The organism is Methylobacterium soli (genome assembly GCF_008806385.1).
In the GTDB taxonomy this organism is placed as follows: Bacteria; Pseudomonadota; Alphaproteobacteria; order Rhizobiales; family Beijerinckiaceae; genus Methylobacterium; species Methylobacterium soli.
The window spans coordinates 1-54,678 of the sequence record NZ_VZZK01000022.1; the positions used below are offsets into that span (position 1 = coordinate 1).

A 54,678-nucleotide genomic window follows, 5' to 3' on the forward strand; every position below is an offset into this window, starting at 1 on the left:
GCCGCCCCGGACCTTGAGGCCCTTGGCGTCCGACGGCGCGTAGAGGGGCCGCTCGCGGCTGGCGACACCGCCCGATTGCCAGACCCAGGAGACCAGGATGATGCCCTTCTGGTCGAGGAGCTCGGTGAGCTTTCGGCCGACCGGCGCCTTCTTCCAGGCGATCGCCTGCTCGTAGGAGCTCACGAGGGCCGGCATCAGGCCGATATTCATTTCCGGGATCTCGCCGCCCGCGTAGGGGGACGGGTAGAGGGACATGTCGAGGGCGCCCTTGCGCATGGCCGCGAACTGAGCGTTCGTCTTCATCAGCGAGGAGCCGGGATAGACCTGCACCTCCAGGGCGCCCTTCGAGCGCTCGGCGATCGCCTGCGCGAACTTGCGGCACATCCGGTCCCTGAAATCGCCCTCATCGATCGTCCCGCCGGGAAACTGGTGCGACAGCTTCAGGGTCGTGGCCGCCCGCGCGGCATTCAGACCGAGGCTCATGATGGCGGGGGCCGCGAGGCCCGAGGCGAGGAGGTGGCGTCGTGTCAGGGCCATGGCGTTCTTCTCCCGCGGCGCTCAATCACGGCGCCGTTTATTGCACGGTACGGTTTCGCGCTTTTACTTCAGCTTATACTTAAGTTTCCGACCGATATGTAGAAGGCTCCCTCTTGTATATTTTGTCAACCCCATTGCATAATGGGCGATACCAGAAAATTATCTGGCTCCGGGAGGATATCAGATGAGCCAGGCTCAGCGTCTGAAGCAGGCCATCGAGGATGAAATTGTCGACGGAACGCTGCCGCTCGGTGCACGCCTCGATGAGGTTCAACTCGCCCAACGCTTCGGCGTGTCGCGCACCCCGATCCGGGAGGCCATCATCCAACTGACCATGACGGGGCTCGTCGAGACCAGACCCCGCAAGGGTGCGACCGTCAGCACTCCGGAGCCGCAGCACCTGCTCGCCATGTTCGAGACCATGGCGGAGATCGAGGCCTCGTGCGGGCGCCTCGCGGCCCGCCGGCTGATCCCAGAGGACGAGGCCGCTCTGCGGGAGGCACTCGCGGCCTGCGCCCGCGCGGCGGAAGCCGGCGACACCGAGGCCTATTACCAGGAGAACTACGTCTTCCACACCGTGGTGTACCGGGCCTGCCGCAATGCCTTCCTGTGTGAGCAAGCGCGCCAGCTCAGCCGCCGCCTCGCGCCCTTCCGCCGCCTGCAGCTGCGTGTCCGCCAGCGCCTAGTCCAGTCGCTCGCCGAGCACGCGGAGATCGTCGAGGCGATCGTCTCCGGCGACGAAATGCGAGCGGCTGAGGCCCTGCGCAACCACGTCGTGGTTCAGGGCGACCGCTTCTCCGACCTCGTAGCGAGTATGCGCTCGATCAACGCGGCGGCGTGAGGCAGATCAGTTGCTTATTAATCCCGAAGGCATGCTCAGCTTCGAGGCTCAGGCAACTCGTTGCACCTAAGCAGAGCAGCGCCGGCAACACTCCATAACACAGATGGCGAAGACCTTGGCGCTGCCGCTCGCAAGAGCAAAAGGTCCGCTCCTCGATGTCGCGGTAGCTGAGCGGGTAGCACAGGTACCATGAGTCCGCCTGGACGATGAGCGCCGCCTCGAAGTAGCGACCCTTGAAGTCGTCGGACAGAAGCGGTTCCACCCCCAGGATGGAGGGTGGGCTTGCAACCATGGCTCTGCTCAGTAACGACCTGACAGGAGCGCCCCTGCGTTCGGCACGCTCGTCTGGAGGCCGAGCTGCTTCAGCATCTGGTAGGTCGTGCAGACGGCGGCGGAGACGACGGGCAGGCCTATCCTTTCCTCGACCGCCGGGATGGACTCCAGCGAGGGCATCTGCACGCAGGCCGAGATGACGACCACATCGGCTCCCTTCACCTGCAGATCCTTCGAGATCTCCGTCAGCGCCAGCGGATCGCGGCTGCCGACCTGGATGTTGTTCGAAATCTCGAGCGAGATCGTGTCCAGCACCTCGATCTCTTCCGCCTCGATGTAGCTCTTCACCAGCTCGGTCAGCGGCTTCATGTAGGGGGTGACGATCGAGACCCGCTTCGCCCCCAGAGTGCGCAGCCCGTCGACCAGTGCACCAGCGCTGGTCACGACTGGCACATCGCGGCCGTTCTTGGCGGCGACCCCGCGCAGGCGCCGCTCCGACTCACGGTGGTAGCCGTGGCCCATGCTCATGATGGCCACGAGGCAGGCGTAGCCCAGCACATCGACCGGCGCGTCCGACAGCTCCAGGGCGCAGCGGTCAGAGTCGCCATCCATCTTCCCCAGTTCCTCCTTGGTCACGTGCTGCATGCGCATGCGGGCGGAGTGGAAGGTGAAGCGCTCGGGCGCGACACCCTCGCGGGCGCGCAGCATGGCTGGGATCTCGGTCTCCATGGTGGTGTTCGAGCTCGGCACGATCTGGCCGACCCGGTAGTAGCGTCGGGTGCTGCGGAAGGCCTCATCCAGCGGGGCGCCCTCGACCTGGGCGGGGTCGATCTGGTCCATAATTCCTCTCCTGTTCTTCACCTTGCGGGTCGGCTGCACCCTTTCTCCAGCTACATCTGGGTGCTGTCGCGAATGATGTAGAAATCCGGCTCGGCAACATCACCCGGGAATGAGGTTGTCGGGTCAGGCTGAAGGCGTGAAGCTGGTCTCGTAGAACCGAAGCGTTTTGCCCGTGGAGGCCGTTTTAGCGCATTGTGGCAGGACTGATCGAACGGCGGCTCAACGCGCCGAACTGCCCTGACGCATGACGCTTCCATAAGGCCCAATCGGCGAGTGGCGCGGCCTCTTGCACCTCAATGCCTGTCAGCCGCTACCACGATCTGATACGCAGTCACGGCTTTTCCTGCATGGCTTGGAGGTACTCCCAGCGACAGCGCAGGGCCGCGAGGGTGTCCTCGATGTCCTTCAAGGCGTGGGTGGCCTCGGCGCTGTTCTGTCCGCGCTCGGTCAGGTGCGCGATGATCCGGATCTGCTCGATCCGTCGCGCCTCACCCTCGTTGATGAGGCGCTCCACGACATCGAGCGAGTCCTCTGACAGCGTCGTCATCACCGCCGTCGTCCTGTTCTGTCCCTGCGGTATGAGCGGTTACGACTCCCGCTCGGACCGGAGCGCTGCTTGTTGGCTGCGCCCCAGACAGCAGGCATCGGTCGCGCAGGCTGAAGGCGACGACGGAGCGGAGCGCCGGTCGCTGAACCCGTAGCAGATCAGCCTGGGTAAGCTGCGAAAGGGATCAGGACTTCTTCTCGGGCTTATGACTTGGTTTGCGCACCTTGAATGCCGCCCAAGCCTCGGCCAGGGCTTTCGTGGCTTTTTCGGTTAGCTTCATGGCTAGGGTCTCCATAGGACCCTTAGTCAACGCGTTCCCTCGCAATCCGGTCCAGCGAGGCCGACAGAGTCGACAACGCAGAAGTGTGGATCAACCGCGGGCGGACCTGGGTATGAGCCTGCGCCGGATGTGGCATAGGGCACCCTCAGGCATGGACGATCCGGCTTTCTGCGGGCATCCCGAAGCATGCCGGCGGCGATCCCACGACGAAGTCTCCGCGAGCATAGGAACCGCCCGGCGCACGCGATCCACAAGCCCGGCGGTCGAGGAGAACGCCCATGCCGACGGAGGACCACCGAGCTCATTTTGCCCAGCTTGCCCTCGACACCTACGCACGCGTGCAGGGCACCTGCCGCCGCTCCAAACGGAGCACGAATGAGGGAGATGTGGCTGAATCCGACATCGTCGATCTCATGACCGATCTGCTTCTGCTGGCCCGGTTCAGCGGCTACGACCCGCAATCGGTGGTCAGCAAGGCCGAGCGGCACCTGTACGCTGAGACCGGGCATCACTACGGACCCTGAGCCTCTCACATGGTTGCGCCTGTGCTGGGGGATGGCCGGCCTCGTCGGCCGGGAGCCGAACCCCGAGATCTTCCAGGTTGACTAGCGGAGAAATCGCCCCCCTGCGCGATCATCGATTGCGGATAGTGCCACGGAGAAGCTACGCCAGTCCGAGCCGACGGGCGGTCTCGCTCGGTTGCGCCGCTTCCAGGCGAGCGCTGAAGCGCAGGGCTGCCTCGGCCAGGAAGCGGCGCTGGCGTGTGTCGGCACCATCGCCTGTCCGGCTGGCGCGGATGAAAGCTCCGGCCGTCGCGAGAAGGTCGGACGCCGCTGCCTCGATGCCAGGATAACGTTCGATCAGGATGCGCAGTTCGTCGACATAACTCCGCAGAGCCGCAAGTACGAGATCGCCTTCCTCACCGTCGAGGATTCGCGTGACCGCATGCCCGATGGCCTGACCAGGAGATTGGACCGCCTCAGCGAAGGCGCTTGACTGCTCCAAGTGGGCTTGAGGCATCGGCAAACTCCGGCGGGTCCTGCGCGTACCTCATCATCCCACACCGGCTACGCAGCAGGGAAGTGTGTTGGAGGCTCCGGGGCGCCGTCGATGGGGTTGCCCAAACAGACTTTGTTTTCACACGCAGGACCAACCTCCCCTGCAGGGTACAGGTGGTACAGGCGGTACTCGAAGGGGAAATCTTGAAAGCGGGCGGTACCGGCCAGGGTACGGGTGGTACCGCCTCCCTGCCGGTCCCCCCTGTCCCACCGGCAGTACCACCTCAGCTCACCCGCTTTCGCTCTGCAGTCCCCCTGTACCGCCTTTACCGCCCCATATCGATCTCTCGCGAGATGCTGGAATTCGCTCAAGCGCCTGTATGGAGCCGCCCTGCACGTCCTCGCGGTGCGCATGCGGGTCCGATCGAACGCAAGCCTCAGAGCGGCGTGAGCTGGTCGAGCATCGGCAACCCGGATACGATCATTCCGCTGAGATGGGAGAGCTGCCAATGGCAGAGGTTGACGAGCGCGCTCGGAGGATCGCAGACGCGGTTCTATCGGCCAAACCGGTCAAGGCTGAGGCCAAGCGGGAGATGGCCACCGTTGAAAAATGGCTTCAGCCATTGACGGAGCTGATGGTGTCCGCTCAAGGCGAGTTATCCAGTCGTCGATCCGAAGCTATGATTTCAGGCCCCCAGGCACGCTCCGGTAAGATGATGCACGAAGAAGATTATATACTTAGAAATAATGCCGGAGAATATCAGCATTTAAGCTTTCGGTATTTGGCTGATGATAAAATTCTGCCCTTGCTTGTTATTCATGGCATGGACACTGCTGCCGATGACAGCCTCACGCATCGCAAGAACAAGGATGGCTACATTGAAGGACATGTTGACGAAATGATACTATCGACAGTCGAGGGTTATCTGACGCGTTTTCTAGCACGATCGTGACCAGCGGGTGGCAATCCGTGAACGCTTTGTTTTCTTCGCAAAGAGGTCACCTATCTCGGCAAGAGCTTCGGTCAGCGCCTTCCGCCAGATGATCGCGATGTCACCTTCGCTTCGCGCCTCGCGAAGGCTCGGGGCTCGACGGGACTGGAAAGGGGCGTATCCTGATTCCCCCAAGCTCGGGGCCGGGAGGAACCAATGTCCAGTAACTGGAAGGCAGTTAAGGAGGATTTAGACTGGAGCCTCAACAAGGGCGACGCTGTAAAGGGGCGGGATGAATTGAAGGAAGCCTTCGGCAAAGGCGACGCGAAGTTTATCAGCTCTGTCAGCGAGGCATTCAAAATGGGCCAGCGGGACGGACATAAACTGGCTAATTTCTCAAGGTGCGCACACGAGGACCATAAGCGGCTCTACAACATGGGCCGAAAACTGATGGACCTGAAGCCAATTTGAAATGGGTCTCAAAGATGCGCGTGAGGGCGTGGCGGGACAGGTGAGCCTGTCGTCGAGGAAGGCGGCTGTGGGCGTGGCGCGAACGGCCGGAGGGTTGGGCGGGGACGCCGGCGCGAGCCTCCACGAGGTCCCTGTGCGATCCAAAGTCCGTCCCGGTCTCGCATCCGCGCAGCCTACTCAGGAGAAAGTTGCTCGGCTTCAGCAACCCTCATGGGATCAGGCATCAGGACTGAGGCCGGCGGAGAGAAGATCCCTCTTTGGGCCAGTTGGGTGACTTCAAGGCGCTGATCGATGAGGCGGGAGAGCGATAGATCTGCTTAACCTTCAGCGCCGAGGCGGATCCTTCCAGGTTGTGGCTGCCTCTGTCTGAGCGTTGCGAGTGACGTCGCGCCTGTGAAGTGACTCGACCCGTGTGCGAAAGGGCGCACCTGTATCGTCCCGGTGCGTTGTGGAGCCGGTGATTGAAGGCTCGCTCGACGGGCCTACCAGGATCAGGCTCGTGGAGGCCTCACCCGCAAGGCACTGTCCAACCTTCAAAGCTCCCACACTCAGCACAGGAACAACAGACACCGATAGAACGGCAGCAATGATGGATCGAAGTTTCGGCACAGCGAGCCCTTGAGATCCCTAGATAAGCCTAGCCGGATGGGGTTAACGGTTCGCTGTACAGCGCGATCTGGACGCTGTTGAGGCAATGCCTGCCGCGCGCCGAAGCTGTGGGTGAGAGAGCTGTGAGGTGGAGAGTGGGCGGGTGCGCGAGGACAAGATATCTGAGTGTCTGTCCGGAAACATTTCAGAGAGGAGATCGGCCTTCTCGGAGTGTGAGCAATGCCCCGTTCCCCTGCGGGACCTCTCAAGATGGAGTCTGCTCCAGCTCAATAATTCAACGATTTCAATGGCAGGTTTCCGGACGGACACTGAGGACTTTCTAGCTTACCGCACGCTATCCAGAGAAGCCTCGTCTTAACGTGGTTGCGACCTATGCGCTGCGGGCTTCAGCCTCAAGTACGAGGACCCAAATTGATGATGTACCGCCGGCCGGCGATCAAAGGGAACACACAGCTAAGCCCGAGAGCTATAACGTGTCAGGGCACCGCGACCCTCGAACTGCGGTCGAGTACATCCGGCGGGCGAATGTCTTCAAGGAACATTTGGATGGTGGTTCCTCTGACACTCGAAGCGGGCGACCACACTCCGCATTCGGCTCTTGCCTGAAGAAGCTAACCTCGAAGTGCAGGACCGCTGCTTCCAAGAGGCGCAGGTTTATCGGAAATGGTGTCGAGCCTTTGCTCGAGATCGTTGACCCGACCCTGAAGCGTAGCGACTTGGCGAATTGCCAAGGCCAGGACATGCACGATGGCTTCTTGTCGGCCGCTCTCAGTCGGGCTCCGCATAGCTTCCTCAAGCTGACGTCCCAGGTCCGCAACGGACATCGAAACACCTCCGGTCAAGGAGTGATCTAGGCGACACGTCTGTTGCTGGTAGGGCGCCAGCCACTCAATGTACGCGCCCCGCCGCGCTCCTAAGTCGGCTGTCGGTCCGCCCTCCTGTGATATGAGAAGGGCCGCCCAAAAAGGCGGCCCTCCTTTTTGGCGAGGTTCGGCAGATTAGAAGTCCATTCCGCCCATGCCGCCCATTCCGCCGCCTGGCATCGCCGGAGCGCTCTCCTTTTTCGGAGCCTCGGCGATCATGGCCTCGGTCGTGATCAGCAGGCCAGCGACCGAGGCCGCTCCCTGGAGCGCCGCCCGGACGACCTTCGCCGGATCGACGATGCCCGCCTGGAGCATGTCCACGAACTCTTCGGTCTGGGCGTTGAAGCCATAGGTCTGAGACTTGTTCTCGGTGATCTTACCGACCACGATCGAGCCCTCGACGCCGGAATTGTGCGCGATCTGACGGATCGGAGCCTCGAGTGCCTTCAGAACGATCTTGATGCCGGCTTGGACGTCTGAGTTCTCGTTGTTGAGACCCTGGACCGCCGCCTTCGCGCGGAGCAGAGCAACACCGCCGCCGGGAACGATGCCTTCCTCGACCGCCGCGCGGGTGGCGTGAAGCGCATCCTCCACACGGTCTTTCTTCTCCTTGACCTCGATCTCGGTGGAGCCGCCGACGCGGATGATCGCGACGCCGCCCGCGAGCTTGGCCAGGCGCTCCTGCAGCTTCTCGCGGTCGTAATCCGAGGTGGTCTCCTCGATCTGCGCCTTGATCTGGCCGATCCGCGCCTCGATGTCCGACTTGGAACCGGCACCGTCGATGATCGTGGTGTTCTCCTTCTCAATGCGCACGCGCTTAGCACGGCCGAGCATGTCCAGAGTGACGTTTTCGAGCTTGATGCCGAGATCCTCAGAGATCGACTGAGCCTTGGTCAGGATCGCGATGTCCTCGAGCATCGCCTTGCGGCGGTCGCCGAAGCCCGGCGCCTTCACGGCCGCGACCTTGAGGCCGCCGCGCAGCTTGTTCACCACGAGCGTGGCCAGCGCCTCGCCCTCGATGTCCTCGGCGATGATCAGCAGCGGCTTGCCGGTCTGCACCACGGCCTCAAGGATGGGGAGCAGCGCCTGCAGCGAGGAGAGCTTCTTCTCGTGGATCAGGATGTAGGGGTCGTCGAGATCGGCGACCATTTTTTCCGCGTTCGTCACGAAGTACGGGGAGAGGTAGCCGCGATCGAATTGCATGCCCTCGACCACGTCGAGCTCGGTCTCGGCGGTCTTCGCCTCTTCCGCCGTGATCACACCCTCGTTGCCCACCTTCTGCATGGCCTCAGCGATCATCTGACCAATCGCGCTATCGCCATTGGCCGAGATCGTCCCGACCTGGGCGATCTCCTCGGACGACTTCACCTTGGTGGCACGCGACTCGATGTCCTTCACCGCAGCCGCGACCGCCAGGTCAATGCCGCGCTTGAGGTCCATCGGGTTCATGCCGGCGGCAACCGACTTCGCCCCTTCACGAACGATTGCAGCGGCCAGGACCGTTGCCGTAGTGGTGCCATCGCCAGCAATGTCGCTCGACTTCGAGGCCACTTCGCGCACCATCTGGGCGCCCATGTTCTCGAACTTGTCGGCGAGCTCGATCTCCTTGGCGACGGTCACACCGTCCTTGGTGATGCGGGGCGCGCCGAAGCTCTTCTCGATCACGACGTTGCGGCCCTTGGGGCCCAGCGTCACCTTCACTGCATTGGCGAGAAGCTCGACGCCATGCAGCATCTTCTCGCGAGCATCCGTGGAGAAACGTACATCTTTGGCAGCCATGGGGTCGATCCTTCTTGGTCGGCTCTTGCCCCAAGGCACCCCGGATGGGCAGCCTCAAAGGGCTAGGTTCATGAGATCCGTGGATCTGCCGCGCTTCAGGCGACGACGCCCAGGATGTCGGATTCCTTCATGATCAGCAGGTCCTGACCGTCGATCTTGACCTCGGTACCGGACCACTTGCCAAACAAGATGCGGTCGCCGGCTCTCACGTCGGGCGCGTTGATGCGGCCGCTCTCATCGCGGGCGCCAGGGCCGACGGCGATGACTTCGCCTTCCTGCGGCTTCTCCTTGACGGTATCCGGAATGATGATGCCGCCCTTGGTCTTCTCTTCGCCTTCGATGCGGCGAACCACAACACGGTCGTGCAGCGGACGAAACTTCATGAGGGCCTCCAATGATTTGCTCAGAATGGTGAGCGGCAGGGCGCAGATATCGTCGGAAGGGGGGCACCCGATCGGCAACCATCGCTCTGCCTGGGAGCGTCCTAGCACTCCCTTCATCAGAGTGCCAACGATCATTGGCGTCCTTCGCAAGAACGCGACAGAGGCTGAAGAGCTACAGACCAAGGCGCAGGAACTGGTACACCAATCCGAGGAGCGGCTGATGATGGTGACATCATGAGCATCGCCACCACCGCCTGATGTTCGGGGGGAGCTCCTTCAGATCGCCATCGCAATCGCGACCATCTCGATCATCACCGGGGGACAGCGCTGACCCTGGTTCGCGTCCCTTGACCTCGGGATTAGCCGGACGGTCACTGCTGCAACGGCGTACCTGATCTGACACTTGAAAGCGTTAAAACCTTATTCACGTGGATCGAGGCAGTCGTACTCGAAGAATCAGGGAGGCTTGCTCATGAAGGTAACGGTAGAAATCGAATGCACCCCAGAGGAGGCACGGCAGTTCATGGGGCTGCCTGACCTTCAGCCAATGCAGGCAGCCGTCATGGCGGAGATGGAAAAAAGGGTCTTGGCCGAGATGGACCGCTTCTCGCCCGAGCCTCTTCTTAGGAGCTGGATGTCATTGGTCCCGCAGAACTCGGAGCAGATGCAGGGAGCATTCTTGAAGCTGTTCCAGCAAAGCTTCACGGGTAGCAAATCGAAATCCAAGTGACGGCGGCGACCGGACAAAATGATCCGGCACCTCGGCGAAGCTGCGCAGGTACGCGGCGCTAAAACACGGGAGGAGGCGGAGTCGAAGCGACCAGGACAGCTGTCTCGCATCCCAGCCGGCGTCGGGTAGTGTTCGTACGTGAGACACCAACAACAGCTTTTGTGGCAGCTGCCGTCCCGTCGTGGACGATGGCGCTCGAGATGGCTCCCACTCCGGATGTGTGAAGCTGCCGCCCGCCGAGACAGTGGCTTGGCAGCCCGGATCGAACAGAGCGATCTTGGCGTTGTTCCGAGGTCCAGCTCCGCAAGACACACGATGGTCGCAGCCTGCCCACGTCTTCCGCCATCAATGTCGGCGATGCGGGATAAAAACTTCGGAGGAACGCCATGGCTGACCGGAATACCGGCGCTGGTGGATCACACTCGAACCCAAGCGGTGAACCCAAGGCAGCGCCCCGGGAAGGCGGCGTGGCCGGTGCAGGTCTACCCAGTCCGGATGCGATGCTGGGCATGTGGACGTCCTGGATCGACCAGCTATCTTCCTCGCCTCAGGGGTCAGCAAATCTTGACTGGCCTCAGTGGGAGATCGCATCAGGCACGCCTGATTTTGCGATGTTTGCGGGCGATGGGAAGCAACTGAGCGGGACCCTGGCACAAGACCCCTTGCTGCGCTCCATCGACCAGATGTGGAACGCCAACCCGCTGCGCGAAATCGTACCTGTCGACTGGGCCGGGATCGCTCAGGCTCTGCGCACGATCTGGCTCCGGTCACTGGGAAAGCCCGAGGCCGCCATGGCGGCGGCGGAACTCAACCAGAACCTGTGGCGCTCAACCTTCGAGGTCTGGCAAGAGGCAGGGCAGCGCTGGCTTGAGCCTTCGGGCTCGTCTCCGCCAAAAGGGCCGGCTGCGAAGCGGGCCGACAAGCGGTTTGCCGCGCCGGAATGGCGCACGAACCCGGTCTATCACACCCTCAAGGAGGTTTATCTTCTCGCCTCGGATTGGTTGCTGGAGCAGGGCGAGACGGCTGACATGGATGAGGCTGAGCGCCAGCGCATCAACTTCCATTTGCGCCAGTTCGTGGATGCGATGAGCCCCTCCCTAATGCTGATGACCAACCCTGTGGCTCTGCACAAGGCCATCGAGACCGGCGGCGCCAGTCTCGCGGACGGCGCCCGCAACTTACTGGCCGACATCAAAGCCGGGCGCCTCAACATGGTCGACGCGGAGGCTTTTGCACCAGGGCGCAACCTGGCTCTCACGCCCGGGAAGGTGGTCCACCGCAACAAGTTGATGGAGCTGATCCAGTACACACCGACGACGGAACAGGTCCACCAGATCCCGCTGCTCATCCTGCCGCCATGGATAAACAAGTACTACATCCTTGACATGCAGCCCAAGAACAGCATGATCCGCTACTTGGTCGGCCAAGGGTTTACGGTGTTCGTGATCTCCTGGAAGAACCCTGATGCGGCGATGGATGGCATCGGCATTGAGGACTACATGGACCTCGGACCGCTTGAGGCCAGCGACGTCGTGCGCCAGATCACGGGCAGCCCGAGCGTCAACGCGATGGGCTACTGCATCGGCGGTGTTCTCCTGACGCTCACCCTCGCAACGCTCGCGGCCAAGGGCGACGAGCGGTTTAACTCAGCAAGCTTCAACGTCTCGCCGCAGGACTTTTCGCGGATTGGCGACACGGCCGTGTTCATGGGTGAGCCGACCCTTGATCTGGTCGAGCAGCAGATGATGGAGCGGGGCTATCTCGACAGCCGTGAGATGGGCAACATGTTCAGCCTGCTGCGGTCGAACGATCTGATCTGGGCCAACGTGGTCAACAACTACCTGCTCGGCAACAAGCCGCCTGCCTTCGATCTTTTGTACTGGAACAGTGACGGCACGCGCATGACCCGTTCAGCGCATAGTTGGTACCTACGCAACACCTATGTGGAGAACAACCTGATCAAGCCGGGCAGGATCACGCTCAAGGGCGAGGCGATCGACCTCGGCCGTATCTGCCAGGACACCTATGCGGTCGGCTGCGAGAAGGACCACATCGTGCCCTGGGACTCCGCCTGGCGCGTGACGGAGCTGTTCGGCGGAGAGGTGCGGTACGTGCTCGCCTCCAGCGGTCATGTCGCTGGCATCATCAATCCGCCGGGCAGTAAAGGAGCCTACTGGACACGGGAGGTGGGCGACGTCGCAGCCAGCAGCCCTGAGCAGTGGCGGCAGAGCGCCACGCGTCACGAGGGCAGTTGGTGGCCCGACTGGGCGGCTTGGCTCTCTGATCGGGCTGGTCCGAGGAGCGCACCTCCGCCGCTAGGGAGCTCCCAGCACCCGCCATTGCAGGATGCACCGGGGACTTACGTGCTGGAAAAGTAAGGCCTCTGAAGGCTTTGTCTTAGGATGCTCCGCGGCGCAATCGATGCGGCAGTAGGACCGTTCTCCCTAGCCGCGTGGAAAGGACGGATTTTTGAGCTTTGGTAAGCCCAAAAAATCGCCCACATGCAGCTGTATTTCGAATTAATTTCAACCGAAGTACAGCCAACAAGAAGAATGACCGCGGCCGCCGCATTGACCGCGATCTAATTACGCAAGGAGTGAGGAACTACTTGCGGCTGTACGCGAGCGCAGCTCGCTTGTTGCCGGAGCGCTCACCCGCGTTCGAGATCTCGACCTCATCGCGCCGGATCGTGTCCCGAACCGTCTCGACACGCTGCGTGCGCTCGCGGCGGACCACAACCTCTTCTCTCACTCTGACGCCCTTGGCCACCAGCGGCACCTCGGAAGTCTCGATCATCTCGACAGTGAGCTCGGTCAAAGTCTCTCCGGTTGCCGCATCGGTGACGGGCCTGCGCCGCTCCACCACGACCTTCTCGTCATACAGCGTTACCTGCTGTTCGGCTGGGGCCTCGACGACATAGCGCCGGACCGTCGTCGTGCCACTGTTGACCGTGTGCTTGCCCACGATCAGCGTCTCTTCCGCCAGCGGGATGACTTCCTCTTCCTGGGTCGACTGCTGAATCCTGGATGCCGTGGCATTGCCGGAGCGTGCAACGGAGCGACCCGGCGGCACGCCCCACATCCCAAACATCGCGTCAAAGAAGAGCGAGCCTGTGCTCATCGGTGCAGTCGCGACACGCTGAACGGTCTCTGCAGCGCTTTGGGCGACCTTGCGGGTGCTCTCAGCGGCAACTTCTGCGGTTTGGGCCACCTGCTCAGCGGTTTTCCGGGCAGCCTCTCGGGTCTTCCGCTCACGGTCGGCAGCTTCTTCCTGCTCGGCGAGAAGCTTCTCGGCCTGCTCACGCTCTTGTCGTTGCTCGACCCGCCGCTGCTCAGCCTCGGCACGCTTTGCTTCCTCGACCTCGGCCTTCCCGTCCTCAATCTTCTCGACGATGGCCTGGGCTTCCTCGTCACTTAGTGCCTTCAGGACGGCCGGCAGCAGCTCCTTGCGCTCATCCCGCACGCTCTGCTGGAAGACCTTCCGCAGCTCGGCAACCTTCGGGGCAAACTCCTCGCTACCCTTTGGCGTTTGCTCAAGCTCGGCCAGCAGCCTACGAGTTTGCTTGTTGTCGTTCAACGCAGCCGTGACGAGGTCTTTGGTTTCCTTGTGCTTCCGAAGGACCGGGAACAGGTGCTCCTCTTCCAACTTGGCGAGGAGCTCCAGCTCGGACTTGAGATCCCCCAGGATTCGCTCACGCGTCTTCACCGCATTGTTCGAGGTGTCAGCAAGTACCGCAAAGAGCTCGTTCGCTTTCGTGGGGCTGGTCTGAATCAATTGCCGTATGGTGGTCATGTTTGCCTCATGAAAGGTGAGAGGAAGTGTTGCCCTAGCAAAACTAAGATGCAGATCGTCCCGCTCGGGCCCGTGGCGCTTGCCGGTTTACGAGCCGCGTGACTGCAGAAACCACCATCAACAGCTGGCTGGTACGTCTTCAGAGAGACTGCTCGACGGAATGGCTCCACATGTCCGGTTCCGCCGCGCGAGATCGAAGGAGGCTCGTGCGTCTCAAAGGAGCAGAGGGCGGCCGACGGAGCCGCCCTGAGTTTGTTGCCAGCTTGGAATCTGCAGTGCGTCAAGGTTGAACAGGATCTCAGCGAGTCTGAGCGACGTTGGAGAAGGTCTTGCTGGCCTCGTCAACGGCGCGAGCTGAGGCCTCGGTGATTGCCTTGCTGTCCTGGACGATGTGCTGCAGTCCATCACGGACGAGCTCGCTCTGAATGGCGGCAAACTCCTGAACCGACTTGGCATGCACCAGCTTGTTCATGCCCTCGAGATTGCGCTGGAACTGCCTCTGAGCCAAACCAAACCAGCTGCGCGAGGCATCCTGGAAAGCCTGGGTCAGAACGGTGCCGCAGCGCGTAACGGCTTCCAGGTTCTGCTTGGACTGGCGGGCCAGGCGCTCGCTGTCTTCACCGGAGAAACCGAGTGTGCGGGTGAAGCGGTCTGCGGCCTCACGGGCCTGCTGCGCAGCGGTCTCGACGCTCCTCTGCACGACCTGCTTGGTGCTCTCCGTCGCCTGCTCGCGCAGATCGGTCATCTTGTTGAGGCCCTCGCGTGCGGCATCGGCAAACTGCTTGCCCTGCTCAGTAGCGTTGTTGAGGTTCGCCTTGGCGGTGTCGGCGAGCTTCTCGTGCTGCTCACGCTGCTTGGTCTGGGCGTTGTTTTGGTCAAAAGCCATTGGGTCTCCTGCCTGTGAGGATTATGTATTCGATGGGCGGGCATAAGAATATAAGCGTGATCACCTGAGGCGGCGAAGGCGCTTACGTCGACTATCGCACTGCACCTAAGTTATGGCCGGCCTCTTACATTCAAGGCGCGCGGAGGAAATTGGATCCAAATTAATTTATAATCTTCACCATCAGATGTTATAGCCAATAAGCAACCTACTGATTGCGTTGCACAATATTCTCGCGCTGCGGTTCTCGAGCCGCATCCCAGAACCCGGATGACCGTTCATGCGCCGCCGATCGGCGACCTTGAACGAAAAGGTGTCCTTCCAGCTGAGATCGTTCCAGTGGGTGAGGTGGAAACCAAGCGGCCGCACACCGGCACGGCGGGCATACTCGCCGAGCAGCGCCTCGGCAGGCGGACAAGATGAACAGTCCTGAGAGGGAAAGAATTCGACGGCCGCCGGACGCTCGCGCGATGAGGCCGGCACAGAGTTTAGCGGCTGAAAGCAGAGCGAGCGCGGCAGCAAAGGCGCCAAATCGAGGCGTCATGCTCGGCATCCGGGTAAGGTCGAATACCGAGACTTCGTTCCGCACCTCTGGGGAGGTGTATTAGTGCCTCACCAATCAAAACAACCCCGCAGCTTCGTCAACATCTTCGCCGCGAAAGCTTTGACTTGTGCCAGTTCCGCATGTTGGAGCGCACGGAGAAAATGCCCGCACCATGTAACTGAAGGAGCCAAGGCACGAATTAAACGATGACACTCGTTTCGGCAGGAGGAGCCGCTCATGAACCGCCGCCAATCTTTGTATGCCGGAGCCTCTTTCCTCGGGGTGTTCGCAGGGCTGCGCACCGTTGGCCACGCGTCCGCCGAAGACTTCGAGATCGTGAAGAGCGATGCCGAGTGGCGGCGTCAGCTCGGTCCCGCCGAATACACGATCCTTCGGGATCATGGGACCGAACGCATTGGCTCAAGCCCGCTCAACGGCGAGAAGAGGCCGGGCCGGTTTGCTTGCGCCGGCTGTGACCTTCCCCTGTTTTCGTCGGAAACGAAGTTTGAGAGTGGGACAGGCTGGCCAAGCTTCTGGGCGCCGCTCCCCGATGCGGTCGGTACCACCTCAGATACGATGTTCGGGATGAGCCGCACGGAGGTGCATTGCCGCCGTTGTGGCGGCCATCTCGGCCACGTCTTCAGCGATGGTCCGCCGCCTACGGGTCAGCGCTACTGCATGAACGGTGCGGCCCTTCGCTTTCTCCCTGCCTGACCGTTCCTCGTCTGCCGCACCTCAGGAGGCAACCATGACTGCCTGACTCTCAATCGCTTCACCCGTAGCCTCTGGCCAAGTGCGGTCGCCGCTGCGGCCGGAATCGGCCTCCTCGCAGGCTTGCAGAACTACGGAGTCGCGCAAGAAGCGGGTCAACGGCTGCCAGACGCGGCTCTGCAAGCGGCGGAACCCGCCGTCGGGCTACGCACCGCCACTCTGGCCGGCGGCTGCTTCTGGGGTGTCCAAGGCGTGTTCGAGCATGTTCGCGGCGTGAAGCACGCTGTGTCGGGCTATGCCGGCGGCAGCCAGGAGACCGCAACCTATGAGACGGTCAGTTCCGGCCGGACCAATCATGCCGAGGCGGTGCGCATCTCCTACGATCCGGCGGTCATCCGCTACGACGAACTTCTGCAGATCTTCTTCTCGGTCGCCCTCGATCCGACACAGGTGAACCGCCAAGGTCCGGACACCGGCCCGCAATACCGCTCGGCGATCTTCCCGAGCGATGCCGAGCAGGCGCGGGTGGCGGAGGCCTACATCGCTCAGCTCGAAGCAGCCAAGGTGTACTCACAGCCAATCGCCACGCGGATTGAGCGGGATGCTGCCTTCTACCCGGCTGAGGGTTATCATCAGGACTTCATGGCCCTGCACCCTCGCCATCTCTACATCGTTGCGAATGATGCTCCGAAACTGCGCGCTCTGCAGCGGTTCTTCTCCGAGCGCGTGATCTCCGAGCCGGTCCTCGTCAGCCGACCGCCGAGCTGAATCCGGCGAGACCCACTCGGGCCTGTCGTAAGGTCTCGCATGAGCCGCAGAGGGGCTGGTCCGGCCCGATTTTCAAACTTCGTCAATGGGCTGAAGCCCGAAGCAGATCGCTTGTGAAAAGGCGGCCTCAGCAGAAGCACAGACTCAGCATCTACATCCGACCTCCTCCGAGTAGGTGGCCCCGCCCCCGCAGTGTTTTGTGCGGAGCCACCCTCCCCTGCAGGGTACAGGGGGTACAGGTGGTACTCAAAGGGGAAATCGTCAGGCGAGGTGGTACCGGGTACTACCGGGGGTCTTGGTTTTTGCCCGAAGGATTGCTGGTACCACCCAGTACCGCCCTGGCAGGCCTCATTCCCCTTCGAGTACCACCGGTACCGCTTGTGCCACCTGGGTGTAAGGGAGCGGGAAATCGAACGAACAACACGACTACCTGAGCCGGATCGACGAGGTCTACCCGGCCGAGTGCTCGACCGGCCACGGCGTTGACCGGGGATGCCCGAAATGGCTTGGACTTCGGAGAAGTGAAGCCGTCAACAATGCGCCAAGCTCAATCTCGGACCACTTGGCTATGCAGCTCAGATCAGCAGCGGATCGGTTCATCGGTCCAGCCCGTTGTTGGTACGGCACGCGTTCGGGAGCAGCGAGTGGCAATCACCCTAGAAGAAGGTGCGGTCAAGCCCTCGCCGGCCAACGATCGTGCCGCTGAGCGCCGCAATGACGAAGCGCAGGAAGCCGCTGCAGCCGGCGATGCAATCCCCTGAGGGGTCCGCTCCGTTGGGATCCTGGTGCTCAGTCTGCTTGCTGTTGTCTACACGCTCTACTTCGGCAAGGAGATCGTCTTACCGGTCGTCCTCGCGCTCGTGCTGAAGCTTCTGCTCGGACCAGCGATGCGGATCCTGCATGAGCGGCTTCACATGCCCAACTCACTCGCCGCAGCGTTGCTCATCCTGGTGGTGTTCAGCGCGATTGCCGGCGTCGGCTTCACCGTCTCCATACCAGCAGCAGGGTGGATCCAGAGGGCGCCGGAAAGCCTGTCGCTCCTGAAGGACAAGCTTGCCGTGCTGCGCCATCCTCTCGAGGTGCTGCAGCAAGGCCTGCATGCGATCGAGAATTTGACCGCAGCCGGGGGCCAAGACGGGCAGAGCCAAACCGTCACGGCAAAGCCTGCTTCCGGCCTGGCAGGCTACCTGGCCACAGGCACCGCCGCGATCCTGTCGCGCTTCTTCACGACCATGATCGTGCTCTTCTTCCTCCTCGCCTCGGGCGACCGATTGCTGCGCGGGTTTGTTGAGGTGCTACCGACATTCTCCGGCAAGCGTCAGGCCGTCGAGATCGCCCAGGAGATCGAGACCAACATCACCGGCTACCTGCTCACGATCACGATGATGAATGTCGTCGTGGGCGTGGTTACAGGCCTTGCCATGTGGGCCTGCGGCCTCGGCACACCACTCCTCTGGGGAGCAACGGCATTCCTGTTGAACTACATCCCGATCCTTGGACCTCTGGCGGGTCTCGTGATCTTCTTCGTCGTGGGGGTACTCAGTCTGGATTGGCCCTGGTACGCCCTCATGCCGGCGGGCCTGTATCTGCTGATCCACATCGCTGAGGGTGAGACGATCACGCCCATGCTCCTGGCCAAGCGCTTCACGCTGAACCCCGTTTTGGTGATCATCTCCCTCTTCTTCTGGCACACGCTCTGGGGCGTCCCCGGCGCTCTGCTTGCCGTGCCGCTCCTGGCCATGCTGAAGATCGTGGCCGACCGAGTCGAGCCTCTGAAGCCTATCGGACACATTGTCGGGTCTTAACGACCACGACACCGCTGATTGTTGCCCGGCTCACTGAGTGTGCGGCCGTACCGCCACTCGGTCGAAAGCTTGGACGCGACGGTTGCCTCTTCAGAGGAGTGGTAGGTCCTGGCGACTTGCGTAGTCCGAACTGCCCTTGGCCGCCTGGGCTTCTGCGCTCACCTGACTGGCACCTTCGCAGCGGACCGGGACTCCCGCTTGCGATCTGGACTCGTTGAGCTGGGCGCGACCTGTCGTGTTGACGCGGATGCGGGCTCGTTTCTCGCAGCCCCGTGTGACTGCACCGTCTTTGACCAGTGCGTTGAGTGCATCCCTTAGAGCCCGGCACGGAAGACGGGACAGGGCGGCAAGCTCCAAATCCTCGAACGGTACCTCGCCGCAACGGTGTGCCGAGCTCTCAACAGGCTGGGCGCGTGGCCGCTCGCAGACCGCCGAAGTTCCGATCATCTGCAGGAACCTAAGTGACCTCCCGCTCGTTTTTGTTGCAGTGCACCATAGGGATGATGGATAGCAATGATTGGACCGGCAGAAATCGACGACATGATGCTGGACTATGCAGAAGCGGTGGCGATGAGCTGCCAGCCAGGCCGCACAGATCGCTTGGGCTGGCCACTGAGTTCATGGCAACGAGCCCTGGCAGGGATCACGACACTGACACGCGCCGAGCCGTTTATTCTGGACAAGGCTGCCGGACGCTTCCGTGTCGTGGAGGCAGCGACGGGGCGCGAGGTCTACACGCCGCCGACGTTTCTTGATCCGCAGAGTCGGGCTGAGTTTGCGCCCCTCCTCGCCCTCGTCAATTCCGGCGGCCGTCTCATTGATGCTGTGATGGCCTTCGAGTAGCAGGCGAGGCGTCAGACCGGGAAGATCCACTACCTTCCGCTCGCGTCCGAAAACGAGGTCAGAGCAAGCTCTGGCGGGCGTGGGCGCGAATGTGAGCACCAAGAAGCTGCTTGATCCAAGTAAGCTCCAGAGACGACGGGATGCGATGGGCCCCAACATCGAGCTCAGGCGTTGAACCAGCTTCCGCAATCGCGTCTCTCGGGTAGGGACGACGATTGGATGCAAAGCTCATGCGCTGGAGAGGGGGTAGTCCGCTGATCTGACGCCCCTCTGAAGCGTGAGCGTGAAGCGAGGCGGCCCTGCTGATCGCTTCAGCCCTCGGCACCTTCAGGGCGATCAACGTTCTGTTCCGTTTCGTCGTAGAGGTACCCCGCGAGCCAATCCGCGCTCTCCTGCGAGCCTGCCCGATACGGATCAGCCGAGACAGTCTTGCCAGCGGCCTTCGCCGCTTTGCCTTCTTCCATTACCTTGGTGGAAACGACGATGGTCATGCGGCGCTCCTCCTGTTAGAGCCGAGTGTATCGCAGCGAGAGGTGCTCCGCGAGAGATGCTGGACAGCGCGCAGCCTGCCCACTACGGCAGCTGCTCTGAGCGCTTGATCGCTCCAGGGCGGCTTCAGGCATCGGCGAACTCCGGCGGGTCCTCAGCGTCCTACGTCATCCCACGTCTGCAGCACCATCGGGACGTGCGGTGAACGGCTGGAGGTTGGCACTAACTGAGCTGCTCCACAAAATTTGTGTCGAAGCGGAGAGGCGCCTCCCTCAGGGCGGTACAGGTGGTACAGGCGGTACTCGAAGGGGAAATGCTTGGACGAGGTGGTACCGCGCAGGGTACCGGGTGGTACCGGCATTGCTGCCCGGTATGGTTGGTACCACCCTGTCTCACCTACCGGTACCGCCTGTACCACCCAAGATCTTGGCAAGCAGCTGCGCTGCGGCCCTAACCCTCGGCTTGTCAGCACCCGACGCGAGAACCGGGCCGTCAATCGTTCAATCCTCCCAAAGAGCTGGTGATATCGTCCTTTGCGTCGTTCGCCGTTCATGGAGTTTGCTGGACACTTTGCGACTATACAGCTCTGAAGGGAGTGCTCCTGCCATGAGCGACACAGGGTCCAATCAGCAAATCTCGATCTTCGCGGATCCAGTGAGCGAGAGGGCAATGGCCGGGTTCATGCTATCCACCATGGCGGTCGGCATCAGGATCGTAGTCCCCCGCCGGCGTTCCGCGATGGTGCTGGCACAGTGGACTACAATGATGTGCATCGGCAGTTGATCCTTGATCAACGATAGCACGCAGGGTCGGTGGCATGTTCTGCTCGCCCAATTCGATGTGATATGCCGCCGCTTCAACAAGGAGCACGTGATCGCCATGGTTGCGGAGTCGACAGCTTGGCTGACGAGTCCCGATGGGGTGAGCTACCCGCCGGCACCCTGGCGTCTCCACGGGACGGCCTACGTCTCGTTATGGCAGGTGAGAGCATCTGCGCTACCGGCTGACTGGCTGCCTCAAGATCTGCGGCCTGTCACAATGTTGGGCCGTGTGTTGGTCGGAACAGCCTTTGCTGTCTACGAGCCAAGCGGCGATCTGGCCTACAACGAGGTGCTGGCTGCCGTGCAGGTTCATGGCAGTGGACGCCCGTCACTCACAGTCCCCTTCATCTGGGTTGATCATCCGGCCTCGATCGCAGGTGCCCGTGCGATGTGGAGCATCCCAAAGCAAGAGGCTGCGTTCCGGATTCGGCAACCCCGTGATGCCGAAGATCCCCGTTTTCGGGCGAGTGCGGAGACGCCTGACGAGCAGCCAATTGCGGACCTTCTGTTTCGGAGTCGGACCTCTATGCCGGGGCGCTGGCCGGTCCGCACTGCTATCGTGCAGACATCTCTGATGGGTAGTGGAGGTGGAGATCTCCGGATTACGCCCGCTCAAGCATGGGCCCGCGTCTCGTTTGGTACTGCGACTTGGGACTTCGGGCGGCAGAGCCCGTTCAGCTTCCTCCGCGGGCGCAACCCTTTCGTCAGCGTCCGGCTGACTGAGATGTCACTACACTTCGGGAGCTCTTGAGGCCTCTCACCCGGCGGAGCAGTCAGACCTTGGAAATGCCGGCTGCACAGAGCTGTTGATCCCCAATCCCTCTGGGCACTCTGCGATGCCTTTTGGCAAAAGAAGGGAGGGGCGTAGTTCTATCGCTCAAGACGCCTCCCAAACTCCAAAGTGCCATCGGCCAACGATCCGAACCTCAGCGCCACCAAATCCAGTAGGTAATTCTGGTGCAGCCGCCACGGTCGCTTCGACCCTTGCTTTGGGAGGGATGCGAGCGCTCTCTGGATATAGCCCGACGTCAGGGTAACCGCCGGCTCTTCAAGGACGGCCGGGTCGCGCCTGCGCGGCACGCACCAGGAGTAGCCCTGCTCCTGCATGTGGTTGAGGAGGCGGCAGACATAGCGCGACGTCAGTTCGCATTTCAGCGTCCAGGACGCATTGGTGTAGCCAATGGCGCCTGCCAAATTGGGAATATTGCTGAACATCATGCCCTTGTAGGTGAGCTCTTTCGAAGGATCGAGCGGAGTGCCGTCCACCTCCAGCCGCATCCCACCCATAAGCCTCAGCTGCAGTCCCGTTGCACTCACGATGACATCGGCCTCGAGCTGCTCGCCTGAGCGAAGCCGCAGCCCGGCTGGTGTGAAACTCTCGATCTCGCCGGTCACTAACGTGACCTGACCAGAGCGGATTGCTCGGAAGAGATCGCCATCCGGAGCTAAACACAGGCGCTGGTCCCATGGCTTGTAGCGGGGCCGGAGATGACGATTGACGTCGAAGTCAGGGCCAAGTTGCTTCTGCGCTGCACGTAGCATGGCCTTCGTCATGAAGTTCGGTAGACGACGTGCAAGCGTGTAGAGCAGCAGCCCCAAAAACACGTTTTTCCAACGCGACAAGCCGTGTGCGAGCTTGTCAGGCAGGTGCCGCCGAAGCCACTTGGCGATCGCGTCCTCGCCGGGGATCGTCACGATGTAGGTAGGCGAGCGTTGCAGCAAAGTGACGTGCGCTGCAGCCTTGGCCAACTCTGGCACGAGCGTGACGGCGGTCGCACCACTGCCGATCACGATGACACGTCTGTTCTCGTAATCAGCGTCATCCGGCCAGAGCTGCGGATGAATGATGGGACCGCGAAACTGATCCATGTCTGGCCAGGTGGGCATGTAGCCTGCGTCGTAATCAAAGTAGCCAGTACACAGATAGAGGAACTGGCAGGCGTAGCGTGTAGGAAGCCGGTCAGCTCCAACTTCGACGTCGAGGTTCCAGAGAGCATCGGCGGAGCTCCACGACGCCTGTGTCACGCAGTGTCCGAATTTGATCCGCCGATCGATGCCGTAGGCCTCGGCGGTGTCGCGGATGTAACTCAGGATCGAAGGGCCGTCCGCAATCGACTTGTCTCCCCGCCACGGCCGGAAGCTGTAGCCGAATGTATACAAGTCCGAGTCCGACCGCACCCCAGGATACCGGAAGAGATCCCAGGTGCCGCCGATTGCATCTCGGCTGTCGAGGATTGCAAAGCTTCTGCCCGGGCATCGGGCCTGCAGGTAATAGCCGGCGCTGATCCCCGAAATTCCGGCTCCAACGACCAGAACATCAAAGTGCCGGACCTCCTGGTCCACGTCGTAGGCCGACAAAGAGGTTCCAGCTTGAGCCATCACATAGCCTTCGCACACGCATCGACAATCAGGCTGGCTTAAGCGCCCCCGAGCCCGGCTGAAGCAGCGGAGTAGCATCGCATCCCGCTACAAGAATCAACGTCATGCTGCTCGCAGCCCACCCAACATGCCCAAGCTGTCCCGTAGTACAGATGACCAGCCAACTTTCGGAGCGGCCGCTGATGAGGAAGCTCCTGGCAAGCCGGGGCAGCTGTGCTAAGTTAATTCATCCTGGAGGATCGCTCCATGCCCGGTCAATCCGAACAACTCATTACGAAATCCTGCACACCGTGCCGCGGCGGCATTCCGCCACTCACGCCTGACGAGGCCGAGGCGCATCGCAGTCAAACCCCAGAGTGGGTTTTGCTCGATGAGTCACATCGCATCGAGCGCAAATTTGATTTCGCCAGTTTTGCCGACGCTTTCGAATTTGTGCAGCGTGTTGCCGAGTTAGCCGAGAGTGAAGGCCATCACCCCGACATCACCTTCGGCTGGGGCTACGCGACGGTTTCGCTGCAGACCCATAAGATCGAGGGCCTGCACGAGAACGACTTCATCTTAGCAGCAAAGATCGATCGAGCCGCAACGGCCGAGCATTGAATCACGATCTCAAGCTTTGCAGTAAAAATCTTTGGGCCGGCTCCTGTGAGATCGGAAGAACATGCCTCGGCAGGGATCCGATCGAACGCAATGCGGCCTATTATCGTTGTTTATAGGGCGCAGCCTGTGCGCTGGTTTGACGTGAGGCTACCATGAAGTCGATGTCTGAGATGACCCACGACGTCACAGATTCACTCAAGAAGATGGCTGGCCGGCTGACGGGTCGTGATGGCGCCAGCAGTCACTCAAACAAGCCGTCTGGTCAAGCCAACAGGCCGATGGGAAAGAAGTGACCTGAAAAGAGGTGGAGGCGTTTTACCAAGGTGCCCCCGCCTTTACCACGGGGAACTTGCGAAACCGCGGTTCCCTTTCGTTGATGGTGCGAGCACTGCTCAGAGGCCTCTATTGCGAAGCCGGTCTTCAGGATGGCTCGCTAATGGTGGACGTCACAAACGAGCACGCGCTTGCAGAGCGTCAGCGCGCTCGGAAAGCGCCGCGAACACGATCATCACAGAAACCAATCGCGGCATAGGGAAATTGTAGCTGGAGACATGCTCGACCCCATTGGACGGCATCCACCACCGGGTCAGCCCATTCCGTTCAAAGGAGTAGTGCTCTCCCGGATCGAGATCACGACGCAGGTTCTAGCTGCCATTGCTCTGATCGGCGCCCTGCAGGTCGGCCTGCTCGCCTCCCTCTTAGCCGGGTTGCTAGTCTACGAACTCGTGCATGTGCTCGCGCCCAGCCGCAACGGCGAACTCGTTGCCCGCCGCACTGGGAAGATCATCGTCGTGGCGCTTCTCGCCATCCTCGTCATCGTGGCGACGGGAGCCGGAATCCTGGGGCTGATCTCATTGCTGTCTGGCGGGTCGGACAACCTTGCGGTTCTCCTCCAGAAAATGGCCGAGGTCGTTGAGACAGCTCGCGCCCATCTCCCCACCTGGGCCCTCAGCTCGCTGCCAACAGACCCGGATGAGCTAAGGACGACCGCCTCGACGTGGCTGCATGAACATGCAGGGCAGTTGCGCTCCATTGGCCAGGATGTCTGGCGGACGTTAGTTCACATCCTGATCGGGATGATCATTGGGGGCATGATCGCCGTCAGTCGCGAAATAGGGGGTCGCGAGCATGGTCCCCTTGTGCGCGCCCTGACCGAACGCGTGCGCCTCCTTGGGGCTGCCTTCCGCAGCGTAGTTTTTGCCCAGATCAGGATCTCAGCCCTGAACACGGCTCTCACGGCGCTGTACCTGTTTCTCGTCGTTCCCTGGATAGAGGCCAAGCTACCACTCACGAAGACCATGGTGGCGGTGACCTTCATTGTTGGGCTTCTGCCTGTGATCGGCAACCTGATCTCCAACACCATCATCGTGGTGGTGAGCTTAAGCGTGTCGCCCCTGCTGGCGGTAAGCTCTCTGATGTTCCTGGTTGTCATTCACAAGTGGAGTATTTCGTGAATGCCCGTGTGATGGGTTCTGAGATCCATGCACGGGCCTGGGAGCTCCTGCTAGCGATGCTTGTCATGGATGCGATCTTCGGGATCGCCGGCGTGGTGGCAGCCCCGATCTACTATGCCTACCTCAAGAATGAGCTCTCGGCGCAGAACCTGATATGAACGGTACAATTCGAGCGTATCGTCGCCAAGTGGCTGCTTCCGGGCACATGTATCTCGGCGCTGTACGGAATAAATGCCCCGCAGCAGCCGGAGTGGTTCGGGAGGCACTGTCATGCGGGAACTCGTCCTTGCCACAGTCCTGACCGCCACGCCGGTGGATATCATTCCCGTGCCGTTCCAACTCCCGCTGAGCGTCCATGTCGTGCTCAACGAACTCTTGTGGTTGAAGAACCCTGCTAGCGAGATCGACTGCAAGGGCCGACGCTGCTCAACCGACTTCGCTCTGTCCATGGAGGTCAAGGAGCGGCCTGCGGGCACGCCCGAGCAGCGCCTGCGCAGCGAGGTGGCACGGAAGGATCATCCTGGCGGAGAGGGGCGGATCATCGGGCCCGTCCACCGGGTCGGTCGTTTGTGGACGGCGCGATGGGATCGTGGCTTCGTGAGCCTTGTGGAGGTCGGTGAGCGTGACCTGTGGCTCTGGCTCGTCCCGCCCGCTGACCCCGATGGGGCAGACCGGGAATGGGAGGAAGTCAGCAGGGACGAGTTGCTACCGTCTGCAGGCTAGACGAGGCCAGAGATGCCTACCGCCAGGCCGGCCAGGCCATTGTTAGTGCGAAGCATTGAGATCGTTGTTTGAGGTCGGACAGAGGTCGAGCATGCACGTGCTTGATACGCCAGACGGCCGCTACATCGTCGTGCACGGGCGTTTATGGCGGCGACACCGGCCTGATCTGGAGCCGGTTGAGAGAGACCGGCTCCGCCGTGATCTGATGGAGGCTCGTCGATCGATCAGGATAGGCCGACGATCGGGAGATCGGGCGCTGCTCGCTGCGGCAAGTGCCGTCGTCGAGGCTGCCAAGCGTAGTCTTGGCGAACGCGGACCTGTCTGGTGGAGCGACGGTACTCCGGATTTCGACAGACGAATGATTTGGAACACCTCGTATGCGCCTTGGTACGAGACATTGCCCGGCAACGAGCGGACGATGCATGGCCGGAGATGAACTCCGTTGAGCTGCTCGCCGGGTCGGTTGCACTTTGGCAATAGCTCTCGAGACCACGTTCGGTTGCGAGCTCAATGTCGCGCTGGATGAGCGAGGTTGGGGCCACATGGCTTAGAACGCTTTGCCGGACGAGGCTTGCGCACTTTCGCGCACTTTACCGGGACCGCCTGAACGGCGAGAGTTGGAGCGGCCCCGAAGGTTCTGTGGCGTACTCTGAGAGCCACTTGAGTCCATAGCAGCTTTTCCGTTCGATCACCTCTTGCCCGTGCTCGCTGAGCTCTCTCGCAAGCTTCACTGAAGGCAGCGTCGCCGTAGAGCTCAATGAGGCTTGTTACATCCAATCTGACCGCCTCGCTTACTAAGTTTCGGGTGTTGTGCAGGCCGTTCTTGAGGTAAAGCATCGAACCCTCCCAGCTGCACCGTCGCCACTTTTCTATGATGACGTGAGGCACGAAAAGAGTCATCCTGGATTGAAGGTCTGGTGAGGTACAGATCTCGCGGCCAAGAGGGCTTTCACATGTCGGGCCACTCGGTTCACATCAAGCTAGACGGCAGAACCTATTCCGGCACCTTCAAGGTCGATCGAAACTTTATGACGGTGACAACGCCGTACGGCAAGAAAACTGTTCAGGTAGACAAGGCGCAACATGCCGCGCTTGCACAGAGGCTTTTGGAAGAGCTTGTACAGCAGGAAAAGGCACGGAAGGGCTCGTCGCTCTAATTCACCTGTCACGCCGGACGAACCACTTAATAGAAGGGCGCCCCTCGGATCATCTCGACTTTGATCTGATTTTGCGCTAAACTTGCTTGTCAAATACTATGATTTTGGAGACGAAAGCATTCACGCTGCGTGTAAGCGCTAGGCCGCAGTTGCGCGCTACGGTGCTGAAGTCTTCCTCGATATAGCTCGCATAGTAGGGCTCATGAAAGTTCTGCGGGAAGAGCTCGAGCAGCCCATCGTAATCCGGCACATCGCCCCGCTGGAGCGAGTCCACTACGACAAGGCGACCACCAGGCTTCAAAATGCGGGCGAACTCACCGAACACCGTGCGGCGAACCTGCGGTGGCAATTCGTGAAACATGAAGATGCTGGTCACCGCATCCTGACTGGCGTCGGGTACAGGGGCAGCTTCGCCATTGGCCACGATCAGTTGAGTCCATCCCCACCGCTTCAGATGACGCTTTGCCTCTCTGATGTAGGCCTCTGACATGTCCAGCCCGAGACACGGCAGACGCGGCCAAGACTGCTTGGCGAGATCAAGGAAGCGCCCGGTGCCGCAACCCACATCGAGAAGCCTCAGGCCCCGCTGATCGCGCCCGGCAAAGACCTCGGACAGCGGCGGTAACGCCTGCCGTCGGATGGCGTTGGCGGTTCCATAGAAGAGCACCTCAACCTGCGTGTCGTAGCGCTGGGCCGAGTCGTCCGTCATCCAACCACCGGACTGAAAGTGGAAGTTCTGGAGGTAGTAGCGAGGGCGCTTGCCGCGAGTTGCCTCACTGAGCACCTCGCTGTGGCCCCCGCTCTCCCGACGGCGGTGCACCACAGGCAAATCTTCGAAAAAGAGGCCCGAGCGGTTAAGCCGGGTCAGAAGTGGGCCGTCATGATCGGCCGGCAAGGGGTAGAGACCGGCCTCCACGTTGGCGAGGTCCTGCCGGAAGAGCGCAGCCATGTCTGCATACAGACGATCAAGATTCGGTATGGGGGCTGTGGTCCGAGCGCGAGGTCGAGTGCTCTCGCCTTCCTGCCGCGCATTCTGCGCAAGGCGGCTCATGGTCAAGGCATGTCCAACATACCATGCGACGCGGGATAGCTGGCTTGCGCCGTAGGCGGCTCGCATTGCCAAGCGGTTCATTGAGCTGTCCATGCCTCTTGCTGCCCATCGGCAAGGGTGTCGGATAGGTCAGCGTAGGGGAAGAGACGAGGCGGTTGAAGTGAGCAGGAAGCTGTAGCGGGGGTGGAATGAGGCGCCGGAAGAAGCGGGTTTTCGACTGGAGGGGATCCCGAGACGATGATCAGCAACTATCCTCATCGACGGCGATCACATCGGATGGATAGGCAGGGCGATCCAAGCTCATGATTCGGCAACGAAAAAGGTCCTCAATGGTTCATAGCACGCTCTTAGGGAGCCAAACGCAATGCCGGTCGCCGAACAACACCGCCGGGTCTCTTGTTAGCTAGACATAAAACAGGAAACATCGCGAGATTCGCTGCTTTCTGCGGAAAACTCTTCCCGGCAGCTTGCCTACGAGTTGCAACTTCGTAGAAAATGCATAGTGGTTGAGGTCTCTGGAAATAACGAGATCCTCGCATGTCCGAAACCGAAATAGCTTCTCAGACAAACCAGATCGAACTCGCCGTCGATATCGTCTCAGCCTACCTCTCGAATAACCACGTTGCCGCTGGCGACTTGCCGGCCCTGCTCATGAACGTCCACGCGGCTGTATCCGGCCTCAGTCAGCCGCCTGCCGTAAACGAGCCTGAGACAAAGGCCACGCCCGCACAGATCCGCAAGTCAATCACCCATGATGCGCTGATCAGTTTCGAGGATGGCAAAGCCTACAAGACCCTGCGCCGGCACCTGACGATCCGCGGGCTGTCGCCGGAGGCTTACCGCGCTAAGCATGGTCTGCCCGCCGACTATCCGATGACCGCGGCTTCCTACTCGGAGCAGCGCTCCTCCCTCGCCAAGAGCCTAGGTCTTGGTCAGCAGCGTCGTAAGCCGACCATAAAGGCCAGCGGCGCATCTGAGAAGGTGACAGAGGTTGCTGTACCTGCTGAGGCCTCGAAGGGCCGCGGCAGCCGGAAGAAGGCGACAGAGGCCCCGACGGAAGCCGAAGCACCCAAGAAGCGCGCTGGGAAGCGCAAGGCGGCAGAGCCGGCAATGGCCTGAGAGAGGTGAGGTCCGGCGCGCTGTGTCTTTCAGGGCGCGCCGGCGTCCTCATGGTTGCGGGCGATGATCTCAAGTGTGCGCAGGATGGCAAGACCGATCGCATCGGCATCGACCCTGCCCTCGGGCGTGGGCGGCAAGACAGCCACGGCTTCGACGTCATTGCCTGCGGTTAAGCCGACAAAGACCCGGAGCACGGGTCCTTCAGGCTCGCTGTCGTCCTGCACCAGACCAACTCGGTAGCCGGCCTCCTCGCCGTAGATGCAGAGCGCCTCAACAACCTGTCCGTCCCCGCTTGAGGACTCGCTGTCTCGCTTGCTGCCAAGGTCTGGGCGAATGACGTTGCTCATGTTCCTATCGTCGCCGGATGGTGGTTAAGTTCAGGTACGCGAGCGCAACGAACTTCGCTGGCCCGGTGCCTCTACGTCGAGTTGCGCTCGGCAGGCTCGCCCGTACTGATTCGGGCGACGCGCGCCGAGCGCGTGCTGATGGCGGCACGACTGCGTCAGCCGGAGCCAGACATCGTAGACGTCAGCGTGTTCGCCGAAGCGCTCGCGCAATCGCGCCAGATCGTAGACGCCACGGCGTCGGCACGGCAGGCACTCGACGATGAGGCGCCGACCGGCGATGTCGCAAAGACGCTCCACCTAGCGGCGGCCGAGCCGAGCGCGGACATAGCCACGAGAGATCACCCTTTCCTGCTGCTGTAGACGGCGCTCGGCAGCAGCGAGATCCCGAAGCGCATCTTCGATCGCTCGCACAAGGGCTGCCCACGCGTTGCCCTGCGCCGCCAGCCGGTAGGCGTAGGCGATCCGCTCGGCCTCGGAGGGTCGCACCTCCATAGGTTCGCTGTTCGACATCGCCCTCACTCGTGCTAGAACAAAAAAAGAACAAACAGGATGCCGGGCGCCCTTTCAATCTGCCCGGATCAATCTTTCCAGCGCCTGTGAATGGCTGTGGAGGAAGGGAGGAAGAGCGAATGGCGGCAAGACATTAGCGCTTCCACTGCACGGACGGACAGCACGCGGTGCTCGATCGCACGGGCAAGCGGCTGAAGGACGATGGGCTGGCTCATGCCTACGCCGAACGGACGGCCCTCGAGGTGATGGCAAGCTGCGGCGGCCGTCTCGACTAGTCGGACTGGATCGTCGACGTGCACGACGCGAAAGGTCGGCGCGTTCTGATCCTAGCCTTCAGCGACGTGCACGCATCGCGCAAAGCGGCCTGAAGTGACCGCAGACCATCCTCACTCAAAGACGCCGAGCTCGGCGCAAACAGAGGCTGCCATGGACGCAGTTCGACGGGTTGGGAACTACCTCCAGGTTCAGGATGGGGATGGCTGCCGCCATCTTCTGCGCGTCACCAGCGTGCAGTCGCTGAGTGACACGGATCCGCTGCGCAACGAGACCTTCATCACGGCCGCCGGCCGGACCATCCGGGTGCTGCAGCCGCTTGAGGAGATCGCCGACCTGATCGCGCCGGGAGAGCAGTTGGCGGCAGAAGCTGAGGAGGCGGCTTGGCCATTCTGAGGTGAGCACGATCATAACAGCGCTGCTCCGCTACGTGTGCAACTTCGGATGGTGCAGCGGTGCTTGGTCAGATCCGGCGACGCGTCGCCGTCATCGCGCCCGTCCCGGACCTCCGCCGAGGGTGTTCATGCCCACAGTGCGCCGGCTCTCACCCATGCCAGAAATGCGCTTTCACCACTTCGCAACCATGCGTTGCGAGGATGGTCACATGCTGAGCCTGTCGCCTCCGCGCCTCTTGACCTTCTTTGTGTCTGCCGTGCTGATCGGGCTCGCCATCGCGAGCTTGTACCTGCGCATTCCAACGATCGGACCCACTGTCGTGAAGTTCCGGACCTGGTTCTTCATCGGCGCCTATGTAGTGTTGGCGCTTGGCGTGGTATCGAAGAGCTCGTGATCAACCGCTGATTGCTCCTGTCGCACGATCTCCGTGCCTTGAAGAGGCTGCCCTGTTGTTCAGAAGAGCGCTGGAAGTGAAGGGATCGCGGAGTGCCGCTTGCGCTTGCCCCTTCGCCGAAGCGAGCACGGTGGTACCCTGGCGCGGTCAGATCAGCTGCTCAACCACTTCTGACCTGGCGCTCTTGCAAGAAACAAATCGCTTGCCGTAGAGCGACCGGTTGCGGCCGCCTTCGCGAGGGAATGGCAGCCCGTGCTCTCAAAAGAGAGCTAGGCAGTTGCCGAAACGTTCATCGAGCCTCATACAGACGAACGAAGAGCGAACGGGTACGGTGTCGTACTCCAGAAGCGAGGGGTTCGATGTCGGGTCCGAAGGTCGCATTCGTTGCATATTCTTCGAGGGATCCTTCGGTCGCCGACCTAATCCTTCAAGGCGTCAGGCACGCAAATGCAGTGACCGCGCAACCCGTCCGCTACGAACCGTGGGTCTTCAACGACATCCCAGGCAACCCGCTGATCTCGCCGATCTTGGCGAAGATCGACGAGTCTCCGTTCGTCGTGGCCGACATCACCTACCTGAACCAGAACGTGATCTACGAGGTCGGCTTCACGGTCGGGCGTGGGAAGCGGGCTTTTCTGATCCGGCACTCCGGAACGGCGGGCGACAAGGCCGTGGCCAAGGAAGCCGGCATCTTCGACACACTCGGCTATCACGAGTATGCGACCTTTGAGGACTTGCGAAACCGGCTGACCAGTCACGTCGACGAGGCCCCGCTTCCGTTCGGTCTTACCCTCGATCGCAAAGCGCCCGTCTACATCGTCGAGCCGCCGACCCGGACGGCCGCTGCCACGATGGTGACTTCCCGCGTGAAGAAGGCGGGATACCGCTACCGCAGCTTCATGCCCACTGAAGATACCCGCTTGGCGGCGAGCGACGCTGTTCGCCAAGTGGCTGCCTCCTCGGGCGTCGTACTTCTGCTTCAGCAGTCAGATGTGGGAGGCGCCGACGTCCACAACGTGCGTGCGATGTTTGTGGTGGGTCTCGCGCATGGTATGGGTAAGCCGACGCTGATCCTTTCTCCGGCGGGTCACGACGCGCCGCTCGACGTGCGCGATGCGATCAAGACCTACCGTTTCCCTGACGACATCAAGGATCGCGTGGCTGATTTCTGCCCCGCGATCAACGACCACCTTCAGCAGGCGGACCCGCCTCCAATCGAGACCGGCGGCCTGCTCCAGAACATGTCGATCGGCGATCCGACCGCCGAAAACGAGATGACGACCCTCTCGCAGTATTTTCTTCGGACCGAGCAGTACAACCGGGCGGTGCGAGGCGACGTGAACCTCGTCGTCGGTCGCAAAGGATCCGGCAAGACGGCCCTGTTCATCCAGGTCCGTGACAAAATCCGTGCGGACAAGCGCAACATCGTGGTCGATCTAAAACCCGAGGGTTACCAGCTGCTCAAGCTCAAGGACGACATCTTGTCGTACCTAACGGAGGGAGCGCGCCAGCACCTCATCACAGCCTTCTGGGAGTACCTGATCCTACTAGAGGTCACCTACAAGCTCCTCGAGAAAGATCGGAATACGTACAAGTTCAACCACGAGATCAGCGAGCTTTACCTTGAACTCGACGCCACGTACCGCGTCGATAGCTTCTCGGCAGAGGGCGATTTCTCCGAGCGCCTGCTCACCCTGTCGCAGAGGATCAGTGAGCAGTACGCTGAGCGCTATGGCCGGGAGGACGGGCGCAAGCTGACATCGCAACAGGTCACCGAACTGCTATACACGCACGACCTGCGCAAACTGCGCGATCGAGTCTCGCGCTATCTCGAGAAGAAGGAGAGCGTCTGGGTTCTGTTCGACAACCTAGACAAGGGCTGGTCCACCCAGGGCGTCGATGTAATCGACGCAATCGCATTGCGCTGCCTGATCGATGCGGGACGGAAGGTGGAACGTGAGATGCAGCGCGCCGGACACCGATTCCGCTGCGTCGTGTTCGTTCGCAACGACGTCTACGAGCATCTCATGGCCAACTCGGCCGACTACGGCAAGGAGATGAGGGCGACCCTTGACTGGACCGATCCGGACCTGCTCCGCGAGATGCTGCGCCTGCGCCTCGTCTCTTGCCTGGATGGTAAGGCAGCGAAGGTGTCGTTCGAGCAAATCTGGCCGACCATCTGCACCTCCCATTTCCGTGGGGAGGAGAGTTCGGCCTTCATTGTAGATCGCTCCCTGATGCGCCCGCGCAATGTGCTCAAGATCTTCAACCACGCACGCGGCTTTGCCAGCAACTTCAACCGTGCGCGGATTAGTGAGGACGACATCGAGAAGGGGATGCGGGCTTACTCCCAGGATCTCCTCATCGAACTCGACCGCGAGCTCAGCGATGTCCTGCCGGAAGCGAAGGATCTCCTGTACCACTTTATCGACGCGCCAAGCATGCTTGATGTTTCCGCCCTTCAAACTATCATCGAAGAGGCGGGCATTGACGCTTCGGAAGCTGAGAGCGTCATCGACTTCCTCCTCTATTATGGCGTCCTGGGTATTCGCACCAGCGAGAGCGACCTCTTCATCTTCAACGTTGCCTACGATCTAAAAGCTTTGAAAGTACGGGCAAAGCGGGCGGGTACAAGCACACGCTACCTGATCAACCCTGCCTTCGGGCCCGCCCTGGGTCTCAAGGAATTTAAGGACGGCATTGTCGACTTGGACGAACCCGTACTGCCGTTCTGACAGCCATTGCTGCAGCAGCGGATTCACGGAGGGTGATCCGGCAAGACAGCGGATGAAGGTGAGACCCCATGCGACTTCGAGCCAGGATCTGAACCAAGGTCGTCCGTCACCACCCGGAAGCTGTCACCCGCCACTTGGCTGAGGATCCAGTGTGCTTGCTGATGCGGATCATGCCGGCTCATGGCACTGTGCGGCTGGCGAGACACTGAGACTGGATGCCCTGCCGCTGCTCGCGACGACCTGCGCATGGCGCTTACGACTGCTGCTGGGGGGCCGTCATGAACACGGCTGCACAGGTCCTCGGGTCGGCCACCTTTCTCGCTCAATGCACCTGCAGCTCTGCGCTGGAGGTCATCCGGGGCCTCGACATCCCAGCCCCACCTGCGGCGGTGTGGGCGATCATGGGTGACTTCTGCGCGATCGAGCACTGGCATCCTCAGGTGAAGCGCTGCTTCCTCTCGGAGGACGATGAGGATGGTGCCGCTGCTCTGCCGGTGCGGAGGCTCTTCACGACTGAACGCGAGAGCATCATCGTCGAAGTCGAGACCGATCGTGATGAGGTCAGCATGAGCTACAGCTCGCGGCTGCTCGGTGGCCCTGTGCCGGTGAAGAACTACAGCTCGACCATTGCTGTCACGTCGAATGGGGCAGGAGCACTGGTCACCTGGCGAGCCACTTTCGATGCCGACGCGGTGAGCGACGCGGAGGCTGTGACCTTCATCGCCGGCAGCTATGAGCGAGGTTTGGCCGGCATCGCGAAGGAAGCGGGGCGGTAGGAGGGCGGCCGGTACTGGTCCCCGCCTTCACCACTCCTCAACCACGTGTGGCGACACTGCTCTCATGCTGAGCCTCTCGCCGCCGCGCCTCGTGACGTTCCTGCTATCCATCGTGCTCATTGGGCTTGCGGTCGCGAGCTTCTATTTGAAGATCCCGACGATCGGGGCCACCGTCATGAAGTACCGCACGTGGTTCTTCATCGGCGCCTACGCCGTGCTGGCGCTCGGTGTGGTTTCAAGGAGTCTATGACGGCACGCATGCCGCCGCTGTCGCACAGCCAACCGGGTGGAGGATGACGCCGGCGCCCACCGACACCTGCCCGATGAGCTGCAAGTCCCCTGCCCTGCACCAGAGATCAGGGTGACGCCTGCTTGCGGTGGGCTGCTCCGATGGCGTCGGTCAGGACAGCCTGAGCGCCTTCCTGCCGCAGGCTTGCGGCCGGCTGCCCCTGCGCGGAGGCAGCCATCATGATCGAGTACATGAACAGCCCCGGCCGGGAGCTTCGCCGAAGCCACGACGACGAGACGGAGGTTTTCGTGCAGCAGGCCCTCGACGCCCGCCTCGCCGTAGCGCCGCTGCCAGCGCCATACGGCTGGGCGGCTGACGCCCGCTCGCCGGGCGACGTCTTGGACGCTCAGGCGCTCGGCTGAGAGCAGGACGATACGAGCGCGCTGGATGTGCTTGAGCGGGCGGGAGCGGTCGCTGGCGATTGCAGCCAGCCGCGCCGCGTCGGTTATATCGAGGAGCACACATACCGTCTGAGCCATCGCCCGGACTCGCATGCCTCACCACGCACGTGAATCCTCCGTCCGCGTCAGTGCACTAGGGGCTAGTCACAGGTGCAGCCACGCCTGCCGCTTGTCGTCCTGCGATATCGGGATGCCGACGAGAACACGAAGCGGGTTCGTCCAGACGCGACGGACAGGCACTCACGGCGTGTTTAGTCTGGCAACGAATTCGACAACGAAAGCCTTCGAAAAGATCGTGTACCGCTGCCAGATCGCACCTAACTCATTAATTATATGAAGGAAGCGAGTGGCGCGCCCTACGGGAATCGAACCCGTGTTTTCGCCGTGAAAGGGCGACGTCCTGGACCGCTAGACGAAGGGCGCGTGCTGGAGCGAGGCGTTCTATAATCGGCTTGGCCTGGGAGGGCAACGGGGGGCGTGCGACTTGACGTGCGGGGCCGGGGCCGGTTTGTCGCAGGCTCGACATTCGATGCGGGCGGCCCCGGGCCGCGTCCGCCATGGGACCTGTGCAGCATGACGACCCGACGCGACGGCCCTGGCGGCCCCGGATCCGGACGAGGCCCGGGAGGCTTCAGGAAACCGGGCGGCCCTCCGCGCGGGCCGCAGCGGCGCGGCGGGCCGCCCACCGGCCCGCGCGGCGGGCCGGACGATCCGGTGGTGCTCTATGGCTGGCATCCAGTCGCGCAGGCGCTCGCCAACGCGGAGCGGCGGCTGCACCGGCTTCTCGCCACGGAGAACGCGGTCGCGCGGCTCACCGAGGAGCTCGGCCCGCTGCGCATCGAGCCGGAACTCGTGCGCCCGAGCGCCATCAACGCACTGCTCGGGCCCGATGCGGTGCATCAGGGGCTCTACCTAGAGGCCGACCCGCTCCCCGCCCCCGATCTCGACGATCTCCCGGCGGAGGCGCTGCTGCTGGCCCTCGACCAGATCACCGATCCCCACAATGTCGGGGCGATCGTGCGCACGGCGGCCGCCTTCGGGGTTGCCGGCATCCTCACCACGGCGCGGCACTCGCCCAGTGCCACCGGGGTCATGGCGAAATCCGCCTCCGGCGGCCTGGAGCACGTGCCGCTGATCGTGGTGCGCAACCTCGCGGAGGCCCTGATCGAGCTCGGGGCGCGGGGCTTCACCCGGATCGGGCTCGATTCCGAGGCCGAGACCGCCCTCGATACGGTCGGCCCGCGGCGCCCTGCCGTGATCGTGCTCGGGGCGGAGGGCAAGGGCCTGCGCCAGCGCACCCGCGAGTGCTGCGACGTGCTGGCCCGGATCGCCTTCACGGGGGAGATCCGCAGCCTCAACGTCTCGAACGCGGCCGCCATCACGCTCTACGCGCTGCGGCAGCCGAGCACCTGATCAGCGCCAGAACGGCCGCACGTCGATCAGGGCCTCGTGCGCCGCGGCGGCGGCCGCCAGGAGCTTGTCCGCGTGGGCCTCGCCGTCGGCAGCGGTGAGGCCCGCCGCGAACAGGGCCGGGCCGGTCGCCGGGACGCCGTTCACGGAGCCGGCCTCCGGATCGGCAAGGCCCGCCATGACCGCGTGGGCGGTGGCGAGGTCGTTCAGGGCGCCGAGATGGTCCTGCAGGTCCGAGAGCGCGCCCGCGAAGGCCTTCTGACGCTTGCGGGCCTTCTTCTCCGGATAGAGCGAGGCGAAGAAATCCGCGCCGTAGCGCAGCTTCTTGGCCGCGATTCGGACCTTGTGGCGCGCCTCCGGATCAAGCTTGCGCAGGTGCCGGCCGCGCTTCTTGACGCGGCGCCGGAAGCGTTCGAGCACGTCCGCCGCGAAGGCGCGGGCGGGCGCGTCCCGCTGCGCAGGCCCGTCCGCCCCGAGCCAGGGGCCGGTCTCGATCCAGGTCACGAGATCGAGGACGAGGCTGCGCCAGGCGGGCGAGGCCAGCGTCGCCAGCACGGCCTCGTGGGCCTTGTCGCGCTCGGCCACGAGGCGCTCGCGCAGGTCGTGCAGGCCCGGCTCGTCGGGGCGCCGCGCCATCTCGGCCGGCAGGGTCGTCTCGAGGAAAACGTCGAGGTTGCGCGCCCGCCCGAAGGGCTCCGTCACCCGCTTGATCTCGTCGGCGAGGCTTCCCGCCCGCGGATCCTGCGCGAAGATCGGCTTGAACAGCGTGAAGGCCGAGCGCAGACGGCGCAGGGCGACCCGGATCTGATGCAGGGCCTCGGGCTCGCGCCCGGCCAGGAACACCGCCTCGTTGAGGCGCAGGTGGCGCAAGCAGGCCTGCGCGATGCGCCGGAAGCTCTCGGCGGCCGTGGCCGATTCGGGCAGCGCCACGGGGGCCGCCTTGCTCGGGCGGCGCAGCGTCCCGTCGACCAGGGCGAAGCCGCGCTCGCTCTTGGCGAGGGCTCCGAGGCGCAAGGGGATCGTCTCGGCGAGCGCCTGGGCAAGGGCGAAGAGGTCGGCCGGGTCACCCTCCGCGAGTTCCAGCTCCAGCTCGCACAGGGGCACGTCGCCCGCCGGCGTCTCGACGCGGCCCTCGTCGAGGGTCGCGGTGATCCGCGCCGCCCCGTGCCGGACCCGGCGTTCCGTGCGCATCACCACGGTGGTGAACTGCGCCACCAGCGCGGGGGATTTCGCGTCGTCGAGGATGTTGGCGATGGGGGTGTCCGCGAAGGCGCCGGGCTCCGGCGCGTCGCCCGCGATGTCGCTCTCCCACTCGGGCCGGTCGAACAGGCCGGCGCCCGAGGCGGCCGCCTTGACGGTCTGGATGCGGCGCGCGCCCTTCTGGCGCACGCGCAGCGTCAGACCGGCCTTTCGCAGGTCGCCGTCGGCCGTGTCGTAGTAGGTGGAGGTGGTGGGCTCGGCCGCCTCCCCCTCCCCGCGCAGGAGCGGATGCGTGGCCAGGGCGGCGAGGTCCGGCCCGTCGCATTCCAGCTTCAACTCGATCTCGCGCGGGGCGCTCATTCTGATCCGTCCGTTTGCAGGCACATGGTCCGGCCCAACGCGCCTGCCCTACGCTGGTGCCGCCGCGCCGCGGGCATTCTGCCACGCTTGGGCCCGCTCCGCACGCGACCGCGCCTGCGCGCGCTCTGCCGCGATCCCCGTTCGGATCCGGCAACGGCGTTGCGTGCAAAATCGGGTTGCCCGCAACTTATCCGTGATGAATACGGGATCGACGGCTCCGGACTGCACGCGTTCGGCGGCGCGGACCAGACCCTCCCTTCACGGGGCGTTCGCCTCCACCAGGATTTTGCATCCACCGGGACCTTGCATCCACCAGGATTTTGCATCCACCATGACGGTGACACCACGATGAAGACGCTGCTTGTGGGCGTGATCGGTCATGTCGACCACGGCAAGACCGCGCTCGTGCGGGCTCTGACCGGGGTCGAGACGGATCGCCTGAAGGAGGAGCGGGAACGGGGCGTCTCGATCGTTCCGGGCTTCGCATTGCTGCGCACGACCCACCGGGACGCGCCCGCCGAGATCGATCTCGTCGACCTGCCGGGTCACGAGCGCTTCGTCCGGGCCATGATCTCCGGGGCGACCGGGATGGGGGCCGTGCTCCTGGCGATCGATGCCCGCGAGGGCATCAAGCCCCAGACCGTCGAGCACCTGGAGATCGCCCGGCTGATCGGTGTGCGCCGCGGCGTGGTCGCGCTGACGAAATGCGACCTCCTCCCCCCCGGTGCCGTCGGCGCCCGGGTGGCGGAGATCTCCGGGGCGATCGCCCGATCGGGCCTCGACGCGCCCGTGATCGCCACCGCGATCCCCCCCGATCAGGATCCGGCCGGCCGCGGCATCGAGGCTCTCCGCGGGGCGCTGACGGACCTCCTCGAGGAGGCCCCTGCGCCGGTCGATGACGGCTTTCCCTACCTGCCCGTCGATCGGATCTTCACCCGGGCGGGTTTCGGCACCATCGTCACCGGCACCCTGCGCCGCGGCACCCTCCGGGTGGGCGACACGGTCGAGATCGTGCCCGGCGGGCTCACGGCCAGCGTGCGCAGCCTGCAGATCCACGGCCGGTCCGTCACCCGGGCGGAGCCGGGGCGGCGCACCGCCGTGGCCCTGCGCGGCCTCGGCACCGGGGCGCTGGAGCGCGGGCAGGCACTCTGCGCACCGGGGCTCCTGGGGACGAATGGCTGGCTCGACGTGGCGCTGACCGCCGTCGCGAGCGCCGGGGCGCCGCTGCCCGGCGGGCTCGCCTGCCGGCTGCTGTTCGGGACGACGGAGGCGCCGGCCCGGCTGCGGCTCCTGGACCGGGACGCGCTGGAACCCGGCGACACGGCCCTCGCCCAGATCCGCACGGAGGCGGAGATCGCCGTGCCCGCGCGCGAGCCTTTCCTCCTGCGGCTCGATTCGCCCGCCATCACCGTGGCGGGGGGCCGGATCCTCGATCCCGCGAGCCGGCGGCGCCGCCGTCACGACGGCGCCGTGATCGCCCGGCTCGCCGCGATGGCGATCGGAGGGCCAACCGAGATCCTGACGGCGCGCCTGGCCGAGAGCGGGGCCGCGGGCGAGAGCCTGATCGACCTCGCGCGCCGCCTCGGCTGCGCGCCCGAGCGCGTCCGGGAGCGCCTCGCCGAGATCGGCGCGCGGGAGATCGGCGAGCGCTTCGTCGGCGCGCCGGCCCTGGCGGAGCTCGGCGAACGGATCCTGGCGCACCTGGCGCGCCACCACCGGGACCACCCGATGGAGCACGGGCTCGCTCCGGAACGGCTCGTGCGGAGCCTCGGCCCCGGCGAGGCCGTGCTCGCCGCCGCCCTGCGTGACCTCGTGGCCAACCGCACGGTGGTGCAGGCCGGCGCCCTCTACCGGCGGGCGGATTTCGACCCGGCCCGGAACGAGACCGAGATCGTGCGCGCGCTGGAGAGTCTGTTCCGCCGGGCCGAGCTGTCGCCGCCCGACGAGAGCGAGGCGGTCGGGCGCGACCCCCGCCGGCGCGAGGCCCTCGCTTACCTGATCGGGGCCGGCACCGTGATCCGGGCGGTGGACCGGGTCCAGAAGCGCGCGATCCTGTTCCACCGGGACGCCGTCGCGGCCGCCAGGGTCCGGCTCGCCGCGGCGTTCCCGCGGGCCACGGCACCGGAGGCGGGCTTCCTCGCCCGCGAGGCCGGCGGCGCACTCAACATCTCGCGCAAATTCTCGATTCCGCTCCTGGAACATCTCGATGCCGTCGGCTTCACCCGCCGCGTCGGGGATCGTCGGATCATCGCGGGCGCCCCGGCCGACGAATCGGGGACGGATCCGGCTCCCTGAGCGGGGCGGCCCCTGGGCGCGGCAGGAACCCGCCGCAGGAACCCGCCGCGCGAACCGGCATCGGCTCCCGGCGGTCCGGCAACCCGGATCGGCCCAGGGCCAGGGCCAGGGCGAGGGGCGGCACGGCCGTTGCTCCCCGGTCCATGCGCGATGGACCGTATCAGGACTGGCCGGGCACGATCTCGATGGCAGCACCCTCCCTTCCCCGTCCCGCGGGCTCGGCCGGCCAGGCCTGGACGCCGGACCTGCGGCTCTGGGGCAAGCCGCATTACCGCGCCATCGTGGAGGCGCTGGCCGATGACATCGGCGCCGGGCGCCTGCCCGTGGCGGCGCGGCTGCCGCCGCAACGGGTGCTGGCGGCGCGGCTCGGCCTCCACTTCACCACCGTGGCCCGGGGCTACGGCGAGGCGCAGCGCCGGGGCCTGATCGAGTCGCGGGTCGGCCAAGGCACCTTCGTGTGCGACCCCGCCCGGCGGCACCCGTCGGCGCCGGCCTGAACCTGGCGCCGGAGCCCGAGACCCGCTTGGCCGGTCGGGGCCGGGCGCGCCCTTATTCCCGCGGCGCGTCCAGTGACAGCAGGTATCGGACCAGGGCCTCCTGTTCGTCCGGGGTGACACCGGCGCCCGCATCGGCCCAGTAGGTGTGGCCTTCGCCGGTGACGCGGGCTTTGACAGCGCGGGGCAGCGCGCGGTTGGCGGCGACGACGCGGGCGCGAAGATCCCGATCGACGAGGGCCCGCAGGCTCTCCGCGGGGTCGGCCTGGAAGGCCGGGTCGAGGAGCGGTGCGATGCCGGGCCGATGCTCCGGACCGGGTCCGACGGCGACGCCGCCATCGTGCAGATAGGGGGCGGATTGGCCGAGCCCGATCAGGTTGGGCACCTTGTAGCCCCCCGGCGTGCCGGCATGGGCCCAGGCAAGCTGCACCTGCGCCCGCTGCGCGCCCTCGAGGGGCACCGGCACGGGGCGGGTTCCGGCGGGCACCGGGAAGGGCGTGCCCGGGGCGAATGCCTCCGGAGGCGCGAGGCTCGCCTCTGTCCGCGCGAAGGAGCGTGCGCGTGAGGGCTCCGTGCCGATCTCCGGCGCCGGGATCACCCGGTGATCGGTATAGGCCGGCCCCGCGTGGCAGCCGGCGCAGCCCGCCCGCTCGAACACCGCCCGGCCCAGGGCCAGGATCTCGGCCAAGTTCTCCTGGGGCGCCGGGTGGGCGGGGGCCCACAGGCTGTTCTGGAAGGCCGACATGGCGTCGTTGGCGTAACCCACGGGCTCGCCCGGCGCGCTCGCCACGAGACCGTTGGTGGTGACGTAATTGGCGCTCGGCGCGCTCGGGAGCACGGCGTAGCTGTTGAGGCCCGGCGCGTCCGGCGTCGGATCGGCGGCCTTCAGGACCTGCGAGGGCGTCTTGTTGCCCTTCGGATCGAAGCGGAAGCTCGGCGAGGGCGCCCGCTGCAGGAGCGTGCCGAGATAGACGTCCGGGTCGAGGCCGAACAGCGCGAGCGCGGCGTCGGCCTGGGCGGTGGTGTCGGAATTCAGCGCGTGCACGTTGTTGTTCAGGGCCGAGAGGCCCCGATAGGGCCCGAGCGCCGCGTGCCCGCTCCAGCCATAGGGATGGCCCTCGGCGGTGAAGCTCGACGGGATCGAGGTCGGGTTGGTGACGAGGTCCGGCGAGGAATCGAAGCTGCCGGGGGGCCAGCTCGCCGCCTCGACCTTGGCGGCGGCCTCGAGCGCGTCCGGATCAGGCAGGCGCTGCCGCCCGCCCTCCCGGGTCCGGACCGTCCGCTCGGGATCGGTCCGGAACGGGTCGAGGGAGGGCGTCGAGCCGTGCATGTAATAGGCGGTGGTGTTGGCCGCCAACGCCATCATCAGCCCGACATTGAGGTCGCGGTTCGGCGCGCCCTCCACCACTTTGCCGCTCTGCGGGTCGAACGCCGCATGGCAGAGCGCGCAGGTGATGCCCATGCGCACGTGCCCGCGGTCATAGCTGGTCCGGATGCCGAGCGGAAACAGGCTGCCGCGCGCGACGTCGAGGCCGGTCGCGATGAGCTCGCCCGGCTGGTAGGTCCGGTCGCCGATCGTGACCGGGCGGGCGATGCGCACCTGCAGGTTCGTGGTGCCCCGCCCCGCCAGCAGCGTCAGGGCGCGGGAGACCTCGTAGAGGCTCAAGCCCCCGTCCAGCATGCCCATGACGTCGGTGAGAAAGACCTCGTTGCCGAAGGTCTCCCGGTAGAAGGCCTCGCGACCGCGCCGGAACAAGGCGTCGTCGTCGGGCGCCGCGCCGGCCCGCGCCGGGCGGGCGAGATCGGCCTCGCCGGGCATCGGCGCGTGGCTGAACCGGGCAAGGCCCGCGACCGCGCCACCGGCGAGGATCAGGATGCCGGCGGCGGCGAGGAGGGGGCGGGACCAGCCCATGCGATGCGGAACGCTCCGTGTGCGGGGAATGCCCGGCACAACACGGTGGCGGCCCGGATGGTTCACCCCGCCGGCTTCGCTCCGATCGATCCTCAGGGCGACCGCCTGCCGCGTGCCGGAACATCGCGGGCCCGGGCCGGTAGTCCCGGTACGGACGATCCCATCACGGAGACGGAGCCCACCATGATTTCAGCCCCCCTGCGCGGCGCCCTCGCGGCTGCGCTGATCCTGTCAGCGCCCCTCGCCGCCTCCGGCGCTTGGGCCGAGGAGAAGCCCTCCGCCCCCGCGAAGGCCGGCGACACGCTGCCGCCCGTCGAGCTCACCATCGACATGCAGGATGGCAAGCCTCGCTGCAGCCCGGCCGAGCTGCGCCTGCCGGCCGAGACCAACGTGGCGCTGCAGATCGTCAACCACGCCGACCGGCCGATCACCCTGACGGCACCGGGCCAGTTCGAGAACCGCTACGTGCTCCACGCCGACGGCGACCTCGTCCACGTGATGAGCAATGCCGGCTACCTGGTGAAGCAGGGCGGCCGGGGCGTCCTCAAGCTGAAGACGATGGCCGAGGGACAATATCCCTATGCCTGCACCAGCGTGCAGAACCAGGACGCCCCCTTCAAGGGCACGCTGGTCCTCGCCCCGCCCGCCGGCTGAGGCGCGCCCGCGCGCGGGCCGGCCCGACGGCCGAAACCACAGCCAGATGATGTCAGTTGAGGAGTGATTCCCGATGGCGAGCTTTCCCAAGTCGCCCTTCCCCAAGCCGCCCTTCGACCGCCAGAAGCCCCAGGATCCTCCGGGCCGCGACGCCGACATGGATCCGCGCCCGGATTACGGCGAGGCGAGCTACAAGGGCTCCGGCCGGCTCGCGGACCGCAAGGCGATCATCACGGGGGGCGACAGCGGCATCGGCAAGGCGGTGGCCCTCGCCTTCGCGCGCGAGGGCGCCGACGTGCTGGTGAGCTACTACGACGAGCACGAGGATGCCCGCGAGACCTGCCGCCTCGTCGAGGAGGCGGGCCGCCAGGCGATCGCGATGCCGGGCGACATCAAGGACCCGACCCATTGCCGCGCCCTCGCGGAGCGGGCCGCTGAGGCCTTCGGGCGCATCGACATCCTGGTCAACAACGCCGCTCACCAGAAAACCTTCGAGAGTCTCGAGGAGATCAGCGACGCGGAGTGGGAGGTGACCTTTGCGACGAACATCCACGCGATGTTCTATCTCACCAAGGCGGCGCTGCCGCACATGCGGGCGGGCGCCTCGATCATCAACACCACCTCGGTCAATGCCGACACGCCGAGCCCGCAGCTCCTCGCCTACGCCACCACCAAGGGGGCGATCCAGAACTTCACCGGCGGGCTCGCGCAGATCCTGGCGGAGCGCGACATCCGAGTGAACTGCGTCGCGCCCGGCCCGATCTGGACGCCGCTGATCCCCTCGACCATGCCGATGGAGAAGGTGAAGAATTTCGGCGCGCAGGTGCCGATGAAGCGCCCCGGGCAGCCCTGCGAACTCGCTCCCGTCTACGTGATGCTGGCGAGCCCCGAATCGAGCTACGTCTCGGGCGCGACCGTGGCGGTGACGGGCGGCAAGCCGTTCATCTGACGACGAGGGTTGGCAAAGCCCGCCGGCAGCCCCGGGGATCGGTCGAGTCCGAAGGAGGCCGGCGCGCGATCCCCCCTCAGGCTGCCGCGGAATCAGGCAACCGCATCCGGGCCGTGCGCAGGCTGTGGAACAGGTAGAAACCCGTCAGGGCCGTTGCGGCCTGGGCCGCCTGCGGCTTGAAGTCCGGCGGCGCATCGCCGGCCTGCGCGATCACGCCCTTGAACATCCAGCCCGCGACGAAGCCCGGCACCGCTTGATCCTGGCGCACGGCGCAGCACAGGCCGCCCTCCTGATCCTGGGCGAACAGGCTGTAGGAGACGAAGGGCGCCGCATCAGGCATGGAATCATCCTCGCTCGACCGATCCTCGAGACGGGGGCGAGGATCGGTCACATCACGGACATCGACGGCGGGGCGCGATCCGCGTCGCGCAGGATCCGCCGGATCCTGCGCGCTGCCGTGTTTGCCCGTATCGACCTGGGGGCCCACGCAAGCTTCCGGCCAAGTTGCAATCCGACGGCGCGACGGGCATGCGGATGAGGGGTCAGGCGATGGCGGCGGATCTCGGGGCGGCCTCGGGCAGCCCTGATTACGGCCGCGCTGCCATGATACTGAATTTTGTGTTACGAACTTCCGCCGCATTCAAGTGACATTGCGAGGGGGATCTTCCCGAACGGTCCGTAGAACCGGTACAAGAAGATCCCTTCCCGGGTTTCCGATGATCGACCTGATGACCTCTGCCGCCTCGGTCCGCGCCCGCGTGAAGCCCCTTCGGTCCCTGCTGCGCGGGGCGTCCCTGCTCGTCGGCCTCCTGATCCTCCCGAGTGCCGTCCTTGCCTACGCGGACCTGCTGCCCGACAGGCTCGACATCCAGACGCTCTGGTCAGACGCCCCCCAGGCCGAGCTGCCCCACGTGGCCCACCAGCTCAACCACGGCGAGGCCCTGCGGATCGTGGCGTTCGGCTCGTCCTCCACGGAGGGCATCGGCGCCAGCACGCCGGCCGCCGCCTACCCGCCACGCCTCGAGGCCGCCCTCAAGCGCGCCCTGCCCCAATTCGCCGGCCAGGTGACGGTACTGAATCGCGGCATCGGCGGCGAGCATGTCGACGACATGCTCCGCCGCCTCGACCGCGACGTGATCGATGCCAAGCCGCATCTCGTGATCTGGCAGACCGGCAGCAACGACCCCCTGCGCGGCGTGCCCCTAGACCATTTCCGGGCCGTGACCACGGCGGCCATCCAGCGCATGCAGGAAGCCGGCATCGACGTGATCCTGATGGAGCCGCAATGGTGCCCGAAGCTCGACGCGACGCCCGGCGCCTACCGCTTCCGTGACGTCGTCCGGGAGATCGGGGATGCGCTCGATGTCCCGGTGATCCGCCGCTCGGACCTGATGCAGGAATGGATCGCCGAGGCCCGGCTCACCCGCAAGGAACTGTTCTCGGCGGACGGCCTCCACATGGCCGATGCGGGCTACGCCCTCCTGGCCCGCGCCGCCGCCGACGAGATCCTGCGCGACGCCCTGCCCGAGACGGTGGCGACCGCCTCCGCCGATTGAGGCCTGACGGAATTGTCCTGCGCGGTCCTGCGCGCGGGATGCCCGATGGTTGCCTTTCACCCGACATCCCCGAGGTGAGGCCGCGACCCTGGCGCAAGGCCGGCCGCGGCGCTCCTGGCCGTGAGCAGGCTGGCCCGTGAGCAGGCCGGCCCGATCCGTCCGGGTCCGGCCTCCCACAGGATCATTGAGGCGGCTCAGTCGCGCTTCCGGCTCGCGAGGCTGCTCGTGTCGCCGGAGCGGGTCATCGGCACGCCGAGGCCGCTGGTGTTGCCATCGCGCCCCTCCTCCTCCTGATCCGGGAAGTCGCGCCGGGCGCCCACATGGTCGTGGTACTGTTCCGTCTGCACATGCCGGCTGTCGAGGCCGCGCTCGTCGCTGTGCCGGGACTTGTCGCGATTGCTGAGCACCCGGTTCTCGGGGAGGATGCCCTCCGGCAGTTCCGTCATCGCACCGGTGCCGTCGCCTTTGCCCTGCGTGCCGGGCCCCATGCTGTGCTTGTCGGCCTTTGCCATCTGTCGCTTCTCCTGAATCGTCTTCCGAATCGTCTTGCTTGCGTCGGTCGGCGGCTTGCTCTGCGCGCGCCCGTCAGGCTCCCGCGTCCCGGCGGGGCTTTATCACGGCATCGAGGGGGTTGGGCCGTCCCTCGGCCGAGGGCCCGTCATCCCCGACCTCGCGCCGGTCGAGGCTCGATCCGCCGGACCCGTAGCCCGCCGAATCGCCGAAATCACGTTCCGGGCGCGTGGGGCGTGGCTCGGGGGTCGGGCCCGTTTCGCCTTGTCGGTTCTGCATCATCGCCTGTCTCCGTGCTCCGTCTGCATGGTGAGGGTGTGGCTGGGTCCGGTCCCTTCGTTCGGTCCCTTGGTCCGATCACTTGGTCCGGTCGCCGCCCGGGCGGCCCGCCGGATTCCACTGCGAGAACGCCTCGTCGGCGCTCTTCGTCAGGGTCACGCGTCCGTCCACCGCGCCGACCCAGGCCACCGGGATGGCGTGATGCTGGCCCTGTGCCGCCGGGTCGTTCTTGGTCAGCGCGATGGTGTCGCCCTTCACCGCGTCGACGGTGCCCACATGGCGGCCGTCGACGCCCACCACCTCCATGTGCTCCTTGATGCGCGCGGCGTCCGCGTCCGGCGTGGTCTGGGCCCGGGACGGCAGCCCGGAGGCGGTCAGGGCAGTGAGCGTGAGGGCGGCAAGGGCGAGGCGCGGCAGGCGCGTCATCGGTAATCTCCTGCAATCCGGAATGAACCCGCCGGGCGGGGTGCGAGACCAGCCGGGGCAGGCCGGCCTGAACGTGCAGCACCAACGTCGAAGAGCATATCGGGTTTCAGCTTGGCCGCAGGATGCGCAACGGCAACCGGGTGCCCGATTGATCTATAATAACAATTCGAATTTCTCAGGATGATGGAGGAAACTTGACGGTAAATGTCTCAGGAACATCGCCGAAAGAGGCGGGGTTGCGTCATCGCAGGGCTCAGGAGACATGCCGATGCCGTTCATCATCTTTCCGGCGGTTGCGTTTCAGGGGGGCAGCCTGAGCTGCGTCGCCGCTGCCGCACGCGCCTGCGGGGGCCCGGCATGAACGATCTCCGCGACGCCGTCGTGGTGGTCACCGGCGCCTCGAGCGGGATCGGCCGGGCGACCGCCCTCGCCTTCGCGCGCCACGGCGCCCGCCTCGCCCTGGCGGCCCGCCGCGTCGAAGCCCTGGAGGAGGTCGCGGGTCTGTGCCGGTCGCGGGGGGCGGAGGCCATCGTGGTCTCGACCGACGTCACCGACCCACGGGCCGTGGAGCGATTGGCGACCCGGGCCGAGGAGGCGTTCGGGCGCATCGACATCTGGATCAACAATGCCGGGACCGGGGTCTTCGGACCGTATCAGGACGCACCCCTCGACCTCCATCGCCGCACCGTCGAGATCAACCTGCTCGGCGGCATGTACGGGGCCTATGCGGCCCTGCCGCGCTTCCTCGGGCAGGGGCACGGCACGCTCATCACCAACATCTCGCTCGGCGGCTGGGCGCCCGCTCCGTTCGCGGCGGCCTATACGGCGAGCAAATTCGGCCTGCGCGGCTTCACCGCGAGCCTGCGGCAGGAATTGCGGCGCCACCCCGACATCCATGTCTGCTCGGTCTTCCCCGCCATGGTGGACACGCCGGGGCTGGAGCACGGCGCCAACGTCTCGGGCCGTCGGATCGACACCGGCCCCCTCGTCTATGCGCCGGAGGACGTCTCCGAGACCTTCGTGCACCTGGCCCGCCATCCCCACGACGAGGTCGCGGTCGGCTGGCCGGCCCGGGCCGCGCAGGCGGCCTACGCCCTGGCGCCGGGCCCGACCGAGCACATCATGGGGATCGCGATCCACCGCATGCTCGACCGCGCCCGCCCGGCCCGGCAGAGCTACGGGGCGATCCGCCAGCCCCTCTCGGACCGGCCGCGCATCAGCGGCGGCTGGCGCCGGCGCCACGGCGTCCCCTCGGCCCGGATCCTCAGCCTCGCCGGCGCGGCCCTGCTCGGCGGCGCGACGCTGCTGGCGCTGGGGGCGCGGGCCAAGCGGCAGCATTGAGGCGCGGCGCCTGATCCTGCGCGCCCTACACCGAGAGCCACTTGCGCACCTCGCTCTCGACCATCCCGGAACGCGGGCCGGCTTCGACGACCTGGCCGCGATCCATCACCGCGTAGGCGTCGCAGAGGTCGCGGGCCCACTCGAAATACTGCTCGACCAGCACGATCGCCATCTCGCCCTTGCTCCGCAGGTAGGTGATGGCGCGGCCGATATCCTTGATGATCGAGGGCTGGATGCCCTCGGTCGGCTCGTCGAGGACGAGGAGGCGCGGGCGCGTCACCAGCGCGCGCCCGATGGCGAGCTGCTGCTGCTGGCCGCCCGAGAGGTCGCCGCCGCGCCGGTGCAGCATGTCCTTCAGCACCGGGAAGAGGTCGTAGATCTCGCCCGGCACGTAGCGGTCCGCCCGCCGGCACGGGGCGAAGCCGGTCTCGAGATTTTCCTTGACGGTCAGCAGCGGGAAGATCTCCCGGCCCTGCGGCACGAAGGCGACCCCCGAGCGCGCCCGGTCATAGGGCGCGAGCCGCGAGATGTCCTGATCACCGAGCCTGATTGCGCCCTTCGAGATCGGCTGCTGGCCGACGATGGCCCGCATCAGCGAGGTCTTGCCGACGCCGTTGCGGCCGAGAACCGCCGTGACCTGACCGATCTCGGCGGTGAGCGAGACGCCGCGCAGCGCCTTGGCGGCGCCGTAATGGAGATCGATGCCCTCGACGTTCAGCATGATCAGCGTCCCAGATAGACTTCGACGACGCGGGGATCGGCCGAGACGGCATCGATCGAGCCCTCCGCCAGAACCGCGCCCTCGTGCAGGCAGGTGACCCGACAGGCGAGCGCCCGCACGAAGTGCATATCGTGCTCGACCACCACCACCGCGTGGTCGCGGGCGATGCCGCGCAGGAGCGTGGCGGTCGCCTCGGTCTCGGCATCCGTCATCCCGGCGACCGGCTCGTCGACGAGGAGCAGCTTCGGGTCCTGCGCCAGCAGCATCCCGATCTCGAGCCATTGCTTTTGCCCGTGCGAGAGATCGGCCGCCGGGCGCTCGCGATGGGCGATGAGCCCGACCGTGGCGAGGAGTTCGTCGACGCGCTCCGGCGAGACCCGGTTGCGCCAGCCGAACAGGGAGGCGAGCGCGGCGCGGGGGCCCTTCAGGGCCAGCACGATGTTGTCGGCCACCGTGTGGCTCTCGAACACGGTGGGCTTCTGGAACTTCCGGCCGATGCCGAGATCCGCGATGGTCGGCTCGTCGAGGCGGGTGAGGTCGTGCACGCCGTCGAAGACCGCCGCGCCGACATCCGGCCGGGTCTTGCCCGTGATGACGTCCATCATGGTGGTCTTGCCGGCCCCGTTCGGGCCGATGATAGCCCGCATCTCGCCGCGCCCCAGGGTCAGCGAGAGGCCGCGCAGGGCCCGGTAGCCGTCGAACGTGACCTGGACGTCGTCGAGATAGAGGAGCGCCTGGGTGAGCTTGCGCGCGCCGGCCGGGCCGCCGGCGGGCGGGATCAGGAGGTCGGTGCCGCTCATAGGCCGCGTCCTTCCTCGGCAAGCTTCGGGGCGATGTCGGGCTCGGGGGGCAACTTCGCGGCCGCGCGCCGGCCGCCGAAGCGCTCGATCGCCGTGCCGACGATGCCCTTGGGCATGAACAGGGTGACGAGGATGAAGAGCGCCCCGAGGGCGAAGAGCCAGGCATCCGGCAGCGCGCCGGTCAGCAGCGTCTTGGCGTAGTTGACGAGGATAGCCCCGAGTGCTGCGCCCACCAACGTGCCGCGCCCGCCGACCGCCACCCAGATCACCGCCTCGATGGAGTTCGTCGGGGCAAATTCTGAGGGGTTGATGATGCCGACCTGCGGCACGTAGAGCGCCCCCGCCACCCCCGCCATCATGGCCGAGACCACGAAGGCGAGCGTCTTGAAATGCTCCGGCCGGTAGCCGAGGAAGCGCGTGCGCGATTCCGCGTCCCGCACCGCGATCAGGATCTTGCCATAGGCCGACACGGTCATCAGGCGGGCGATCAGGTAGCTGATTGCGAGCGCCAGCGCGGTGGCGAGGAAGAGCGCGACCCGCACCCCCTGTGCCTGGACGGGCAGCCCGAGGATGTCCTTGAAGTCGGTGAGCCCGTTATTGCCGCCGAGCCCCATGTCGTTGCGGAAGAAGGCGAGCATCAGCGCGAAGGTCATGGCCTGCGTGATGATCGACAGGTAGACGCCGGTCACCCGCGAGCGGAAGGCGAGCCAGCCGAACACGAAGGCGAGAAGCCCCGGCACGGCGAGCACCATCACGGCCGCGACGCCGAAATGGTCGAAGCCGAGCCAGTACCAGGGCAGTTCCTTGTAGTTCAGGAACACCATGAAATCGGGCAGGACCGGGTCGCCGTAGACGCCGCGGGGGCCGATCTGGCGCATCAGGTACATGCCCATGGCGTAGCCGCCGAGACCGAAGAAGGCGCCGTGCCCGAGGGAGAGGATGCCGCAATAGCCCCAGACCAGGTCGAGGCTGAGCGCCAGCAGCGCGAAGGCCAGGTACTTGCCGAACAGCGACACGAGGTAGGTCGGCAGGTGCAGGGGCGAGCCCTCGGGCAGGCCGAGATTGAGCAGCGGCACGATGAGGCAGGCCGCCGCCAGCGCGCCGAGGAAGATCCAGCCCTTGAGGTCGATCCGGGCGAGGAGCGGGGTACGGGGACCCATGATCACGACTCCACCGCCCGGCCCTTGAGCGCGAACAGGCCGCGCGGGCGCTTCTGGATGAACAGGATGATGAAGATCAGCAGCCCGATCTTGGCGAGCACCGCGCCGAAATACGGCTCGAACAGCTTGTTGGCGACGCCGAGGGTCAGGGCCGCGACCAGGGTGCCCCAGAGATTGCCGACGCCCCCGAATACCACCACCAGGAAGGAATCGATGATGTAGCCCTGCCCGAGATTGGGCGAGACGTTGTCGATCTGCGACAGGGCCACTCCCGCGACGCCGGCGATGCCGGAGCCGAGCCCGAACGTCATGGCGTCGACCCACGGCGTGCGGATGCCCATGGCGGCGGCCATGCGCCGGTTCTGCGTCACGGCCCGGGTCTTCAGCCCGAACGAGGTCCTGCGCAGCACGAAGAGCAGGCCGAGGAAGACCGCGAGCGAGAACACCACGATCCAGAGCCGGCCCCAGGTGAGCGACATGCCGAACAGATCGAAGGCGCCCGTCATGAAGCCCGGGGCGCCGACCTCGCGGTTCGTCGGCCCGAAGATCGAGCGCACCCCCTGCTGCAGCACGAGGCTGACGCCGAAGGTGGCGAGCAGCGTCTCGAGGGGGCGCCCGTAGAGGTAGCGGATGATGCCGCGCTCGATGGCGACCCCCACCGCGCCCGCCACCAGGAAGGCCGCCGGGATGCTGATCGCGAGCGACCACTCGAACAGGCCGGGGGCGCGGGCCCGGATCGCGTCCTGCACCAGGAAGGTGGTGTAGGCGCCGAGCATCACCATCTCGCCATGGGCCATGTTGATGATCCCCATCACCCCGAAGGTGATGGCGAGCCCGATCGCGGCGAGCAGCAGCACCGAGCCGAGGGAGATCCCGTACCAGACGTTCTGCGCCGCCCCGATCAGGGCGAGCCGCGTCTCGATGCTGGAGATGCCGCGGTTGGCCGCGGCCTTCACGGCCTCGCTCGGATCGGCCGCGAGGCCCCGCAGGAGCCCGAGGGCATCGCTGTCGGCCCGGCCTGCGATGGCCTGGATCGCGGCGAGGCGCTCGGGTTCGGGCGCCGTGGCGCGGCCGAGGATCACGGCGGCGCGGGCCTCGGACAGGACGCGGCGGATGCCGGGATCGGTCTCCCAGACGAGGGCCGCGTCGAGGGCCGGGAGCGCCGCGGCGTCGCGCGCCTTGAAGACCGCCTCCGCCGCCTCCCGGCGCTTGCCGAGGTCCGGGCTCGTCAGGTTGAGGGTGCCGGTCGCCGCCTCGAGGGCGCGGCGGACCTTGTTGTTGGCACGCACCGGCTTCAGGCCCTCGGCGCTCGCCGGCGCGCCGGTGCGGGCCTCGACGAGGCCGGTTCCCTCGCGCAGGAACAGCGCCTTGTCGGCCGGGCGATAGTGCAGGCGCCCATCGGCGAGGCCCGCGATGACGGCGCCGGCGCGCGGGTCGCCGCTCGCCGCAAGGCCCGCGATGCCGGCCTCGATGTCGGCGTAGCTGTCGCTCGCGAGCCTCGCATAGGCCGCATCGACGGGGCTCTGCGCCTGCGCCGGCGCGGGACCGGCGAGGAGCAGGCAGAGGAAGGCGAGAAGTCGGATCATCGGGGCTCGGCTCTGCCGCTGGGACCTCTCCTCCCCTTGCGGGGAGGAGCCGTGGGTCGGGGCGGCGCGGACGGCCGCACCGGGCGCTGGCCTGTTCCCTCCCCGAAAGGGGGGAGGGATCTGCGCTCACGGCCTCAGGCGCCGCCGCACTTCTTGGTCTTGGTGTTGTAGTTGCCGCAATTGAGCTTCACCCAATCCGCCTCGAGGTCCTTCGAGCCGTCGAGCTGCTTCGACCACGCCTCGCCGGGGATCAGCCACTCGGTCTTCCAGACGACATCGAACTGGCCGCCCTCCTTGATCTCGCCGATGAAGACCGGTTTCGTGATGTGGTGGTTCGCCAGCATGGTGGCGGTGCCGCCGGTGAGGTTCTTCTGCTCGATCCCGGGGAGCGCCGCGATCACCTTGTCGGGATCGGTGGTGCCGGCCTTCTCGACCGCCTTCACCCACATGTTGAAGCCGATGTAATGGGCCTCCATCGGGTCGTTGGTGACCCGCTTCGGGTTCTTGGTATAGGCGCGCCACTGCTCGATGAAGGCCTTGTTCTCGGGCGTATCGATCGACTGGAAGTAGTTCCAGGCGGCGAGGTGGCCGAGCAGCGGCTTCGTGTCGATGCCCGCGAGCTCCTCCTCGCCCACCGAGAAGGCGACGACCGGGATGTCGGTGGCCTTGATGCCCTGGTTGGCGAGTTCCTTGTAGAACGGCACGTTGGCGTCGCCGTTGATGGTCGAGACCACGGCGGTCTTCTTGCCGGCCGAGCCGAAGGCCTTGATGGCGGCGACGCGGGTCTGCCAGTCCGATTGGCCGAAGGGCGTGTAGTTGATCGAGATGTCCTCGGGCTTCACGCCCTTGGCCTTCAGGTAGGCCTCCAGGATCTTGTTGGTGGTGCGCGGGTAGACGTAATCGGTGCCCTCCAGCACCCAGCGCTCGATGCCCTCTTCCTTGGCGAGGTAATCGACGGCGGGAATCGCCTGCTGGTTGGGCGCTGCGCCCGTGTAGAACACGTTCCGCTCGCTCTCCTCGCCCTCGTACTGGACCGGGTAGAACAGGATCGAGTCGAGTTCCTTGAAGACCGGCAGCACGGATTTCCGCGAGACGCTGGTCCAGCAGCCGAACACCGCCGAGACCTTGTCCTTGGCGATCAGCTCGCGGGCCTTCTCGGCGAAGAGCGGCCAGTTCGAGGCCGGATCGACCACCACCGGCTCGAGCTTCTTGCCGAGCAGGCCGCCCTTCTTGTTCTGCTCGGCGATGAGCATCAGCATGGCGTCCTTGAGGGTCGTCTCCGAGATCGCCATCGTGCCCGAGAGCGAGTGCAGGATGCCGACCTTGATGGTCTCCTGCGCGGCGGCGGGCCCGGAGGCGCCGAGGCCGAGGGCGAGGCTGCCCGCCAGGGCGGCCGCCGAGGCCCAGTGCCTCAGGGCGGTCCTGCGCGTCACAGGTCCCGGCTCGCGGATGCCCGTCCCGCGCGTTCCCTGCATCATCGTGCTCATTGCGGTTCCCCTGCCCTTTTCGGATGCAGGTCCGCATGGCAAGTGATGTGCCAAGCAGGACGGTCCTTCGTGCGATCCGGCTATTATTTAGGCGGAACCCGAAGCTTCGCCTGAAGCGGCACCGGGAGCTGGCCGTCCGATCCGCGCGCCGCGCCCAGGATTGCGTGAACGCATGGGCATATGATCAACGATTGT

General features: G+C 64.9%; 55 protein-coding genes, 1 tRNA gene and 3 pseudogenes. 31 read left to right on the top strand and 28 right to left on the bottom strand.

The features are described 5' to 3' along the window. The coding region (locus tag F6X53_RS19235; protein ID WP_483403761.1) for a type 2 periplasmic-binding domain-containing protein at positions 1 to 537 on the bottom strand (537 nt) is incomplete at its 3' end. 184 nt (positions 538 to 721) lie between these two features. On the opposite strand from F6X53_RS19235, the gene F6X53_RS19240 reads away from it, so the two are divergent. Then, positions 722 to 1,378: a GntR family transcriptional regulator gene (locus F6X53_RS19240; protein WP_151001815.1), complete on the top strand. Its 657-nt coding sequence runs from the start codon at positions 722 to 724 to the stop codon at positions 1,376 to 1,378. Here F6X53_RS19240 and F6X53_RS19245 read toward each other — a convergent pair. From F6X53_RS19245 to F6X53_RS19255, 3 genes are all read right to left on the bottom strand, one after another. Then, positions 1,362 to 1,670 carry a hypothetical protein gene (locus tag F6X53_RS19245; RefSeq protein WP_151001816.1) on the bottom strand — a complete coding sequence of 103 codons (309 nt, stop codon included), beginning with the start codon at positions 1,668 to 1,670 and terminating at the stop codon, positions 1,362 to 1,364. The two genes, F6X53_RS19240 and F6X53_RS19245, sit on opposite strands and share 17 nt — an antisense overlap. A gap of 8 nt (positions 1,671 to 1,678) precedes the next feature. After that, a complete protein-coding gene (locus tag F6X53_RS19250) occupies positions 1,679 to 2,380 on the bottom strand; it encodes a maleate cis-trans isomerase family protein (protein WP_151001906.1) in 702 nt (233 codons plus the stop codon). Positions 2,381 to 2,822: 442 nt separating this feature from the next. Next, entirely contained in the window at positions 2,823 to 3,038 is a 216-nt protein-coding gene (locus tag F6X53_RS19255) for a hypothetical protein (RefSeq protein ID WP_151001817.1), read from the bottom strand. Between the two features lie 558 nt (positions 3,039 to 3,596). Here F6X53_RS19255 and F6X53_RS19260 point away from each other — a divergent pair. From F6X53_RS19260 to F6X53_RS19275, 4 genes are all read left to right on the top strand, one after another. Next, positions 3,597 to 3,842 (top strand): hypothetical protein, encoded by a 246-nt coding sequence (locus F6X53_RS19260; protein WP_151001818.1) that lies wholly within the window; start codon positions 3,597 to 3,599, stop codon positions 3,840 to 3,842. Between the two features lie 175 nt (positions 3,843 to 4,017). Further along, complete coding sequence (locus F6X53_RS19265) at positions 4,018 to 4,314, top strand: hypothetical protein (protein ID WP_151001819.1); 297 nt, start codon at positions 4,018 to 4,020, stop codon at positions 4,312 to 4,314. Between the two features lie 511 nt (positions 4,315 to 4,825). Next, positions 4,826 to 5,269, top strand: coding sequence for a hypothetical protein (locus F6X53_RS19270; RefSeq protein WP_151001820.1), 444 nt, complete (start codon positions 4,826 to 4,828; stop codon positions 5,267 to 5,269). 195 nt (positions 5,270 to 5,464) lie between these two features. Continuing rightward, positions 5,465 to 5,719 carry a hypothetical protein gene (locus tag F6X53_RS19275; RefSeq protein ID WP_151001821.1) on the top strand — a complete coding sequence of 85 codons (255 nt, stop codon included), beginning with the start codon at positions 5,465 to 5,467 and terminating at the stop codon, positions 5,717 to 5,719. 1,607 nt (positions 5,720 to 7,326) lie between these two features. Here F6X53_RS19275 and groL read toward each other — a convergent pair. After that, positions 7,327 to 8,970, bottom strand: a complete 1,644-nt coding sequence (gene groL, locus F6X53_RS19285; RefSeq protein ID WP_151001822.1) for a chaperonin GroEL — start codon at positions 8,968 to 8,970, stop codon at positions 7,327 to 7,329. A gap of 95 nt (positions 8,971 to 9,065) precedes the next feature. After that, complete coding sequence (locus F6X53_RS19290) at positions 9,066 to 9,353, bottom strand: co-chaperone GroES (protein ID WP_151001823.1); 288 nt, start codon at positions 9,351 to 9,353, stop codon at positions 9,066 to 9,068. A 472-nt stretch (positions 9,354 to 9,825) separates the two neighbouring features. On the opposite strand from F6X53_RS19290, the gene F6X53_RS19295 reads away from it, so the two are divergent. Together F6X53_RS19295 and F6X53_RS19300 are read left to right on the top strand one after the other, a co-directional pair. Continuing rightward, positions 9,826 to 10,083: a DUF6489 family protein gene (locus tag F6X53_RS19295; protein WP_151001824.1), complete on the top strand. Its 258-nt coding sequence runs from the start codon at positions 9,826 to 9,828 to the stop codon at positions 10,081 to 10,083. Positions 10,084 to 10,469: 386 nt separating this feature from the next. After that, positions 10,470 to 12,461, top strand: coding sequence for a PHA/PHB synthase family protein (locus tag F6X53_RS19300; protein WP_151001825.1), 1,992 nt, complete (start codon positions 10,470 to 10,472; stop codon positions 12,459 to 12,461). 226 nt (positions 12,462 to 12,687) lie between these two features. On the opposite strand, the gene F6X53_RS19305 is transcribed toward F6X53_RS19300, so the two are convergent. From F6X53_RS19305 to F6X53_RS19315, 3 genes are all read right to left on the bottom strand, one after another. Beyond that, positions 12,688 to 13,875, bottom strand: coding sequence for a YsnF/AvaK domain-containing protein (locus tag F6X53_RS19305; RefSeq protein ID WP_151001826.1), 1,188 nt, complete (start codon positions 13,873 to 13,875; stop codon positions 12,688 to 12,690). 298 nt (positions 13,876 to 14,173) lie between these two features. Next, complete coding sequence (locus F6X53_RS19310; RefSeq protein WP_151001827.1) at positions 14,174 to 14,761, bottom strand: phasin family protein; 588 nt, start codon at positions 14,759 to 14,761, stop codon at positions 14,174 to 14,176. Between the two features lie 180 nt (positions 14,762 to 14,941). Further along, entirely contained in the window at positions 14,942 to 15,289 is a 348-nt protein-coding gene (locus F6X53_RS19315) for a DUF1223 domain-containing protein (protein WP_151001828.1), read from the bottom strand. 250 nt (positions 15,290 to 15,539) lie between these two features. Here F6X53_RS19315 and msrB point away from each other — a divergent pair, with 250 nt between their 5' ends. The 4 genes from msrB (at position 15,540) to F6X53_RS19335 (ending at position 19,429) form a co-directional block, all read left to right on the top strand. After that, positions 15,540 to 16,016, top strand: a complete 477-nt coding sequence (msrB, locus tag F6X53_RS19320) for a peptide-methionine (R)-S-oxide reductase MsrB (protein ID WP_151001829.1) — start codon at positions 15,540 to 15,542, stop codon at positions 16,014 to 16,016. A gap of 42 nt (positions 16,017 to 16,058) precedes the next feature. Then, positions 16,059 to 16,781, top strand: coding sequence for a peptide-methionine (S)-S-oxide reductase MsrA (gene msrA / locus F6X53_RS19325; protein WP_151001830.1), 723 nt, complete (start codon positions 16,059 to 16,061; stop codon positions 16,779 to 16,781). A gap of 785 nt (positions 16,782 to 17,566) precedes the next feature. Continuing rightward, the gene (locus tag F6X53_RS19330) at positions 17,567 to 18,586 is read left to right on the top strand and encodes an AI-2E family transporter (RefSeq protein ID WP_238297886.1); all 1,020 of its coding nucleotides are present in this window, start codon (positions 17,567 to 17,569) and stop codon (positions 18,584 to 18,586) included. Between the two features lie 540 nt (positions 18,587 to 19,126). Beyond that, a complete protein-coding gene (locus F6X53_RS19335) occupies positions 19,127 to 19,429 on the top strand; it encodes a hypothetical protein (protein ID WP_191970905.1) in 303 nt (100 codons plus the stop codon). 311 nt (positions 19,430 to 19,740) lie between these two features. On the opposite strand, the gene F6X53_RS19340 is transcribed toward F6X53_RS19335, so the two are convergent. Continuing rightward, positions 19,741 to 19,920 (bottom strand): hypothetical protein, encoded by a 180-nt coding sequence (locus F6X53_RS19340; RefSeq protein ID WP_151001832.1) that lies wholly within the window; start codon positions 19,918 to 19,920, stop codon positions 19,741 to 19,743. A gap of 624 nt (positions 19,921 to 20,544) precedes the next feature. Next, positions 20,545 to 20,691: a hypothetical protein gene (locus F6X53_RS19345; RefSeq protein ID WP_191970906.1), complete on the bottom strand. Its 147-nt coding sequence runs from the start codon at positions 20,689 to 20,691 to the stop codon at positions 20,545 to 20,547. A 106-nt stretch (positions 20,692 to 20,797) separates the two neighbouring features. On the opposite strand from F6X53_RS19345, the gene F6X53_RS34025 reads away from it, so the two are divergent. Continuing rightward, positions 20,798 to 21,490: an acetoacetate decarboxylase family protein gene (locus F6X53_RS34025; RefSeq protein WP_373876033.1), complete on the top strand. Its 693-nt coding sequence runs from the start codon at positions 20,798 to 20,800 to the stop codon at positions 21,488 to 21,490. 119 nt (positions 21,491 to 21,609) lie between these two features. On the opposite strand, the gene F6X53_RS19355 is transcribed toward F6X53_RS34025, so the two are convergent. Then, on the bottom strand, positions 21,610 to 23,118 hold the full coding sequence (locus tag F6X53_RS19355; RefSeq protein ID WP_151001907.1) for a flavin-containing monooxygenase: 1,509 nt from the start codon (positions 23,116 to 23,118) through the stop codon (positions 21,610 to 21,612). 246 nt (positions 23,119 to 23,364) lie between these two features. Between F6X53_RS19355 and F6X53_RS19360 the strand changes: the two genes are divergently transcribed. The 5 genes from F6X53_RS19360 to F6X53_RS19380 all read left to right on the top strand — a co-directional run bounded on the left by F6X53_RS19360 (position 23,365) and on the right by F6X53_RS19380 (position 27,052). Then, a complete protein-coding gene (locus F6X53_RS19360) occupies positions 23,365 to 23,718 on the top strand; it encodes a 4a-hydroxytetrahydrobiopterin dehydratase (RefSeq protein ID WP_151001834.1) in 354 nt (117 codons plus the stop codon). A 551-nt stretch (positions 23,719 to 24,269) separates the two neighbouring features. Beyond that, positions 24,270 to 25,172 carry an AI-2E family transporter gene (locus F6X53_RS19365; protein WP_238298870.1) on the top strand — a complete coding sequence of 301 codons (903 nt, stop codon included), beginning with the start codon at positions 24,270 to 24,272 and terminating at the stop codon, positions 25,170 to 25,172. Between the two features lie 270 nt (positions 25,173 to 25,442). Next, positions 25,443 to 25,895, top strand: a complete 453-nt coding sequence (locus F6X53_RS19370) for a hypothetical protein (RefSeq protein ID WP_151001835.1) — start codon at positions 25,443 to 25,445, stop codon at positions 25,893 to 25,895. Between the two features lie 91 nt (positions 25,896 to 25,986). Then, positions 25,987 to 26,331, top strand: a complete 345-nt coding sequence (locus F6X53_RS33235; RefSeq protein WP_151001836.1) for a hypothetical protein — start codon at positions 25,987 to 25,989, stop codon at positions 26,329 to 26,331. 517 nt (positions 26,332 to 26,848) lie between these two features. Beyond that, positions 26,849 to 27,052, top strand: a complete 204-nt coding sequence (locus F6X53_RS19380; protein ID WP_151001837.1) for a hypothetical protein — start codon at positions 26,849 to 26,851, stop codon at positions 27,050 to 27,052. A 76-nt stretch (positions 27,053 to 27,128) separates the two neighbouring features. Here F6X53_RS19380 and F6X53_RS19385 read toward each other — a convergent pair whose 3' ends face one another. Beyond that, positions 27,129 to 28,001, bottom strand: a complete 873-nt coding sequence (locus F6X53_RS19385) for a class I SAM-dependent methyltransferase (protein WP_191970907.1) — start codon at positions 27,999 to 28,001, stop codon at positions 27,129 to 27,131. A gap of 639 nt (positions 28,002 to 28,640) precedes the next feature. Between F6X53_RS19385 and F6X53_RS19390 the strand changes: the two genes are divergently transcribed. After that, entirely contained in the window at positions 28,641 to 29,222 is a 582-nt protein-coding gene (locus tag F6X53_RS19390) for a Ros/MucR family transcriptional regulator (protein WP_151001839.1), read from the top strand. Positions 29,223 to 29,251: 29 nt separating this feature from the next. On the opposite strand, the gene F6X53_RS19395 is transcribed toward F6X53_RS19390, so the two are convergent. Both F6X53_RS19395 and F6X53_RS32920 read right to left on the bottom strand, forming a co-directional pair. After that, positions 29,252 to 29,569, bottom strand: coding sequence for a hypothetical protein (locus tag F6X53_RS19395; RefSeq protein WP_151001840.1), 318 nt, complete (start codon positions 29,567 to 29,569; stop codon positions 29,252 to 29,254). A 297-nt stretch (positions 29,570 to 29,866) separates the two neighbouring features. After that, positions 29,867 to 30,079 carry a hypothetical protein gene (locus F6X53_RS32920; RefSeq protein WP_151001842.1) on the bottom strand — a complete coding sequence of 71 codons (213 nt, stop codon included), beginning with the start codon at positions 30,077 to 30,079 and terminating at the stop codon, positions 29,867 to 29,869. A gap of 152 nt (positions 30,080 to 30,231) precedes the next feature. Between F6X53_RS32920 and F6X53_RS34030 the strand changes: the two are divergent. The 6 genes and pseudogenes from F6X53_RS34030 to F6X53_RS19430 form a co-directional block, all read left to right on the top strand. Continuing rightward, positions 30,232 to 30,354: pseudogene (locus F6X53_RS34030) on the top strand (hypothetical protein); the annotation flags it as partial. A 151-nt stretch (positions 30,355 to 30,505) separates the two neighbouring features. Beyond that, positions 30,506 to 30,748 (top strand): hypothetical protein, encoded by a 243-nt coding sequence (locus tag F6X53_RS19410; RefSeq protein ID WP_151001843.1) that lies wholly within the window; start codon positions 30,506 to 30,508, stop codon positions 30,746 to 30,748. A gap of 208 nt (positions 30,749 to 30,956) precedes the next feature. Further along, positions 30,957 to 31,142 carry a hypothetical protein gene (locus F6X53_RS19415; protein ID WP_151001844.1) on the top strand — a complete coding sequence of 62 codons (186 nt, stop codon included), beginning with the start codon at positions 30,957 to 30,959 and terminating at the stop codon, positions 31,140 to 31,142. A 452-nt stretch (positions 31,143 to 31,594) separates the two neighbouring features. Next, positions 31,595 to 33,877, top strand: coding sequence for a P-loop ATPase, Sll1717 family (locus F6X53_RS19420; RefSeq protein WP_151001845.1), 2,283 nt, complete (start codon positions 31,595 to 31,597; stop codon positions 33,875 to 33,877). Between the two features lie 278 nt (positions 33,878 to 34,155). Continuing rightward, entirely contained in the window at positions 34,156 to 34,653 is a 498-nt protein-coding gene (locus F6X53_RS19425) for an SRPBCC family protein (RefSeq protein WP_151001846.1), read from the top strand. Positions 34,654 to 34,717: 64 nt separating this feature from the next. After that, entirely contained in the window at positions 34,718 to 34,903 is a 186-nt protein-coding gene (locus F6X53_RS19430) for a hypothetical protein (RefSeq protein WP_151001847.1), read from the top strand. Positions 34,904 to 35,178: 275 nt separating this feature from the next. Here F6X53_RS19430 and F6X53_RS32505 read toward each other — a convergent pair. Further along, positions 35,179 to 35,421 (bottom strand): annotated as a pseudogene (locus tag F6X53_RS32505) (helix-turn-helix domain-containing protein); the annotation flags it as partial. A 269-nt stretch (positions 35,422 to 35,690) separates the two neighbouring features. Next, positions 35,691 to 35,766 (bottom strand) — tRNA-Glu (locus F6X53_RS19440). A gap of 150 nt (positions 35,767 to 35,916) precedes the next feature. Here F6X53_RS19440 and rlmB point away from each other — a divergent pair. Next, positions 35,917 to 36,756 (top strand): 23S rRNA (guanosine(2251)-2'-O)-methyltransferase RlmB, encoded by an 840-nt coding sequence (gene rlmB, locus F6X53_RS19445; protein WP_151001849.1) that lies wholly within the window; start codon positions 35,917 to 35,919, stop codon positions 36,754 to 36,756. On the opposite strand, the gene F6X53_RS19450 is transcribed toward rlmB, so the two are convergent. After that, complete coding sequence (locus tag F6X53_RS19450; protein ID WP_151001850.1) at positions 36,757 to 38,313, bottom strand: CYTH and CHAD domain-containing protein; 1,557 nt, start codon at positions 38,311 to 38,313, stop codon at positions 36,757 to 36,759. A gap of 348 nt (positions 38,314 to 38,661) precedes the next feature. Between F6X53_RS19450 and selB the strand changes: the two genes are divergently transcribed. Then, positions 38,662 to 40,608 (top strand): selenocysteine-specific translation elongation factor, encoded by a 1,947-nt coding sequence (selB, locus tag F6X53_RS19455; RefSeq protein WP_151001851.1) that lies wholly within the window; start codon positions 38,662 to 38,664, stop codon positions 40,606 to 40,608. Between the two features lie 185 nt (positions 40,609 to 40,793). Further along, a pseudogene (locus tag F6X53_RS19460) lies at positions 40,794 to 41,081 on the top strand (GntR family transcriptional regulator); the annotation flags it as partial. Between the two features lie 76 nt (positions 41,082 to 41,157). Here F6X53_RS19460 and F6X53_RS19465 read toward each other — a convergent pair. Further along, complete coding sequence (locus F6X53_RS19465) at positions 41,158 to 43,014, bottom strand: cytochrome C oxidase Cbb3 (protein WP_151001853.1); 1,857 nt, start codon at positions 43,012 to 43,014, stop codon at positions 41,158 to 41,160. Positions 43,015 to 43,197: 183 nt separating this feature from the next. Here F6X53_RS19465 and F6X53_RS19470 point away from each other — a divergent pair, with 183 nt between their 5' ends. Together F6X53_RS19470 and F6X53_RS19475 are read left to right on the top strand one after the other, a co-directional pair. Continuing rightward, positions 43,198 to 43,668 carry a cupredoxin domain-containing protein gene (locus tag F6X53_RS19470; protein WP_151001854.1) on the top strand — a complete coding sequence of 157 codons (471 nt, stop codon included), beginning with the start codon at positions 43,198 to 43,200 and terminating at the stop codon, positions 43,666 to 43,668. A gap of 73 nt (positions 43,669 to 43,741) precedes the next feature. Then, positions 43,742 to 44,617 (top strand): SDR family oxidoreductase, encoded by an 876-nt coding sequence (locus tag F6X53_RS19475; RefSeq protein ID WP_151001855.1) that lies wholly within the window; start codon positions 43,742 to 43,744, stop codon positions 44,615 to 44,617. 76 nt (positions 44,618 to 44,693) lie between these two features. On the opposite strand, the gene F6X53_RS19480 is transcribed toward F6X53_RS19475, so the two are convergent. Next, positions 44,694 to 44,957 carry a hypothetical protein gene (locus F6X53_RS19480; RefSeq protein WP_151001856.1) on the bottom strand — a complete coding sequence of 88 codons (264 nt, stop codon included), beginning with the start codon at positions 44,955 to 44,957 and terminating at the stop codon, positions 44,694 to 44,696. A 388-nt stretch (positions 44,958 to 45,345) separates the two neighbouring features. Between F6X53_RS19480 and F6X53_RS19485 the strand changes: the two genes are divergently transcribed. After that, entirely contained in the window at positions 45,346 to 46,173 is an 828-nt protein-coding gene (locus F6X53_RS19485) for an SGNH/GDSL hydrolase family protein (protein WP_151001857.1), read from the top strand. 194 nt (positions 46,174 to 46,367) lie between these two features. Here the strand turns inward: F6X53_RS19485 and F6X53_RS19490 are convergent, their stop codons facing one another. The 3 genes from F6X53_RS19490 to F6X53_RS19500 form a co-directional block, all read right to left on the bottom strand. Next, a complete protein-coding gene (locus F6X53_RS19490) occupies positions 46,368 to 46,685 on the bottom strand; it encodes a hypothetical protein (RefSeq protein WP_151001858.1) in 318 nt (105 codons plus the stop codon). A gap of 73 nt (positions 46,686 to 46,758) precedes the next feature. Beyond that, positions 46,759 to 46,965, bottom strand: a complete 207-nt coding sequence (locus F6X53_RS19495) for a hypothetical protein (RefSeq protein WP_238295986.1) — start codon at positions 46,963 to 46,965, stop codon at positions 46,759 to 46,761. Between the two features lie 75 nt (positions 46,966 to 47,040). Further along, positions 47,041 to 47,388, bottom strand: a complete 348-nt coding sequence (locus tag F6X53_RS19500) for a DUF2171 domain-containing protein (protein WP_151001859.1) — start codon at positions 47,386 to 47,388, stop codon at positions 47,041 to 47,043. Positions 47,389 to 47,745: 357 nt separating this feature from the next. Between F6X53_RS19500 and F6X53_RS19505 the strand changes: the two genes are divergently transcribed. After that, a complete protein-coding gene (locus F6X53_RS19505; protein ID WP_151001860.1) occupies positions 47,746 to 48,729 on the top strand; it encodes an SDR family oxidoreductase in 984 nt (327 codons plus the stop codon). A 25-nt stretch (positions 48,730 to 48,754) separates the two neighbouring features. Here F6X53_RS19505 and urtE read toward each other — a convergent pair whose 3' ends face one another. From urtE to urtA, 5 genes are all read right to left on the bottom strand, one after another. Next, positions 48,755 to 49,450, bottom strand: coding sequence for an urea ABC transporter ATP-binding subunit UrtE (urtE, locus tag F6X53_RS19510; protein ID WP_151001861.1), 696 nt, complete (start codon positions 49,448 to 49,450; stop codon positions 48,755 to 48,757). Positions 49,451 to 49,452: 2 nt separating this feature from the next. Further along, complete coding sequence (gene urtD / locus F6X53_RS19515; RefSeq protein WP_151001862.1) at positions 49,453 to 50,250, bottom strand: urea ABC transporter ATP-binding protein UrtD; 798 nt, start codon at positions 50,248 to 50,250, stop codon at positions 49,453 to 49,455. Further along, complete coding sequence (gene urtC / locus F6X53_RS19520) at positions 50,247 to 51,410, bottom strand: urea ABC transporter permease subunit UrtC (protein ID WP_151001863.1); 1,164 nt, start codon at positions 51,408 to 51,410, stop codon at positions 50,247 to 50,249. Before urtC ends, urtD begins: the two co-directional genes overlap by 4 nt. Positions 51,411 to 51,412: 2 nt before the next feature. Then, positions 51,413 to 52,996 carry an urea ABC transporter permease subunit UrtB gene (gene urtB / locus F6X53_RS19525; RefSeq protein ID WP_151001864.1) on the bottom strand — a complete coding sequence of 528 codons (1,584 nt, stop codon included), beginning with the start codon at positions 52,994 to 52,996 and terminating at the stop codon, positions 51,413 to 51,415. A 134-nt stretch (positions 52,997 to 53,130) separates the two neighbouring features. Next, positions 53,131 to 54,429, bottom strand: coding sequence for an urea ABC transporter substrate-binding protein (gene urtA, locus F6X53_RS19530; protein ID WP_373875925.1), 1,299 nt, complete (start codon positions 54,427 to 54,429; stop codon positions 53,131 to 53,133). Positions 54,430 to 54,678: the final 249 nt, after the last annotated feature.

Excerpts from the sequence above, each read along its gene's own strand:
- F6X53_RS19240 (WP_151001815.1), top strand. The coding sequence starts at position 722 with ATGAGCCAGGCTCAGCGTCTGAAGCAGGCCATCGAGGATGAAATTGTC.
- F6X53_RS19245 (WP_151001816.1), bottom strand. The coding sequence starts at position 1,670 with ATGGTTGCAAGCCCACCCTCCATCCTGGGGGTGGAACCGCTTCTGTCC.
- F6X53_RS19250 (WP_151001906.1), bottom strand. The coding sequence starts at position 2,380 with ATGGAGACCGAGATCCCAGCCATGCTGCGCGCCCGCGAGGGTGTCGCG.
- F6X53_RS19255 (WP_151001817.1), bottom strand. The coding sequence starts at position 3,038 with ATGACGACGCTGTCAGAGGACTCGCTCGATGTCGTGGAGCGCCTCATC.
- F6X53_RS19260 (WP_151001818.1), top strand. The coding sequence starts at position 3,597 with ATGCCGACGGAGGACCACCGAGCTCATTTTGCCCAGCTTGCCCTCGAC.
- F6X53_RS19270 (WP_151001820.1), top strand. The coding sequence starts at position 4,826 with ATGGCAGAGGTTGACGAGCGCGCTCGGAGGATCGCAGACGCGGTTCTA.
- F6X53_RS19275 (WP_151001821.1), top strand. The coding sequence starts at position 5,465 with ATGTCCAGTAACTGGAAGGCAGTTAAGGAGGATTTAGACTGGAGCCTC.
- groL (WP_151001822.1), bottom strand. The coding sequence starts at position 8,970 with ATGGCTGCCAAAGATGTACGTTTCTCCACGGATGCTCGCGAGAAGATG.
- F6X53_RS19290 (WP_151001823.1), bottom strand. The coding sequence starts at position 9,353 with ATGAAGTTTCGTCCGCTGCACGACCGTGTTGTGGTTCGCCGCATCGAA.
- F6X53_RS19295 (WP_151001824.1), top strand. The coding sequence starts at position 9,826 with ATGAAGGTAACGGTAGAAATCGAATGCACCCCAGAGGAGGCACGGCAG.
- F6X53_RS19300 (WP_151001825.1), top strand. The coding sequence starts at position 10,470 with ATGGCTGACCGGAATACCGGCGCTGGTGGATCACACTCGAACCCAAGC.
- F6X53_RS19305 (WP_151001826.1), bottom strand. The coding sequence starts at position 13,875 with ATGACCACCATACGGCAATTGATTCAGACCAGCCCCACGAAAGCGAAC.
- F6X53_RS19310 (WP_151001827.1), bottom strand. The coding sequence starts at position 14,761 with ATGGCTTTTGACCAAAACAACGCCCAGACCAAGCAGCGTGAGCAGCAC.
- msrB (WP_151001829.1), top strand. The coding sequence starts at position 15,540 with ATGAACCGCCGCCAATCTTTGTATGCCGGAGCCTCTTTCCTCGGGGTG.
- F6X53_RS19335 (WP_191970905.1), top strand. The coding sequence starts at position 19,127 with ATGATGCTGGACTATGCAGAAGCGGTGGCGATGAGCTGCCAGCCAGGC.
- F6X53_RS19340 (WP_151001832.1), bottom strand. The coding sequence starts at position 19,920 with ATGACCATCGTCGTTTCCACCAAGGTAATGGAAGAAGGCAAAGCGGCG.
- F6X53_RS19345 (WP_191970906.1), bottom strand. The coding sequence starts at position 20,691 with ATGCACATCATTGTAGTCCACTGTGCCAGCACCATCGCGGAACGCCGG.
- F6X53_RS34025 (WP_373876033.1), top strand. The coding sequence starts at position 20,798 with ATGGTTGCGGAGTCGACAGCTTGGCTGACGAGTCCCGATGGGGTGAGC.
- F6X53_RS19355 (WP_151001907.1), bottom strand. The coding sequence starts at position 23,118 with ATGGCTCAAGCTGGAACCTCTTTGTCGGCCTACGACGTGGACCAGGAG.
- F6X53_RS19360 (WP_151001834.1), top strand. The coding sequence starts at position 23,365 with ATGCCCGGTCAATCCGAACAACTCATTACGAAATCCTGCACACCGTGC.
- F6X53_RS19365 (WP_238298870.1), top strand. The coding sequence starts at position 24,270 with ATGCTCGACCCCATTGGACGGCATCCACCACCGGGTCAGCCCATTCCG.
- F6X53_RS19370 (WP_151001835.1), top strand. The coding sequence starts at position 25,443 with ATGCGGGAACTCGTCCTTGCCACAGTCCTGACCGCCACGCCGGTGGAT.
- F6X53_RS33235 (WP_151001836.1), top strand. The coding sequence starts at position 25,987 with ATGCACGTGCTTGATACGCCAGACGGCCGCTACATCGTCGTGCACGGG.
- F6X53_RS19380 (WP_151001837.1), top strand. The coding sequence starts at position 26,849 with ATGTCGGGCCACTCGGTTCACATCAAGCTAGACGGCAGAACCTATTCC.
- F6X53_RS19385 (WP_191970907.1), bottom strand. The coding sequence starts at position 28,001 with ATGGCTGCGCTCTTCCGGCAGGACCTCGCCAACGTGGAGGCCGGTCTC.
- F6X53_RS19390 (WP_151001839.1), top strand. The coding sequence starts at position 28,641 with ATGTCCGAAACCGAAATAGCTTCTCAGACAAACCAGATCGAACTCGCC.
- F6X53_RS19395 (WP_151001840.1), bottom strand. The coding sequence starts at position 29,569 with ATGAGCAACGTCATTCGCCCAGACCTTGGCAGCAAGCGAGACAGCGAG.
- F6X53_RS32920 (WP_151001842.1), bottom strand. The coding sequence starts at position 30,079 with ATGTCGAACAGCGAACCTATGGAGGTGCGACCCTCCGAGGCCGAGCGG.
- F6X53_RS19410 (WP_151001843.1), top strand. The coding sequence starts at position 30,506 with ATGGACGCAGTTCGACGGGTTGGGAACTACCTCCAGGTTCAGGATGGG.
- F6X53_RS19415 (WP_151001844.1), top strand. The coding sequence starts at position 30,957 with ATGCTGAGCCTGTCGCCTCCGCGCCTCTTGACCTTCTTTGTGTCTGCC.
- F6X53_RS19425 (WP_151001846.1), top strand. The coding sequence starts at position 34,156 with ATGAACACGGCTGCACAGGTCCTCGGGTCGGCCACCTTTCTCGCTCAA.
- F6X53_RS19430 (WP_151001847.1), top strand. The coding sequence starts at position 34,718 with ATGCTGAGCCTCTCGCCGCCGCGCCTCGTGACGTTCCTGCTATCCATC.
- rlmB (WP_151001849.1), top strand. The coding sequence starts at position 35,917 with ATGACGACCCGACGCGACGGCCCTGGCGGCCCCGGATCCGGACGAGGC.
- F6X53_RS19450 (WP_151001850.1), bottom strand. The coding sequence starts at position 38,313 with ATGAGCGCCCCGCGCGAGATCGAGTTGAAGCTGGAATGCGACGGGCCG.
- selB (WP_151001851.1), top strand. The coding sequence starts at position 38,662 with ATGAAGACGCTGCTTGTGGGCGTGATCGGTCATGTCGACCACGGCAAG.
- F6X53_RS19465 (WP_151001853.1), bottom strand. The coding sequence starts at position 43,014 with ATGGGCTGGTCCCGCCCCCTCCTCGCCGCCGCCGGCATCCTGATCCTC.
- F6X53_RS19470 (WP_151001854.1), top strand. The coding sequence starts at position 43,198 with ATGATTTCAGCCCCCCTGCGCGGCGCCCTCGCGGCTGCGCTGATCCTG.
- F6X53_RS19475 (WP_151001855.1), top strand. The coding sequence starts at position 43,742 with ATGGCGAGCTTTCCCAAGTCGCCCTTCCCCAAGCCGCCCTTCGACCGC.
- F6X53_RS19480 (WP_151001856.1), bottom strand. The coding sequence starts at position 44,957 with ATGCCTGATGCGGCGCCCTTCGTCTCCTACAGCCTGTTCGCCCAGGAT.
- F6X53_RS19485 (WP_151001857.1), top strand. The coding sequence starts at position 45,346 with ATGACCTCTGCCGCCTCGGTCCGCGCCCGCGTGAAGCCCCTTCGGTCC.
- F6X53_RS19490 (WP_151001858.1), bottom strand. The coding sequence starts at position 46,685 with ATGGCAAAGGCCGACAAGCACAGCATGGGGCCCGGCACGCAGGGCAAA.
- F6X53_RS19495 (WP_238295986.1), bottom strand. The coding sequence starts at position 46,965 with ATGATGCAGAACCGACAAGGCGAAACGGGCCCGACCCCCGAGCCACGC.
- F6X53_RS19500 (WP_151001859.1), bottom strand. The coding sequence starts at position 47,388 with ATGACGCGCCTGCCGCGCCTCGCCCTTGCCGCCCTCACGCTCACTGCC.
- F6X53_RS19505 (WP_151001860.1), top strand. The coding sequence starts at position 47,746 with ATGAACGATCTCCGCGACGCCGTCGTGGTGGTCACCGGCGCCTCGAGC.
- urtE (WP_151001861.1), bottom strand. The coding sequence starts at position 49,450 with ATGCTGAACGTCGAGGGCATCGATCTCCATTACGGCGCCGCCAAGGCG.
- urtD (WP_151001862.1), bottom strand. The coding sequence starts at position 50,250 with ATGAGCGGCACCGACCTCCTGATCCCGCCCGCCGGCGGCCCGGCCGGC.
- urtC (WP_151001863.1), bottom strand. The coding sequence starts at position 51,410 with ATGGGTCCCCGTACCCCGCTCCTCGCCCGGATCGACCTCAAGGGCTGG.
- urtB (WP_151001864.1), bottom strand. The coding sequence starts at position 52,996 with ATGATCCGACTTCTCGCCTTCCTCTGCCTGCTCCTCGCCGGTCCCGCG.